This window comes from Occallatibacter sp., from assembly GCF_036502485.1.
GTDB lineage: Bacteria > Acidobacteriota > Terriglobia > Terriglobales > Acidobacteriaceae > Telmatobacter.
Genome location: NZ_DASXYM010000071.1, coordinates 1 through 57671, shown reverse-complemented (window position 1 = coordinate 57671; position 57671 = coordinate 1). Strand labels below are relative to the sequence as shown.

Genomic DNA, 57671 nt, shown 5'->3' with positions numbered 1-57671 from the left:
GACGCGGCCGAACTGCCGGAGTCGAGATAGTAGCCCACCGTCTCCAGTTCCGTCACGTTCTGATGATTGAACAGATTGAAGCTCTGGGCAAGGAGTTCAAGCTCGCGCTGATTGCCGAGTGAGAAGCGCTTGGCGATGCGCATGTCCATCTTCCAGGTGGCGGGATAACGATAAGTGTTGCGGCCCACGCCGTAGACCCGGTTGGCGCCCCCGTAGCCGTTCATGCCGGGGCCAAGAGCAACGGCAAGGCCCCCACCTTCCTCGAGAACCTGCGCGAGCGACCCAGCCGTGTGCATCGTGTACGGAAGTCCGCTGTGATAGCGGCCGATGCCTGACAGCATCCATCCGTTGGCGAACGGCGCGGCGGTTCCGTGCAGCTTCCACGGCGAATGCCAGATGGCATCGGCCGAGGCGGAGTGCCGGAGGTCGAGGTTGCTGGTGCCGTACTCCTGCTGAAAGTCGAGCGGATCAAGCACGCTGGCGCGGGTCTGTAGCGCGCCTTCGTCGGGATTCCAATCCGTGGTGTGCCCGTAGGTGTAATGCAGATTCAAGCTGAGCCCGCGGCGGCCCGAGCGCGAGAGCCGCAGCACGCCTGCCTCGTAGGTGGAGTTCGCGCGGCTCTGCAACGCGGTGATCTGCTCGTAATTCGGATTGAGGCGCCCGCCGGAGGTGCCTGCCGATGGCCACGACGCGAAGAAGGGAACAGTGATCTGCGAGGCCTTGAGAGGCCCTTTGCCCGAAGCGTCCACCACCTCGTATGTGATGGCGCCCGGGTTGAGTGTCGGATCGAAGTTGGTATCCACGGTGACGGGCAGACGGCGGCCAAGCGTCGCAACCCCGCTGAGGCTCATCTGCACGCGCCCCGGCAACTCTTCTTCGAGGGATGCGACAGCCTGCTGGACTTCGACGTTGCGGTAGGTGTGCGCTACCTCCGTGGCTCCCGCCTTCCGGGCCGCCACGGAGGTCCCGGCCAGCACGTAGGGGAACGGCGGGGCAACGCCCGGTTTGCCGGGCAGATTGTCCGTGGGGCGCGCGAAGAGATCAAGGTCCCCGTGCGGGGAGCCGGTGTGGGTGAGCGCCGTCTCAAGGATGGAGTTCGAGGTGGGCCCGTAGTACATGCCGTACCCCAGCCGAAACACCGGCCAGCGGCTTTCATGCGTACCCCAGGCCATGCCGATGCGCGGCGCCCACTCGTTGCCCAGGCTCGGCACTCGGCCGGCCAATGGGAGATCGGCATTCGCAACCAGCGGAATATCGGACGGAGCGAACTGCCGGTCCCAGCGGATACCCGCGGACACGATCAGAGTCTTGCCCGGCTTCCATTGGAGAGCAGTGAAGCCCGCCATGTCGGTCGTGTCCACGTGCCACTCGGCGGGTCCGACGGTCTGGGTGTAATACGAGTAGCAGGGCAGGTAGCCCACGCCATGCAATTGCCCCGTGCCGTCGCGCCAGGCTTTGCCGCGCTGATCGCAATTGTGCTGATGCGTGGGATTGAGCGCGTCGTCCAGGCCGAACTGCTCGAAGACCAGCGCGTCGGAGGCGAAGTTTTCAATTCTTGAGTAGTGGTAAGTGCCGGTGTGATTGCGAACGAAGCTGGTTGCGTCGGTGTCGTGGCGCAGATCGAAGCCGGCGCGCAGCAGCAGCGAGCCGTGCCTCCAGTCGATGCCCTCGCGTCCCGCATAGGAGTGCTCGTCAGGATAGCTGCCTTGGCCGAACTGTGCCGGATTGCCGATCGAAAAGCCGTAGCGCGAATCCACTACCATCTGCGGCAACTGTCCCCATGCGTTAATGTTCAGGCTCTGCTCGAACGGCGATGGCGTGTCGGGTTCGTGTGCCAGGATGTGACGCCCCATGGACGCCTGCGTTACTGCCAGCAGGTTCGGAGTGACAATCGCATCCCAGCGCGCCAGCAGCCACACCTCACTGCCGCGGCTTACTCCAAAGCTATGGGTCCCGTAGTTCTCCTGCACACGCGTCAGCCCGCCGCCAGGAGAATCCCATTGCGCGCCCGTGGCCTCCAGCGTGAACCGATGCTTCTCTGCCGCCTTCCAGTCGACCCGCGCAAACGCGGAGTTTTCAGTGGAGGTACGCGAGGCGGGACCCAGCAGCCCGGCCAGCGTTTCGAGCATGCTGGAGTAAGTGGCAAGCCCGGCTTCAACGGGGGCAGCCCCGCTCAGGTCCAGGCGCGCGCTCAGTACCTGCAACTCGTCATCGGAGGGCTGCGCAAAAAAACTATCAGGATGCTTCACGCTGGCCACGCCGTCGTGATCGCGCCGCTCTGAATCGATGGCCGCGAACCAGAAGAGCTTGTCGCGGCGCAGCGGTCCGCCCAGGCCCGCGCCCCAGCGCGTGCGCCGATCATCCGGCGACCATGGAAGCGCTGAAAAGACAGGCACGGTCTTGGAAGTGGCGGGAGCGGTCTCCTTCACCCATGTCGCAAAGGGATTGCGTGCCGCCAGCAGCCCCTGCCGATCGAAGAAGAACGCACTCCCGTGCAGACGGCCGGCCTGATCGGCGCCACTCCGGGTTTGGGCGCTGCCGATGGCCGAATGGCCGTTTTCTTCGATGACTTGAATGGTCCGGAGGGCGGACTCGTTTGCGGTCGGAACAAGGAGCGCCGCCGTCTCTCTGCGAATGGCCCCGCTGGTGCCGAAGGCCAGCCGCGTGCCTCCCCGTTCCGCGGAGGATGCGGTGGTTTGCCGGGGAAAACCGGAAGCGTTATCCGCGGACTCGATGCGTTCCGCGGGCAAAGAGTCGATGGCCATGTCGGATGCGCGTCCGCTCACCGGCAAAGCCTGCAGTTCCTGTTCAGAGAGGGTGCTTGATGCAGCCGCTTCCGCCTCGTCGGGCTCGAGGGCGACGGCTTCGATGCTCCTGGGCAAATCGATCGGCATTGCGAGGGCGGCGCGGAGACTGGCCGCCGCAGTCGCGGACAGGATCAGCCCGGTCCGGCTCGCCTGCGTCGCGCTTCTTGAGCCAGCCATCGCGATCGAGGCGGAAGGCAGAGCCATAGCTGCTGTCGGGCTTCCGTTCGCGACCAGGCTGGCGTCTGCGCGAGGATGAACTTCAGGCTTCGCAAATGCCGGGACCGCTGGAGAAACGGGCCGCACCGCCGGGGTCACCGACGCAATCTCCGCGGCCGGCGGGACGGCCGGCGCCGAAGCGGCGGCCCGGGTCGCCAGGCGCGCCTGAGAGACGGGCGAGCCGCCCGGAATCCACCTGGTCTGCGATGGCACCGCAGCGAGCGCCGACTGATCTCTGAGCGCAACCGCGGTCAGCACCCGCGCGGCGTGTCCGGTGGAGATGAGAATGCCGGAGACATGGCCCACGCCGGAGTGCGCCGTTGCCGCTTCCAGCTCATAAGCTCCCGGAACCAGACCGCTCACGTGGTAGGCGCCGTTCTTTCCGGTGATAGCCTGAAATTCGGCGCCGGTGCTCAGGTTGCGCAGCACAACCGTCGCGCCGTTCAGGGGCTTCGCGTAGAGGTCGGTCAGCCTGCCTTCGAGGGAGCCGGTTGCGGGCGCCTGTGCAATCGCGGTGGCGCCGCCCAGCAGCGCAGCCAGCGCGATGGCCAGCAATTTGCCCAAAATCGGAGCCTTCTCCGCGGAATCGCCCACGCCGCCCTTCCGCCCGCCCGCCGTCCGGCAGGTCAGGTGTGCGGCTGAGCGTCACCGTCGGCGCGCCGCCATATTGGGCAGGTCCCGCACGCAACTGGGCGCAGCTTTCGCCGCCGTAGTGACCTCAAGGAGAAGTTGGGATGATTTTATTCCCGGACAGGAACTACCGGACAGCAAAAAATCCAGAATGGGACACGCTCTGTGAGCGCCGTCACAATGTGGTGCGAAATTCTCTGCGCCTGGTTTCCCTTCGCTTCCCTTCGGCGGGGCCAGAAAGCTTGACTTCCGGATCTTCCCAGGTTGCGAACATATCTTCGAACGGCACCTTGTGCATGGGCTTTTTTTCGGCGCACTCACTCTCCAGCTCGGCGACCTCCCTGACGTAATCGACTTGTACTACGAGAAATGTGCAGACGCTACCGCGCACGCGCACATGCTCGCGAACCAGCGGAATATACATGATTGTCCAATCCGTGAGAGCCGCGGCCCGAAGCGGCGCCGGGCGAGTGGGAGCGGCGGGTACAAGCGGCTCAGGAACTTACTGCAGGGAACGCGCTTTGTTGCCCGATCGTACCGCCACTACAAGGTATGATGCGGATGCTTGGCGAAATCATTGAAATAGCTGGCGGTTTTACGTGAATAGTGCCAGAGCGCGGCCGGTTCGGGCCGCACCCGCGCGCTGAAGTCGCGCATCCAGTAAACTGATTAGACGGCACTTTGGGCCCGGACCACGCTGGGGAATCCCTGCGAGTCTCGCAATTCAGCCGGGTGCCAGTTGGAATGAATGTTTATTGACGAAGCAAGAATTCGCGTGAAAGCCGGCGACGGCGGCAACGGTTGCATGGCTTTCAGGCGCGAGAAGTTTGTTCCCCGCGGCGGTCCCTCGGGCGGCGACGGCGGCCGCGGAGGCGACGTGGTGATGGTGTCGTCGCAGCGGCACAATACGCTGATCCATTTCCGCTATAACCCGGAGCACAAGGCGCAGCGCGGCGAGCACGGCATGGGGTCCAATTGTTCGGGCTCCGACGGCCACGAGATCGTGCTGCAGGTTCCCGTGGGCACGGCTCTTTACGACGCTGAGAGCGGCGAACTCGTGCACGACTTCCAGCATCCCGATGAGCGCGTCGTGGTCGCCAAAGGCGGACGCGGCGGACGCGGCAATCAGCACTTCGCCACTTCCACGCACCAGGCCCCCCGCGAGCACGAACTGGGCAGGCCCGGCGAGGAGCGCATGTTCCGCCTGGAGCTCAAGCTGCTGGCCGATGTGGGGCTGGTTGGGTATCCCAATGCTGGAAAATCGACGCTGATCTCGCGCATCTCCGCGGCCAAACCGAAGATTGCCGATTATCCCTTCACCACGCTCGAGCCAAACCTCGGTGTAGTCACGGTGGGCGAGGCGCCGCATGAAGAGTCGTTCGTGGTGGCAGACGTGCCAGGGCTCATTGAAGGCGCGCACGAAGGGCATGGCCTGGGTGTCCAGTTCCTGCGACACATTGAGCGCACGCGGGTGCTCGTGCACCTCGTCGATGTGTCCGACGCTTCCGGCCGTCCCGATCCAGTGGAGGACTTCAAGGTCATCAACAACGAGCTCGCCAGCTTCGGCAACGGCCTCGAAGAGAAGCCGATGATGGTGGTCGCCACCAAGATTGATGTTGCCAATCCTGACAAGCTCAAGAAGCTGACCACCCATGCCAAGCGGCGCAAGCTGGAGTTCCACGCCATCTCCGCGGTTACCGGGCAGGGAATCGACGAGCTGAAGTGGGCGCTGGCGAAGCGGCTGCGGGTGGCGGTCGCGGCAGATTAACACCGCTGCGTATCTCGAACCTTAAAATTGAAGAGTCGCCTCCTCTTGAAAGGCGTGGCGGATTCTTTACCCGAAAGGGCTGCACTCATGTCGAATATCCTGGAACATCTCCCTCTGGGCGAGAAGGTGGGCATTGCCTTCTCCGGTGGCCTTGATACCAGCGCCGCCCTGCACTGGATGAAGCAGAAAGGCGCGCGCCCCTTCGCCTACACGGCCAACCTGGGCCAGCCCGACGAGAAGGACTACGACGAGATTCCCCGCAAGGCGCTGGAGTATGGCGCCGAGAAAGCACGCCTCATCGACTGCCGCGCGCAATTGGTGCGCGAAGGTCTGGCCGCGCTGCAAAGTGGTGCGTTCCACATCACCACCGCGGGCGTGACCTACTTCAACACCACACCCATCGGCCGCGCAGTTACGGGAACCATGCTGGTGGCGGCGATGAAGGAAGATGACGTCTCCATCTGGGGCGACGGCTCGACCTTCAAGGGCAACGACATCGAGCGTTTCTACCGCTACGGCCTTCTCGTGAACCCCGAACTGCGCGTCTACAAGCCCTGGCTGGATGCGGCGTTCATTGACGAACTGGGCGGACGCGCCGAGATGTCGGCGTTCATGCAGAAGTCGGGCTTCGCCTACAAAATGAGCGCCGAAAAGGCCTACTCCACCGACTCGAACCTGCTGGGCGCCACGCATGAAGCCAAGGAACTTGAGCATCTCTCCAGCAACTTCCGCATCGTTGACCCCATCATGGGCGTGGCGTTCTGGCGCGACGACGTGCCGGTAAAGGCGGAAGAGGTTACGGTGCGCTTCCATGAAGGGCACCCGGTGGCGCTCAATGGCCGCGAGTTCCCCAACTCCGTTGAGCTCATGCTCGAGGCCAACCGCATCGGCGGCCGCCACGGCCTGGGCATGAGCGATCAGATCGAAAATCGCATCATCGAAGCCAAGAGCCGCGGCATCTACGAGGCGCCCGGCATGGCCCTGCTGTTTATCGCCTACGAGCGGCTCCTCACCGGCATTCACAACGAAGACACCATCGAGCAGTATCGCGACAACGGCCGCAAGCTCGGCCGCCTGCTCTACCAAGGCCGCTGGTTCGACTCCCAGGCCATCATGCTGCGTGAGAGCGCCCAGCGCTGGGTGGCGCGGCCCATCACCGGCCAAGTGGCGCTGGAGCTGCGCCGCGGCACCGACTACTCGATCCTCAACACCGAGTCGCCCAACCTGACCTTCAAGCCCGAGCGCCTCAGCATGGAGAAGACCGAGAGCGTCTTCTCCCCGCGCGATCGCATCGGCCAGCTCACCATGCGCAACCTCGACATCACCGACACGCGCGACAAGCTGCTGACCTACGCGCAGAGCGGCCTGCTGACCCTCGGAACCGGCGCGAGCATGCCGAAGCTGAACAGCGGCGCCGAAGAGGAATAAGGAGAGTGCAGTGACGAGTGGCTGGCGGTTAGAAGAACCAACTCACCACTAACCATTCATCACTAGCCACTCATCCCCTGCCCTCACACCATCGCTCGCTCTTTCACCGTGAGGTACTGATTCAGCACCGCTGAGGTCAGCTTCTCCGGGTCGAGATCGAGCGTCAGGGCTCCCTGCTCGCGCAGGCGCGCCAGCAGCAGTTCGCGTCGCGCCGTCATCTCCTGCGCTGCGGCGGCACGGAACATCGTGTCGATGCTCTTCGGCCGCGCCGCGGCGATGCGCTCCACTTCAGGCTGCGCCATGGCGACGAACAGCAGCACATGCCGGCGCAGCAGTTGCGTCGCGCCGTCGATGACCTCAGGTCGCATGGCCGTCTCCGCAAGATCGGTGATCCAAAGAACCAGCGACCGCCGCGGCTGCAACCGGTTCAATACAGCGGTCGCACGCAGATGATCGGCCTCGCTGCTCTCCACGCGGGCCTGCGCCAGCAGTTCGATGATCTGCCGCAGATGCGCGGCGCCGCGCCCAGGCAGCAACCGCTGCTGAATGGCCTGCCCATACACCAGCAGCCCCACGCGATCGCCCGAATACAGCGCGAGCTGCGCCAGCGCCACCGCGGTTGAGCACGCATAATCGAGCTTGGTATGTGCGACCTCCCGTTGAGCTTCAGAGGAGTGGCCCCACCCCAGGTGGCGCAGGTGGCGCATCAATCGGCCGCAGTCCAGCACAATCCACACGGCCTGGCTGCGCTCCGTCTGATACTGTCGCGTGATCAAACTGCCGCGCCGCGCCGTGGCCGTCCAGCACACGTCCCGCAGGTCATCGCCCTCGCGGTACTCGCGCAGGCTTTCAAAATCGCGCCCCAGCCCCCGCTGGCGCGCCTGCCGTAATTGCAGATCGATCTGCCGGCTCCGTGCAAGAAAGATCTGCTGATCCTCGCTGGTGCGCAGCGCCGGATACACCCGCACCGTCTGCGTCAACGGTGCGCGCGCCCACCGTTCCCCCAGGCCCAGCGGAGAACGGTAACGCACGTAAAGCCAGCCGGTCTCGCAATCGCCGCGCTGGCGCGGAGTAACGCGGTAACGCACCTTTGCCGCGACGCGCGGAAACGCTCGTACACGCTGGTGAACGGGTTCGGTTGCAAGCGCCGCCGGCAGATCATCGGTGAGCAGGCAATCCACAATCACGCCGCCGTGATTGTCGATCGCCAGTTCAATCTCGGTTTGGGAATCGAGCGCGGGCGCATTGCTCCAACTACGTTCCGCCGTGAGCAGCTTTGCACCGGGCAGGCGCATGCTATCGAGGACCACTGCCAGCAGCACCAATGCATCCCACACCAGCATTGCGTAGCTCAGCTTGGCCACGTAGAACCCGGGAATCAGCAGCAGAAATCCGGCCGCCAGCAGCGTGACCGCGCGCGGCGTGAGGCTGAACGCAAGCTTGCGCCGCCGTTCGCACGCGGCGCGGATCGGCTCGGGATGGAGAGAAGGCGTGATCATTGCCGCGGAACCGGCACCGCCGCAACCACATCGGTCAGCACGCGGTCCGCGTCAAAGCCCTCAAGCTCCGCCTCTGGCTTAAGCATCACGCGATGCCGGAGCACCGGCTGCACGGCTCGCTTCACATCATCGGGCACCAGGTAGTCGCGGCCGTCGAACGCCGCAGCGGCCTGCCCCACGAACATGAGGCTGAGTGCCGCGCGCGGACTGGCGCCCAGCAGCAGCGTGGGCCACTCACGGGTGCGCCGCGTGATCGCCAGAATGTAGCGATAGAGCTCCGGCTCGATCCGGATGCGCCGCACCTCGGCACGCGCCGCGGCCAGCAATCCCGCGGGTATCGGCGCGATCTGCGCATCTTCCAGGATCCCATTGCCGGAGCTGGCATGATGCCGCTCGAGGATCTGCAACTCTTCCGCCTCCGAGGGATACGCCACGCGAATCTTCAGCAGAAAGCGGTCCAGTTGCGCCTCCGGCAGCGGATAGGTGCCCTCAAAGTCCACCGGGTTTTGCGTAGCGAACACCGTGAACCAGCCGGGCAGGGGATGGCGCACGCCATCGGCCGTGACCTGGCGCTCCTCCATGCATTCCAGCAGCGCCGCCTGCGTCCGCGGAGGCATGCGGTTGATCTCATCCACCAGCAGCAGATCCGTGAACACCGGTCCCCCGTGGAAAACGAACGAATCGGTACCGGGCTTCAGGATGGTCGTGCCCAGAATATCCGCGGGCATCAGGTCAGGCGTGGCCTGCACGCGCTGAAATCCCAGCCCCAGCAGCCGCCCCGTCGTCTTCACGATAAGCGTCTTGGCAATGCCCGGCACGCCTTCCAGCAGCGCATGCCCCTGGCACAACAGCGCAATCAGCACCTCTTCGATAACAGCCGACTGCCCTGCAATCACCCGCCCCAGTTCCGCGCGCGCATGCTCAATCAACTGCCTCGTTGCCTGCAGCGACTGTGCTTCATCCTGCGGTCCATCAATTCGCGCTCCCATCGATCCCGCGTCCATCCGGTCCCTTTCGTTTGTCTCTGCTTTTCTTTCTGTCATTCCCTGAGGGATGTGCTTCTTCAGTCCGCCTGCTGGCGATCCAACTGGCTCCCGTGCACTCGTCCTTCGTGCCGCTCCAACTAGCCGGAGGCCCCATCCAATCTAACTCCCCCCATACCGCTGACTCCGCTGCCTCTCCTCGTCATCGCATCCAGCTTCGCCGCGTGCCCTGCCAGCAACTGCACCAGCCGCAGCGCCTCCTTGGGATGCAAGGCCTCGTTGCCGATAGCTGCTTCGCACGCAAGCAGGTCCGCCTCCAGCGCCTCGTCCGCTTGGGGAAAGCGCCTGCGCACCACCCCGGCCACTTCTGCTGCATCCATGCGCTGCATGTGCCTGCCGCATAGCCACAAGGCATGCCGGCGGAATCGCTCCCATGCCACCGACACAGCCGTCGACGCCGCGCCGGCGCTCTTATACAGCGACCCCAGCGCCTCAAGAAACTCAATGGGAGTGGCGCGGACTGGAGGCGGCAACTCGCGCACTGGCCCGCTGCGCCGGCTGAAGCTGAACAGGACAAGAACCGCCAGCACCGCCAGCCCGATCTGAAGCATGTGCAGCGGCAGGCCGCCGGCATAACTCCACGTGGAGCGGATCTCCCCATGCAGCGATTCGTCCCAGTAAAAGTGCTTGCCCGCGCTGGGCCCAATCGAGTTCAGAAATAAATTGAGATTCTGCGCGCGCGTGAGCGAACCGTTCTCCAGCGGCATGGAACTGGCCCACCACACCACGTGGCCCGCACCCCATTCGTACTCGATCACCGCCGGCGCCCCGGCGCAGTCATATTGCACCCGTACTCCCGGATTGCCCACCTGCCAGGTCGCCTCCGGTATCATCCACACCTCGCCGGAGCCGGCCAGCGGATCGAGCCCCTGCGGCTGCAGCTTGCACGCCGTGAAGGAGAACGTGCTCCCCGGTGCCGCATTCTGTCCCGGCAGCAGCGATCCTCCCCAGAAACCGGTGGCCAGCACGCGCCCGCCTTTCTCCAGGATGTCGCGCACCGCCTTCATGTCTTCCGCCTCGCGCGTAAAGGGCTGGGCAAAAATGACCACCGTCTGCGGTCCTGCCTCCGCCGCCAGTTCGCTGAGCGGGCGCTCCCACCGCTCAACGGGATAGCCGGCGCGCTCCAGCAACTCATACGCGGCCAGCGCGCCATGTTTGCCGGACAGGTAGGTGGACGGCGGGCCGTTGTCGTTTTCATCGGAGTTGGGCAGCAGCAGACCCGTCGCCACCGCAAGCACAATAGCCACGCCCACAGCCCACAGCAGCAGCTTGCGGTCTTTCGCGTCGAGCGAGGGGAGGAACCAGGAGGGGGCCTTCATTGCGCGCCTCTCACATGCCTTTTGCTCACCTCGAACGCGCACGCTGAAACTTCCCAACTATCGCCTGCTTTGTAACAGGGCACGACTTCAGTCGTGCCGATCAACCCCATTGGAATGTCTGGGGCTTTCGCCCCTGCTACTCCCAATCCGCCACGCAAGCCGGGCTTTGCCGCAGTCTTTTGATCTCCCCGAGGACCGCTCGACAACCATCGCATCATCGCGGCCCTCTGCTCTCAAACAACCCCGTCGCCAACTCCTCCACGCGCTGATAGTCCCTCTCGCCCGCCTCCCGCCCGCCGTACCACGTCCACTCGAACTCGCGCGTCAGTGCCGACAGTCCCGGCTTGCGCGCGTCATCCCCCGCCACCAGCGCCAGGTACTCGCGCGGCGTGCGCGCACGGTCTGCCGGCCACAGCTTCTTCGACTCCAGCCTGGAGATCGCCGCCCAATATAGAAAGTGAATGGCCTCGCGCCACTCGCCCCGCGCAGCGGCCTCGCGTGCATCCTTGAGCCACAGTTGCCAATCGCGCGCCGAAGCCGCCGTGGGCGCCGGCCCATCACTCTCCGGCACCAGCCGCACGCGCCAGCGGCGCTCCATCTGCAGTAAGGCCCATGCCAAACCCACTCCCACCAGCAGCAGGAAGCCCCAGATCAGCGCGCGTCCCACCCATGCTGCGCGTACTCGTTTTCCGCCCAGCCACTCAAAAAACTTGTTGAGCCAGTCGCCGAACTTCTCCAAAGCACTCGGCCCCTGTTCCGGCTTCTTGAGATTGCGGAACTCGCGCCCCGCCAGCACCTGCTCCAGCGCCGCGCGTTCCCCAGCGTGCGATGGCTGACCGCCCGCCCCTTCATCCACCTGGGCTATGTCTTGTGTCAGGCGCGCCCGCGCATCGTTCAGCAACTGTGAAGTGGAGGGCGCCTCCTCCTTCTCACCGTCATCGTCTGCCTTCTGGGATCCCTTCGCCTTCTGCGCGTCTTCGGGCTTCTGAGCCTTCTCCAGCAGCACCCGCAGCCACCCGAACCGGACCACGCGCGTTTGCTGCTGTGAACCCGCGCCCCACGGAATCTCGTCATCAGCGCCAACATGCAGCGGATCGCATGCTTCAGCCGAGCGTGTCTTCGCGCACGCCGCGGTGAGCTTCTCGAGCGCTTCCAGGTGCGCGCGATAATCCGCAATCGAAACAGAGCGCGATGCCACCCGCGGCGGTTCCGGGCTGGCCTCGGCGGATTGCGCCGGCGTTAGAACCGCTCCCCACGCGCAGCCAGCCAGAAGCACACAGGCCTTTGACCAGTTCGTCATGCGCGCGCTTCCTCCGCCGCTTCGGCCACAGGTTCGTCGGGTACGCTCGCGATCCCTGGAGCACTCAGAGACTCCGCCATCCCCGCGGACTGCATCATCCACTCGATGTCGAACCCCTTTTTCCGTATGCGCTGATCATAGCTCGCGGCCAGCACCCAGAACCGCTCGCGATAAATATGGAATGTGCGATCCAGGATTTCTCCCAGCCGCATAGGCCGCAACGCCTGGTTCATGCGGACTCCCCGGCACCCGCGGAAGGGCTCCCCAACCGCTCCTGAACGTGCAACGGCTCGTCCGGATCGCCGGCTGCTCCCGCCGGCGCATGCACCGGCTCCGCAGCAACAACCGCCTCCTCCGTCTCCATCGCACCCAGCGCCCCTCCCGCCTCTGCGCCGCGCGGAACCTCCGCCAACCATGGCGCCGCCTCAGGCTGTGAAGCCGCCTCCGCCAGCATCCCCGCCCGCTGCATCATCAACTCCACATCAAACCCTTCACGGCGCACACGCTGGTCGTAATAGAACAGCACCAGCGCGATGGCAAACACCGGCATCGTGAGCGCGTGTACCGCGAACGACATGCCGTAAACGCCGATGATCATCACCGTGCCCATCACCGCCGCGTGTTGCGGAGAACTCAATCCCGGCACCAGCGAAACCAGAAAGATCACCGGCATCGATACCAGCAGCGATGCCACCCAGGCCACCGCGATTCCCAGCAGGAACAGCACCAGCATGCGGCCCCGCGTGCCCCTGCACAACTGCCATGCGCGTTTCAGTGAGACCCCGATGGGCGCGCTTTCAATCACCGCCACTGGAAACGCCAGGCACACCTGCAGCAGCATCCACACCACGTACACCGCCAGCCCGACAAACAGCAGAACGGCCAGCACGCCGGACAACAGCATCCCCGCGCCCCCGGCATTGGCGCCGCCCGCCACCGCCGCGCCCACGCTCACAATCATGATCAGCACCGTCCAGACACCGAACGGAATGCCGGCGATCATCAGTGCTTGCAAAACATACAACCCGATGTACTGCCACCCTCGCTTCCACACCGCCTTCAGCGCCGCCGTCATGGTGATGCTTTCGCCCAGTGTCTGCACGCTGGCGGCGTGGCACAGCGCCGCGCCGCAAAGGGCATTCGATCCCAGGGTGAGAGGCAGAGCAAGCATGCCCAGCAGCATCAAACCCACCAGCAATCCGCCAATCGCCTCCGGGTTCGGTGTGCCGCTGGAACTTGTGGTAACCCCGGCCCACGCAAACAGCAGCACCGCGCCACCGCTCAACCCCAGCAACAGGGCTGCGGGAATCGCTGCCAGCCCGAAATACACGAGAAAACGTGATCGGTAGAGGCTCGCAGTCCGATCGAGGATCTCGCCCAGCGTTGACGGCCTCAGCGAATCATTCATGCGCGTTCCCGGGCGTCTCCGCGACCAGCGCCTCCGCGGCCCTCGCCAGAGCCAGCCGTTCCTCGGAGAGCGGCGCGGCCACCGGCTGCTCTGGCTGATCGGGTGTCGCACCCATCCCCGCCGCCTGCATCATCCACTCAATGTCGTAGCCTTCCTTGCGCACCCGCTGGTCGTAATAGAACAGCGTCAGGCCGATCGCGTACATCGGTCCGAGAAACGTATTGGTGAAGAATTGGACCACCTGCTGCACGGCGCGCAGCCCTGCTGAAAGCGCTCCGTGATGCTTGAAGATTTGCGCGATAAAGAAGACCTGCGAAATCATCGCCACCCCGAACGCGATGACGAAGATCAGGAGCGCCAGCATGAAGATGCGTCCGCGCGCGCCCTCGCTCAGAGTGATACTGCGCCGGAGAGACTTGCGGGCAGTCATTTCTTCCACCACGCAGGCCGGCACCGCCAGCGAATAACGCAGGCCCATAAACGCTGCGTAAGCCAGGCCCAACACCGTCAGGCCCAGAAACGCAAGCGTGATCACCCCAATGAGCATCACCGTGCTGGGGTCGGTTTTGGCGCCGGCCGCCATCGCCGCCTTGGTTGCAGGCCTCACCAGAAGATAGAGAGTTACAAAATATCCCACGTAAATCACCAGCAGCGGCCAGCCCGCCAGGAACGTGATCAGGGTCATCAGCCACGCAAAGCGTCCGGTCCGCGGAAGGACCGTCTTATAAGCTCCGCGCACCGTTGCCGGCTGCCCCATGTAGACCCACGCGACGGCCCGGTTGTTTGCCGCCACCGCCATCCCGCTGAAGATGAACAGCAGAAGAAACTCCACCAGGACAATAAGCAGGTTCACGACCGTGAGGTGCGCGGTCATATTCCGCGCGCGCATGAATTCCTGAATCCCGATCTGCCCTAGACCCACCACCAGCATGGCGCCTGCGTTTACCGCGGAGATCCCCGCAAACAACAGAAAATTGGTCCGGTAAAGCTGGGCCGTGCGGTCGAGTATCTCGCCAAGCGTAAGCGGACGCAGGTTGGTTTCCATGTCTTGGTCTCCCAGGAGTATTGCCGGGATACTAGCACAGGCTTGCAGCCTGCGAAATGCTCCAGTTGAGGTGTTCGGAAGGATGTTGTAGTTTCCCGTTGCGAACGCCCTCGCCAGGCTGATTGGCCGGCCGCGGTTCAAGTGACGATGTCGACTGCTGCTCCAGCCGCCTGCCCGCTTCTGTCCAGTTTCCGTACACTCTCGATGCCCGCTTCCCACTGCGGGCTATGAGAAAATAGGTGTTTGCGCACGCAGTCCAAGTTTCGTTTGCTCGTGGTCCGATTGGGGGCCATGGGCGACATTCTCCATGCCTTGCCGGCGGTTACCGCGCTTCGCCGGGCGCACCCGTCCTGGATCATTGGTTGGGTCATCGAGCCCAACTGGCGGCACCTGCTCACCACCGCCAACGGCTCCCCTGCCGAACCCCTGACCTCCTCACAGCCTTTGGTCGACCAGGTCCACCTTGCGCCCGTGAAAGCCTGGGGGCGCGCTCCCCTCAGCGCCAGAACAGCTGGCGAGATCAAACAGGTGCGAGCCAGCCTCAAGGCCGCCCAATATGATGCCGTGCTGGAATTTCAGGGCGCGGTCCGGTCGGCACTGCTGGGATGGACCTCCGGCGCGCGGCGGCGCATCGGCGAGCGGAGCCCCCGCGAGTGGGCGGCCAAATGGCTGTTCACGGAACGCGTTTCCACCACCGGCCGGCATGTCATCGAGCAGGATGTGGAGTTGGCCTCGGCCGTGGCCGGAGATGCCCTCGAGCCTCTGCAGCCACTGCTCCCCGTGGACCCGCATGCGGAGGCCTGGTGCGACCAGCTGTTTACCCCCTTCGGCAACAACCCGGCAGCCTTGCTGATCCCCGGCGCCGGCTGGGGATCGAAGCGTTGGCCGGCGGAGCGATATGCAGCCGTAGCTTCGTCGCTGGCGGCGCGCGGCTTTCGCGTGCTGGTGAACACGGCGCCCGGCGAGGAACACCTGTCAGATACCATCAAGGCGCAATCCCATGGTGCGGCCGTGCCGGTGCGCTGCTCGCTCCCGCAACTCATCGCGATCAATCGACGGGTGGCCTTGGCCATCGGCGGCGACACCGGGCCGATCCATCTGGCATGTGCGCTGGAGAGGCCGGTCGTCGGGATCTATGGGCCCACCGACCCGGCCCGGAATGGCCCCTTCGGCACCCGCTTCAAGGTCCTGCGCAGCCCCTTCAGCCAGCGCAATCACGCCCGCCTCGACGAGCCCGAGGCCGGACTGCTTACGATATCCCCACAGGCTGTACTCGAGGCCGTGGACGAAGTGCTCTCGCCGGAGGCGGAATGACCAACGGAAACCAGCCGCCACAAGAGAAAAACCAGGATTGGATCAGCCGCTGGCAACGCATCGCCCGCCGCATCCGGGTGCCCCTCGGGTTCGCCGTGGCCGCTCTCTATGTGTTTGAGCTGTGGCAGCGCCCTCCGGAATTTCGGGCCGTCGCGTGGAGCCTCGCCCTGGTGATTCCCGGCCTGTGGCTGCGCGGCTACGCCTCGGGGTATGTCAAAAAAAACCAGGAGCTCACCACAACCGGCCCGTATGCGCACGTTCGCAATCCGCTCTACCTCGGGTCAATTCTGATTGCCGCCGGTTTTGCCGTGGCTCTCCAAAGCTGGCCCGTGGGGCTGGCGCTCGCTTTGATGTTCGCAGCCATCTATGTGCCGGTGATCGCGTCCGAAGAGCGCTTCCTGCGCGCCACGTTTTCCGCGTTCGACGAATATTGCCGCCGCGTTCCGCGCCTCATCCCGCGGCTGACGCCTGCGCGCACGCCCGGGGCGGGCGGCGGCGGCCGGTTTTTCCTGCCTCTCTATCTCAAACACCGCGAGTACAATGCTCTTTTGGGGGCTGCGCTCCTGTACCTGGCTTTACTGTTGCTGCGGCCGGCGTTGAATGTCCTGTTTCACGGACGGCCCTGAACGACCTTTGAACCGTCCAATGCATAAGGAGTCTCCCCTGCCGGTGAAGAAGCGCACGACTGTTCTCTCTAGCCGCCTTGCACTTTTCTTTGCCGTCGCCGCTTTCCTCGGCGCGCAGCAGAACCCCTCCCCTCAACCGGTGACGCAGACGCTTGCTCCCCCGCGGCCCGGGTTCTCGTTTCCTCAGAAACAAACCCTCACCTACCTGGTGGACTGGCGCGTCTTTCCCGCCGGTACGGCGATCCTGCACTTCGAGCAGCAGGACAACGTGGAAAAACTCTCCGCCACCGCCGAAACCAGCGGCGCCATCAACCTCCTGTTCCACGTCAGCGACAAGTTCCAGTCCACCTTTGACCGCGCCAAAGGCTGCACCAACCAGTTCGACAAGCAAACCGTCGAAGGCCGCCGCCAGATCAACTCCACCCTCAAGCTGGACTACGGCGCCAATAAGTCCATCCTCGACGAGAAAAACCTCGTCACCGGACAGAACAAACACGTGGAGCAGGCCATCCCCGGGTGCCTCACCGATCTGCTCACCGGGATCTACTATGCAGCCAGCCAGCCCATGTCCGTGGGCCAGAGTTTTCCTCTGCCCGTCGCCGATGCCACCCACATGGTGCTCGTCAACATGAAGGTGGAAGGCCGCGAAGAGGTCAAAACGCCGCTCGGAACCTTCAAGACAGTGCGCGTGCAGCCCACCGCCGAGGCCGGCGTGGTCAAAAATCGAGGCAACATCTGGATCTGGTACACCGACGACGACCGCCATCTTCCCGTCCAGATGCGCGCCCGGCTGTTCTGGGGCACCATTACCTTCCGCCTGTCGGCAAACGAAGCCAGGTAGAACAAGAGGCAATCCGGTGTATCTACGTCAGGGCCCCGTCGCCAGGGCACCCGTTTTCGCCTGCCTTGCGCTAGAGCCGTTCCGCCCCTCTTGTGTGACCGTGCGCACAGTCCCGCAGGTCGCTCGGGTCCATACTTGATTCCCTGCGCTCATGAAACCGTCGGCTCCAGCCCGCGCCAGCTCTCTTGTCCAACTCGACAGGCCCGCGTCCTGTGTTAACCAGAAAACTAATAGGGTTTGGGCTCCATTCGCTGCAGACATCGGAGCTGAAAAAATCAATCAAGCCTGTCGTAATGATATAGATACAGCGATAGACATCCCTTCTCCAATCTTCGCCCCAAACCCGAAGATATTGCGAAGATGTAGCGAAAATTTGTCCCATTTATGATCATGGAATAAACGCATAATGTTATAAATAAGTAACTAGCTTGCCTGACCTGTCCGGTCACCGCATCATCGGCCCGAAACCTATCCATCCAGCGGATAGGCAGCGGGGCGCCCCAAAGGGCTCTCGCCTAGCTGGCCCCAATCGCCGTGCGCTCCCCGTTCCTCGGGCGGTTCGCACTGTGGATCAGGTCCAGCGGAGCCGTAGCCGGGATGTAGATGGCGAAAGCCGTCCCGGTGGGCGGCCGCGTGCGCGAGCGGAATCGCAGCTTGCCCTGATTGCGCAGCACGATGTCGCGCGTGAGCCACAGTCCCAGGCCCGTTCCCCGGCTCCCCTTGGTGGTGAAAAACTGCGTGAACAGGTTATTGCGGATCTCCTTGCGGATGCCGCTGCCGGTATCCGCAATGGTGATGCGCGCGTAGTGCGCCCCGCGGTGCAGGATGGGCGCAACGCGCACATGAAGCTGCCCGCCGTCCGGCATCGCATCGATCGCGTTACCTACCAGGTTCACCAGCGCCTGCCGGATTTCGCCCGCTGAACAGTAAGCAAACGTCCGCTGCACCTGCAGGTGCTCTGCGATGCCGCGTTCCAGCAACTTGCCGCGGAACAGCGCCACGGCCGACGTGGCCAGCTCGGCCAGGTCCGTCAGCTCGGGTTTCGCGGGTGCGCGATGAAAACGTAACGTGTGCTGCACGATCTCGCTGATACGGCCCAGTTCCTGCGTGGCCATCCGGGCATACGACTTTGCCTCGTCGAGCCTGGAGCTGTTCTCCACCAGGAAGAGAAGATTCCCGAGCGCTTCCAGTGGATTGTTCACCTCGTGGGCCATGGTGGCCGCCAGGCGCCCAGCCATCGCCAGCTTCTCGGAGTTGCGCAGCGCTTCGTCGCTGTGTACCTGGCGCTCCGCCGCATCGCGGATCTCGAACTGCTTTGTGCGCGCCGTGAATGCCACCTGGACTGCGCTCAGAAGAAGCTCCTTGCGCACCGGCCGGTCAAGGAGAATGAGGCTGCGGATTTCTATTCTTACCTGGCTGGCAACCACGGCATATTGTGGCTCGCCCGGGCCGCTGGTGAGCAGCAGCACTGGCAGGTCTGACCAGGCCGGCTGCTCCTGGACAACCACCCGCAGCGCGTCAGTCCCGCCACCCGCCAGCGCCTCATCGGTCACGATGAGGCCAAGCAGCCGGCTGCTCTCCACCAGGGACGCTTCAACCATCTTCGCCACGCACTCGGCCGGGAAGCCGTGATTCCTGAGCAAGGCGCAGATCAGCTCTCCATCGCGCCCCACGGGAGCGATCACCAGAAACCGGCGATCCTGAACTCCGTTCTCGATCACAGCAACTCCTGCCCTCCTCTGTACTCAGGCGTCCCTGTCAGCACCCCGGTGAAATCCTTCAGCGGGTCGCCGATACAGATCTTTCCGTCTCTGATCTGCAACTCGCGAATGGACCGCTCGTGCGGGCCACTGCGGCGCTTCACTACGCTGATCGCCTGCCGAACCTCTCCCCTCGCTTCGAAATACCGCAGGAGCAAGACATTGTCGGCCAGATAACTTACGTCAATCGGTGACGTCATCGCTTGTCCCAGCAAACCAAATTGCGCCAGCACCATGAAAGATGCGACTCCTACTTGGTTTAGATAGGAAAGCGTCTCATGAAGCTGTATCGTCAACGCGCGTTCTTCGCTCATCGAGTTCATCAAGCCGTTAAGACTGTCGATCACCACGATGGACCAATGCTTCGTCTCGACTCCATCCGTATGCGCTCGATAAATTCCCCCGGCGAAAGCGTCGAGGCCGGAGATTCCGGTCGACAGACGCGAGTCCATTTCCATGCGTGTGCGTGCTCCTGACCTTGTGATCCAGAATTGATTGGGTACGGCTGAGCCGGGGGAAGCGTGAAGGCGGGCCCTGCTTCTCTTGTGTAATTGCCTGGTTCCCCATAGCCGCTGGCACCGTTTTAGATGCCGGCAACATGGTTCGTAGCTGTACAGGCTTGAGTTGTCCTCAAGGAGAACTGAAAAATAACCGGCGCAAACCATCCTTCAAATGCTTGGCATCCTAGCCTCAGTTCGGACCGGAAAGAAAGCTCACCGGGCAAAAATAACCCGAGGAGGCACATCTCATGGCAGTCACCCATCTCATCGATTCCGACCACAACGACAGGGCCATCCCGGCGGTCGGAGACAAAGTAAGGGTGAAGGCGCGGGATGGCGTCTACTCGGTCCTCAGGGTGGACCTGAACACACAGATGGCCGACGTGGTCCGCTGCGCTCCTGGTCCGCAGTCGGTGGACAGGGGCGTTCCGCTGCACCTGCTTCAATCGGCCTACGATTACCTGCCGGAGCTCTTCCGCTGGTATGTGCAAGAGGCGCCCACCCACGCCGACGGTACCGACGGATGAGCGCCCGCCAGCATGGGTGCTTGGGCTCGCATGTAATCTGGGGTGAGTAAATCCTCGGAACGGTATATGCGAAGCCTTTCTCTGCCCGCTGCTGACTTTCGCGCTCTGGCCCACCGGCTGAGCGACTTCACCGCCGACTACCTCGAGAAGCTCCCCGGTCTCCCCAGCTATCCGCCTGGAATCAGCGGGGAGCAGACCGGGCAACTGTTCACCGGGAAGCTGCCGCAGGATGGTCTGGGCTCTGCTGCGTTTGACGATCTGCCTCGCGTCTTCGAATTTGCCCGGCCGTCGTCACCGCGGTTCTTCGGCTACGTATTCGGATCGGGTGAGCCCGTCGCGGCACTGGGCGACTTCGCCGCCGCTGTGCTTAATCAGAACGCCACAGCGTGGCGCTCGGCTCCGGCCGGCGTCACCATTGAGCGCACCGTCATCGGCTGGCTGGCAGAAGCCCTCGGCTGCGCCGGGTTCTCAGGGAGTCTGACTCTGGGCGGCTCGTCGGCCAACCTGATGGCGCTATGCATGGCGCGCGAGGCCAGGGCGCCTGCCAATCAGGCGGGCGTGCGCGGCGGCACCCTCTACTGCTCCACTGAAGCACACATGTCCATTGCCAAGGCCGCGGCCCTGTTAGGCCTGGGGCACAACGCCGTGCGGCTGATCCCAGTCGATGACAAATTCCGCATGCGCGCTGACGAACTCCGCGCCGCGATCGGACGCGACCTGGAATCAGGGCAGACTCCCATCGCAATCGTTGCCAGCGCCGGCACCACGGCGACCGGCAGCATCGACCCCCTCGAGTCGATTGCCGACCTCTGTGACGAGTTCGGCCTGTGGATGCACGTGGACGGCGCCTACGGAGCGCTGGCCGCGCTCGCCATTCCAGACGCATTCCGGGGCATGAACCGCGCCCATTCGCTTTCTCTCGATCCCCACAAATGGCTCTACCAGCCCGCCGGCGTGGGCTGCCTGCTCTATCGCGATCCCGCCGACGCACGACGCGCCTTCTCCCACACCGCTGACTATGCCCGCTCGCTCACCAGCGATCCCGTTGAGGGGTTCGCCTTCTTTGAGGAGTCGATGGAACTGTCGCGCCCCCTGCGCGCCCTTAAGCTTTGGCTCTCCCTGCGCTACTTCGGCCTGCGCGCCTTTGAGCAGTCCATCGCCGAAGACCTCAACCTGGCGCAGGTTCTCGCCTCAGCCATTGACGCTGAGCCGCAACTGGAGCGCCTCGCGCCTGTCGCGCTGAGTGCCGTCTGCTTCCGCTACACCGCGTCCCGCCGCGATCTTGACGCCCTCAACCGCGCAATTCTGACGCGCGTCACGCAGCGGGGGCATGTCTATCTCTCCAACGCCATGGTCCAGGGGCAGTTCACGTTGCGTGCCTGCATCGTGAACCACCGCACCACGGAAGACGATGTGCGTACGGTGGTATCTGAAGTGCTCGCCGCGGCCGGAGAAGTGAGTGCGTGAGAGGTTCCGGCGAGCCAGGAAGAACTGAGCCGGGGACCCCGCAACAGGGATCGCATTCCTGGGTAACTCAAGAATTCCTTACGACGCACCAAGTCTTCATGCGGTGCGCCGAGACCCCATAATCGTCGCTGTGTTCGGGCGCCTGCGGGAAGGCTTCCCAAAATGAATCGAATCACCGTGGATTTTCCGCTATGCCGCGGGTCATGCTCCCAGCAGAGCCCCGTGGTTCGGTGAGCTCGTGGTTTTACGCCGGGGCGTCATCAGTCTGCTTGATTGTCAGATCGGATGTGTGGAGGGGCATTTTCCCCGGAGGATCCAGCGCCTTGCCAGGGTGTGGCAGATGGACGCCGTCCTGCGCCAGCAGAGCTTCGTAGATCGGGATGACGCGCCAATGGCGCGCCAGCACGTACGCACTCATGTTGGCGATCATGAGGGGCAGCACCAGGCCGTAGCCGCCGGTCATCTCGAAGACGATCAACACGGAAGTCATGGGCGCGCGCACGATGCCAGCAAATACGGCTCCCATCCCAACCACCGCGAAGGCGCCGATGGAGTCCGCGCCGTGGTGAAACACGGTCACGTCGATGTAGCCAACCGCGCCGCCAAGCATCCCGCCCATGAAGAGGGACGGTGCAAAGATGCCTCCCGATCCTCCGCTCGAGTACGAACAGACAGTGGCCGCCAGCTTGAGCACGCAAAACACCGCCATCATCGTCACCGGCAGAGCGCCTGCGAGCGCCAGGGTCAGGGTCTTATAGGGGTCGCCGGCAATGCCGTTGTAGTGAAAGAAGTAGAGACCGATCACAGCCAGCAAGCCGGTCGCGGCCCCTCCAATCGCCGGATGCACCCACTTCGGCGCCGCCGTCCACCGCTTGAACTGCGCGCGCGTCCACAGGAGCGAATCGGTGAAGGCGACCGAAACTAAGGCAGCCAGCACACCCAGGAGCGCGTACCAGACGAGGGAAGAGGAATTGGCGAGCGTATACGGCCGGGTCACATGAAACACCGGTGTGCTGCCCAGAATAGAGTGCTCCACAACCGCGGCCAGCGCGGCTGCAACAATAACCCCCGAAAGCATCGTCTGGTCCAGGTCGCCGATCAGTTCCTCCAGGGTGAACGTGATCGCGGCGATGGGTGCGTTGAACGCCGCCGCGATTCCCGCCGACATGCCCACCGATGCCATGCGCCGGCAATACCGGGGGCTCAGGCGCGCCGCCCGGGCCAGGAAGCTACTCACCCCCGCGCAGATCTGCACCGTGGGCCCTTCAAGCCCCAGCGAAGCTCCCGCGCCGAGCTGGAATGCGCAAAGCACGAACTTGCCAATCGTCTCGCGGATCGTGATCAGGCCGTAGCGCAGCGAAAAGGCAACCTTCACCTGTGGAATGCCGCTGCCCGCCGCCGCCGGAGCCCAATAGGTGAGTCCCACTCCGACGATGAGGCCTCCCAAGGCCGGAGTGACGATGGTCCATGCGATCCAGCGATAACCACCCGCAGCATTGGCGTGGTCGATCATCACCTTTTCTAGCCACGCGATGCTCAGGTGAAACGCGACGGCAGCCAACCCGCACAAGCCGCCTGCAAGGATGGTGAATGCCAGCAATCGCTGCTGCTCATTAGGCAGCCGTCGCAGGAGCCAGACGATCAACTTCGACCAGAGCGCGCCCAATTCTTGCCAATAATTCAATGTCTGCGGTACCCCTTCTGGAAAAACCCTGCTCTTTCAGTATAGGAGGGTCATTCTCGGCCCCTCGCAGATTGTGCCGATGGTGAACCGCGCCAACCGGCGCAGACTCGAAGGCATCATCGCCCAGCGAGACGTTACTGGAGCGCTACCGCGACTTTGGCGGCGAGCAGGGCAACGCCACGCATCTAATCCCATGGGAGATATGCGCGTGAACGAAAAGCTGAAACCTACCCATGACCAGCCCGGCGGCCTTGTCGACGAAAACGCTAACCCCGACGACGGTGTTGTGAACGACTCGCTCGGCACCGTAAACACATCCGACTCGACGGGCCTCGACGAAAGCCGCGAGACCGGCGACGCCAGGCGCAACAACAAGAAAACTCGGGAAGACTGAGAGCCTGGTTTGCAGCCCGCCTGTCTCTCTGACGTACGCGTCCCGGCAGGCGAGTGCCTAGATGGAGTAGGCCCAGCCCTCTTCGTCCCAGAAGCGCTCGCTGAGGTATTTGTCGGCGGAGTCAGGCAGTACGGTGACGATGGTGGCGGCTCGCCCGGCCCTGACTTCTTCGCGGGCCACCTGCAGGCAGGCAACCATGGCCGCGCCGGCGGAGATGCCGACGAGCAGTCCATCTTCACGGGCCAGGCGGCGCACCATGCGGTAGGCGGCTTCCGTCTCTACCTCGATGTTGCGATCGGCGAGCGCGGGGTCGTAAATGGCCGGCACAATGGCGGTAGGCATATGCTTCATGCCTTCGAGTCCATGGAAAGGAGAGTCAGGCTGGAAGCTGAAGGCTTGAATCGTAGGATTAAATTCCCTCAGCCGGCGCGTGGTGCCGGTGAAGGTTCCGCTGGTACCCAGGCCGGCGATAAAATGCGTGAGCTGCCCGCCTGTCTGCCGCCAGATCTCGGGCGCGGTGGAGTGGTAGTGCGCCTGCCAGTTAGCAGGATTGGAGTACTGGTCCGCGTAGTAGAACTTCTCCGGCTCGTTTGCCGCCAGCTCGCGTGCGCGGCGGATGGCCCCGTCCGAGCCCTGATCGGGGTCGGTCCAGTCGACCTCGGCTCCGTAGGCGCGCAGAATGCGCTTGCGTTCCGGCGAAACGTTGGTGGGCATGCACAGCCGCACGGGAAACCCAAGTGCCGCGCCCAGCATGGCGAAGGCGATGCCGGTGTTGCCGCTCGTGGCGTCCAGCAGAGTCTTGCCGGCGGAGAGCTGCCCGGAACTGAGAGCCTGGCGCACGATGGACCAGGCGGCGCGGTCTTTCACGCTCCCGCCCGGGTTGATCCATTCGGCCTTGGCAAGGATCGTGATGCCGGGCAGATCGCGCGTGAGCTTCTCACAACGCAGCAGCGGAGTGTTCCCGATGCGTTCTGTTATGAGGCAGCCCGGCTGCCCATGTGTGCTGGTCGTTGTCATTCGATCGTGTTCAGTCAACTCGTGCGCGGGGAAGCGGCTATCATCAATTCATGAGCAGGGGAAGCCCGCTGGACCTGTTTCATCCTCGTTTCTATCCTCTCAGACTGGGCAGATGGGTGCTTGCCGATGGCTCGGAAATCGAAAAACCGCAATTTTGACGAGATGCTGGATGCGCTCCGCGCGCAGGGCTTCGAAGTGACGCCGTTCACGGGCGTTCCGAATGGGATGCAAATGGCGAAAAACGGCGTAGCCGCGGTGATCGTGCCGGGCGAGACCGATGCCAAGTGGGAGAGCGGTGGCGGCCGCCTGGCGGTAACGCCGGGGCTGCTGGTGCGCGGCGAGATCGCGCGTCTCCTCGACAGGGGATACCAGAAGTTCATCCGTACGGCAAAATTCGAGCTCCCGGCCACGGCGGCGCAGTTGCACGCAATTCAGGACTTCACCGAGGAGTTGAACCGGGTGACGGGCGCGCTGGGGCTGTACAACGAAGGACTGGGCACGACAAGCGACGTCTACCTGTACGACCGGGTACGCGGTCGCGACACTGAAAAGCCGAAAGCACCGGGCCCGTGGGAGCTCGCCGACGGTCATTAAGAATTAACGCCGTGCGCGTTCGCGCTGCAGTTCGCGATAGAGATCGCTTTTGGAGCGGTCCATCTCACGTGCCAGTCGCTTGAGCGCTTCCTTCTCGTCGATACCGTTTTCTGCCTGCATGCGGGCGATGCGCGCGGAGAGTTTCTCCGCAGGGATCGCGGCGTTTTGTGAGGCTGCAGGCGCTTCGACGATCACCGTCATTTCCCCGCGAACCCGATCGCGCGAGGCGAGATCCTGCCGTACCTCCACCACCGTGCCACGATGAAACTCTTCGTGTACCTTGGTGAGCTCGCGCGCGACCACGACGCGCAGAGCCGGGCCGAAAACGGACTCGAGATCGGCCAATGTCTCCAGAATGCGATGCGGTGCCTCGTAGAAAACCAGCGTGCGCGGCGTCTCTCCAGCCTGCGCGGCCATGTCTTCAAGGCGCGTGCGGCGCTGGCCCGCCTTCTCTGGCAAAAAACCCAGATACGTGAATCCCGTGGTGTTGAGCCCGCTGGCCACCAGCGCGCTTAGGGCGGCGTTGGCGCCGGGAATGGGAATCACCGCAACGCCCGCCTCGATCGCCGCCGCAGTGAGGATGGACCCCGGATCGCTGATGCCGGGCATTCCCGCATCCGTGACCACCGCAATGCGCGCGCCGCCTTTAAGTGCCTCTACCATCCGTGCACTTCGCTCGCGCTCATTGTGCTCGTGCAGGCTTTCAGTCGGCGTGGTGATCTGGAAGTGGTTCAGCAGCTTCTGCGTCTGGCGCGTGTCTTCGCAGGCAATGCGGTCGGCGCGCTTGAGCACGTCGAGGGCGCGCAGGGTAATGTCGCCGAGGTTGCCGATGGGGGTCGCGACGAGATAGAGACCCGGAGCGAGAGGCGATGAGTCAGAATGCATCGTTGCAATAACGATACTAGGATTCAGCCGGTGAGCGGGCCAAGGTCAGGAGATCTGAAAATCGCTGGGGTTCTACCGCTGAGTCAGACCGGCCCATGGCACTGCCCATAAAAACAGGGCAGCTGTGAGTGCCTGAACCGCATTTGCCGACTGATGCCGTTGAATGACATTGCCTTCTCTGCGCCGACGGGCATACAACCCTTATCTGACACCCACGGCCCCAAGGAGGCATAGAAATGCCGAAACCGCCGGCGTTCCAGGATACGCGCTGCCTACTGGCCCCGAGATCATGTCAACAGATCAGCTTTCGGTTTCCTGCCGTTCGTAGCGGCGTTGCTCCGCCAGCAGCGACATCGAACTCATCAGGTTCTGCACACTCACTATCCCGATGACGCGGCCGCTCTCCGTGACGGGAATGAGCGATAATCCGCGCCCCGCAGTGATTCGCCTGATCGTCGTGCCGAGCGTGTCCTCCGGGCGCGCCACCTGGAATGCCCGCGACATGACTGACTGAACGTAGCCATTGCCGTCACTGCGCAGCGCATCCACAATCCGCTGGCGCGACACGATGCCGACCAGTTGCGGCCCGCGCACCACCGGGAAGTCTTCCTGCAGCGAGTGCACGCAGCGGGAAAGCGCGTCCGCCAGGGTGTCGGACGGCGACAGCGTGGCAAAGTCCGTGAGCATCACTTCGCGCATGCGCACCGTATCAACGACGGACTGGAAAAACACGCCCTGATCTTCAATTTGCGCGGCGATCATGATGAAGAAGCCGGCGATGATGAGCCACCAGCTATGGAAGAGCATGCCGGCCACCATCGCTGCCAGAGCGAGCAGTTGTCCCAGGCCGGTGGCGGCGCGGCTTGCGGGTCCAACGCCATGGGCGCGTGCAAAGCTGCCGCGCATCAGGCGGCCGCAATCCAGTGGGTAAGCAGGCAGCAGGTGCAGCAACCCGAGTCCGGCCTGCATCCACACCATGCTACGCAGCAGGTGCGCGGAGGTTACCAGGGGACGGCTCAGCAGATCGAAGCTGCCGCCGGCTCCCAGAAACAGCCCGGCGAGCGCAATTGATGTGAGCAGATTGGCAACAGGACCTGCCGCAGCCAGGGCAAATTGAGCGCCGCCGCTGGTGGCCAACTCCTGGCTCTCAGGGTTTGCGTAAGCGAACAGGCCGCCGATAGGCAGCAGCAGGATAGCGCGCAGGCGTAGGCCCAGCCACGCGGCCACCAGCAGGCGCGCGGTCTCGCGCACAACTACTGCCGTAACCAGCACAAGAAACATTCCCATGCCGCGCGCAAACGCGAACTGACCCGTATCCGGCACGCCCAGGCCCAGACACACCAATGCGAGAAGCAGAAAAAAGGTGTGGACGCGCAATTCGACACCCATCCAGCGACCCAGCGGCAGTGACCATCCTCGCATGAAGCTATTGTAGAGGGTCAGTGCAAATGCAGCGCGAGATAGGCCGACGGCGCGCTCTCAATTATGCTGGGGTGCGATGCGCATCATTGCAGGAACATGGCGTTCGCGGACATTGGAGGCCCCGCCGGGACTGGCCACCCGGCCAACCACCGACCGCCTGCGCGAGACTCTATTCAATGTTCTGGCCCCACGAATTGAGGGCGCGCATTTCCTTGATTTGTATGCCGGTTCCGGGGCAGTCGGCATCGAGGCGATGAGCCGGGGAGCGGCGCGGGTCGTGTTTGTGGAGCGCGCTGTCCCCGCCCTGAAGGTTCTGCGCACGAACCTGGCTCGATTAGGGCTGAAGCAGGGTGTAGTGGTTGAATCCCGGACCGCGAAGTCCTTTCTGGGCCATGAAGTCGGGCAGCCGGGTTTCAACATCGTGTTTCTGGACCCGCCCTACGACGCGGCCAACGAATACGAGATTGCCCTCGGCTCTCTCGGCGGCGAAGCGTGCGGGCTCCTGCGGAAAGGTGCCGTGGTGATTGCGGAACATCGACGCAAAGAAGAACTGCCGGAGGCTGTAGGTGTGCTGGAGCGAACCCGGCTGCTGCGGCAGGGCGATGCAGCGCTGAGTTTCTACGTAGTCTGTGAGCCGAAACCCATCCCGCAAGACTCGCAAACGGAATTCAAAGAGGAGAACGCATGAAAGTCGGGACCTGTGTATTTACAGTTCTGATGTCGGCTATCGTGGCGCACGCGCAGAATCTAGACTGGACGATCGGCCCGTTCACGCGGCCGGCCACTGGGAATCCCGTCATCGCCCCCAATGCACAATCGCAGTTTGCCGATCCGCTCTCGCACGCGCCGGTGCACTGGGAGGCCCTCCACACCTTCAATCCTGCGGCCATCGTGCGCGATCGCAAGGTGTACGTGCTCTACCGCGCGGAGGACAACTCCGGCACCATGGCAATCGGTATGCACACCTCGCGGCTGGGCATTGCGGAGAGCGCCGACGGAATCCACTTCACGAGACGCGCTACGCCGGTGTTCTATCCCGCGGAAGACGATCAGAAGGGACGTGAGTGGCCCGGCGGCGCGGAGGACCCGCGCATCGTCGAGCTTGAGGACGGGACGTACGTGCTGACCTACACACAGTGGAACCGGACGACATATTCGGTGGGCATTGCGACTTCAAAGGATCTCGAACACTGGAACAAAAAAGGGCCGGCGTTTCTGGCCGCAGCGGGGGGCAAGTACGCGGATCTGAAGTACAAGTCTGCGGGCATTGTCACGCGGGTTGATGCAGAGAAAGCGCGGCTCATCGCCGCCAGAATCGATGGAAAGTATTGGATGTACTGGGGCGAGGGCGTCATTCGTCTTGCCTCGTCGAACGATGCCATTCACTGGACCCCAGTGGAAAATGCGAAAGGCGATCCTGTTGAACTGCTCAAGCCGCGCGCCGGGCATTTCGATTCCAGCTTTCCTGAGACCGGGCCGCCGCCTGTGCTCACCGACAAGGGCATCGTAGTTCTCTATAACGGCAAGAACGCGCCTGCGGGAGGCGACCCGTCGATGGGCCCGAATGCGTACGCCGCCGGCGAGGCGCTGTTCGATGCGAAGGATCCGCAGCACCTCATTACACAAACCGATCAGCCGGTGCTGAAACCTGAACTGCCCTACGAGAAGACCGGCCAGTACGCGGCGGGTACCACATTCGCCGAGGGCCTGGTGTTTTTCCACGGCAAGTGGTTTCTATATTACGGGTGCGCGGATTCCCTTGTGGCGGTCGCCGTTGCACCGGGACCGCAGCCGCCGACCGACGTGTCGCGCGGATTCTACCTGCATCCTGAAGACCGTGTGGTGTTTTATGGCGACAGCATCACCGAACAGAATTACTACAACCAGTGGGTGCAGCTCTACACGGTCACGCGTTTCCCCAAAATGCGCGTGCATTTCTACAACGCGGGAGTCGGGGGCGATCGCGTCAACGGCGGATGGGCAGGGCCCATCGATCAGCGCCTGCCGCGCGATGTGTTTGTCGACAACCCGACCGTGATCACCATTATGCTGGGCATGAATGACGGCGGATACCAGCCCACCACGCCGGAGATCGACTCAACCTATCGCACCGGTTATGAGCACATTCTCGACTCAATCAAAAAGAACGCCCCGGATGCGCGCATCACGCTGCTGGGCCCATCGCCCTTTGACGATGTGACCGCGCCGTCAACCTTCCCAGGCGGATACAACGCTGTCATGCAGCACTTTGCCGATGTGGACCGGCAACTGGCGCAGGAGCATGGAGCGACGTTCGTCAACCTTAACCCTGCCACCGTGGCAGCCATCGAGAAAGCGCAGGCCCTCGATCCTCGCCTTGCCAAATTGCTCCTTCCTGATCGGGTGCATCCTGATCCTCCAGCGCACTGGGTCATGACCGAAGCGCTCCTCAAGGGCTGGAATGCACCGGCACTCGTCACCAGCGTAAGCATCGATGCCGGCGGCGCACGCGTGTCTGCATCAGAAAACACAAGCGTCGACGCGTTGCAACACGCGGGCGATACCTTCACGTGGACACAGAATGACAATGGGCTTCCGCTGCCGCTGCTCAAAGAGAACGCCACCACTGCCATGCTGCTCGACATCACCGACATACAGAAAGCGCTGAACCAGGAGCCGCTCATTGTCACGGATCTTGCTCCGGGCCAATACGCATTGCGCATCGACGATCGCGACATTGGCAGGTTCTCGGCAGAGGAACTCGCCGCCGGCATCAATCTCGCCGACTACAACACCCCCATGCGATCGCAGGCTCAGGTAGTGAGCTGGGACGTGCGCGATCTCGTGGAGGCGCACTATATCCATTCCCGCATGCGCATCCAGAATGCCGATACAGGTGCGGAGGCGGGCGGCGCGGATCGGCTGCAGGCCTTTGAGGACTCCATGGAAGACAAGATCTACGCGGAGGCGGCGCCCGTGCCGCATCACTTTGAACTCAAACCGGCTGGGGCGCCAGCGGCGCCAAGTGGACATTGATCATGCCAGTTACTTTCGAGTCGGTCATCGAATCCGCGGGCGATGATCTGTTCCGCATCGCCACGCATGCGCGCGGTCCGCAAGGCGCGCTGCCTATCACTGCGGAGATGCTGCGCAACGCGCCTTCCGGCAATCTCTTTGGACTTACGCAGAACGCCGGCATGGGCTGGGATCCCGCCCGTGTGCTCGATCCCGAGTTCCTCATTCTCAGCACCCACGGCGGACTGCGCGCCGAGGACGGCTCACCCATCGCGCTCGGCTTTCACAGCGGCCACTGGGAGGTCGGGCTGCTGGTTGCCGGGGCTGCACGCGAATTGAAGTTGCTGCAGGCCGTGCCGTTCGCGGGCGCATGCACGGATCCGTGCGACGGGCGCACACAGGGCACCACCGGCATGATGGATTCGCTGCCCTATCGCAATGACGCGGCCATGGTGTTGCGGCGACTCATGCGCTCGCTGCCCACGCGCCGCGGCGTGTTGGGCGTGGCCACCTGCGACAAGGGCTTGCCCGCCATGATGATGGCCCTCGCTTCCTCAGGTGCGCTCCCCGCCGTACTCGTCCCGGGCGGCGTCACGCTGCTGCCGGAGCAAGGCGAGGATGCCGGCAAGGTGCAGACCATCGGCGCCCGCTTTGCCCAGCAGCAGATCACACTCGAGTACGCGGCCGAGATGGGATGCAAAGCGTGCGCGTCACCCGGAGGAGGATGCCAGTTCCTGGGCACGGCCGCCACCTCGCAGGTGGTAGGCGAGGCGCTCGGGCTTTCCCTGCCGCACACTGCGCTCGCGCCCTCCGGACATCCCATCTGGCTCGACGCGGCGAAGCGGTCTGCACGCGCGCTTCTGCGCATGCACCAGGCTGGCATCGGTGTCCGCGACGTGCTCACGCCGGCTGCGCTGCGCAACGCCATGGTGCTGCACGCGGCCTTCGGCGGGTCGACGAATTTGTTGCTGCATATCCCGGCGATCGCCTTTCATGCCGGGCTGCGCAGGCCGAGTGTTGAAGATTGGGCCGAAGTCAATCGTGAGGTTCCGCGCCTGGTAGATGCGCTGCCCAACGGCCCCCGCGGCTTTGCCACCGTGCAGGTGTTCCTTGCCGGCGCAGTCCCCGAGGTGATGCTGCACCTCCGTGCCGCAGGCCTCCTCGACACAACCGTGAAGACCGTTACCGGCGAAAAGCTGGAGGTCTCCCTGGACTGGTGGGAAAAAAGCGAACGCCGAGCCGCGCTGCGCAGGGAATTGCAACAACTGGACAACATCGATCCTGACGAAGTCATCATGAGCCCCGATCGTGCGCGTTCCCGCGGGCTTACATCCACGGTCTGTTTCCCAACCGGCAACCTGGCTCCGGAAGGATCGGTCATCAAAAGCACCGCCATCGATCCCTCGCTGATTGACGACGCCAACGTGTATCACCATCGCGGACCGGCCCGCGTGTTTACCACGGAAGAAGCCGCCATCGAAGCCATCAAGTCCGGCCGCATCGGTCATGGCGATGTCGTCGTGCTGATCTGCGGCGGCCCCAGGGGCGCGGGCATGCAGGAGACGTACCAGGTCACGTCGGCGCTGAAGATGCTGCCCCATTGCAAGCATGTCGCGGTGATCACGGATGCGCGATTCAGCGGTGTGTCCACCGGCGCATGCATCGGGCATGTGTCGCCGGAGGCGCTTGCGGGAGGTCCCATCGGAAAGGTGAGCGAGGGCGATCTCATCGATATCATGGTCGATCGCGCGCGCCTCACAGGAGCGGTGCATCTGGTCGGAGATGCTTCAGGGGAATTCGGCGCGGACGAAGGCACACGGCAGCTGGCTGCCCGCAGCCCGCGCGCGGATCTGCGACCCCATCCGGATTTGCCGGAGGATACGCGCCTGTGGGCTGCTCTGGTGCATGCAAGTGGAGGCGTGTGGGGCGGATGCGTCTACGATACGGAAAAAATCGTCGCGGCGCTCGATTCCAATAATTAGCTGAGCCGTGTCGTACTAGCGTCGCTGATAAAACGGCAGAACAATCATCAGCGCCACCCCTATCGCCACAAGCAGCGCCAGGAACATCAGCCCGTAGACCAGCCACAGGTTAATCGTGCGGGGCGCCTTCTCAACATCGCTTTCTTCGCCAGAGCTGCGCGGCTGGCCGGGCTCACTCATATTTGAGAGATTCTACCGGGTCCATCTGCGCGGCGCGGGTTGCGGGAACGGTGCCAAACACTATGCCCACCGCAGTAGCGGCAGTCAGGGCGATCAAGATCGACCATCCCGAGATGGGTAGCGAATAATCGGTAAAGAAGCGCACAGAGAGTGGAAGGGTCAACCCCACCGCCGTGCCGATCACTCCTCCGGCCAGCGAGATGATGATGGCTTCCGCGAGGAATTGCAGCTTGATCTCGCGATAGGTGGCGCCCAGAGCTTTGCGTATGCCGATTTCACGTATGCGTGCACGCACCGTGGCCAGCATGATATTCATGATCCCCACGCCGCCTACGGCCAGCGTCACCGCCGCCACCAGCACCAGCACGGCAGTCAGAATATTTGAAACCGTGGCAGCCATGTTCAGCACTTCGCGCAAATCCTGCGTTTTATACACCGAGTTCGGTCGGTGGCGTGAACTGACGATGCGCTTGATCTCGTTGGTGGCGTCCGGCACCTCCGCCATGCTGCGCATAGAGAAGTAAATCTGTTTCAGATTTTCAGTGCCGGAGAACACACGCGCCACGGAGAAGGGAATCAGGATGGTTTCGTCCGCGATCTCCGATTGTCCAAAGTCGCTCACGCTCTGGCGAAAGATCCCGATGATGGTGAACGGAATGCCGCTGATCTCGAATTCGCGTCCAACGGCGTCTTCCGAGCTGCCGTAGCGCAGCTTGGCGAAGGTTTCGGTGACCACAGCGCACTTGATGTGGGCATTCTCGTCGGTCTCATCAATAAACCGGCCATACGGCACCAGCAGGTTGCGAATGTTGCGATACTGCGGGCTCACGCCTAGAACGAGCGTATCTTTCACCACCCCGCCGCCAAAGCTGATGCGGGTGTTCATCTGCAGCACAGGTGAGGAGTACAGGACGCCCGGCAACTGCGCATTCACGGCCTTCTCGTCGTCGCGCGTGAGAAAGTCGTTGTAGACCACGTTCTCCGACCCTGACGCGCCGCCGCCCGCGTACTCGAGCTCGACTTCGTTGGTGCCGATCTTCTGGATTTCCGTCAGGATAAATTGCTTGCCGGTCAGGCCGATGGTCACCACCAGGATCACCGACGCCGTGCCGATCACCATGCCCAGGGCAGTGAGCATGAAACGCACCTTGCTGGCCCGGAAACTGTCGAGCGCAATCTTCAAAATCTCGCTCAGCACCATGGTGCGGCGGGCGCTGCGCAGCGTGGCCTCGAAGGAGGCGCGACGGTTTTGCTGGTTGGCAGGCCGGGCTTGTTCAGTGACTGGGTTCATAGGACCACACGGGCCGCTCTACGATTGAAGATGCGCGAACGGGCGTTCGGGCTTCCGCAAATATGCCGGGAGCCCCTGCTTTCATGATAGTTGGACGGGGTTGGGACCTAAGGATGGTCGTATTTGTCGAGCCATTTCAGCTCCTCGCGGACCTTTATGTAGCCGTGCCAGGGGTTTTTGCCCAGTCCGTGCCCCTCGCCCGGAAACACGAGAAACGTGTGGGGGATGCCCAGCGAGTCGAGAGCGCGCTCCATGGTCACGCCTTCCAGATAGCTGACGCGGATGTCCGCACCGCCCTGCACCAGGTGTGTGGGAGTCTTGACCTTGTCGAACTGGAACAGAGCCGCTTCACTCTGGTAGAGTGCCGGGGTCTCCCACGGACGGCCTCCCAGGTACCAGGCGTCGTCCCAGCTCTCGTCGTCGTTGCCCCAGTTGGCGGCATGCTCAACGGCACCCGCGCCGGTCACCGCCGATTTGAATCGCGTGGTCTGCGTAATAAGCCAGTCGGTCATGTACCCGCCGTAACTGTAGCCTCCGATGGCGAGGTGGTCGGGATCGGCAATGCCGTCCTTTACCAGCGCGTCCACGCCGGTCAGGATATCGCGGCCCGGCTTCGAGACCAGGTGCGGCGCAATCTGCAGCATGAATTCATCCCCATATCCCGACGAGCCGCGATAGTTGGGACGAAACACGAGCCAGCCATCGGCCGCGGCCAGCGTGGCCCAGTCATACCAGTCGGCGCCGAATTTGTTGCCGTCCGCATCGGCTGGGCCACCGTGAATCAGCGTGAACATGCGTAGATGCTTCGCGCCCTTCTTGCCCGGCGGATAGAGCAGTACTCCCTCTACCTTCACCCCATCGTCAGAGGTCCACGTATAGGGCTGCCATTCAGGCTGCGCGCGCTGCGCGAACACCGGGTTGAAGCTGGTGAGCGCCTTGAGCTGGTCAGGGTGGAGCGGGTCAGCCGAAAGATAAACCTGCGTAGGCTCCCCGATCGTCGAGTGGCGCAGCGCCAGTGCACTTGAGTGCAGAGCCGTTGTCAGGCCGCCATAGGTGCCGGGCCGCCCAGGCAGCTTCGTGGCCTTGTCGCCGTCAATCACATAGAGCTGCGTCTCCGTGCCCTTCATACCCAGAGCGATCTCGCGCCCGTCGGGCAAGAGTGCGAACTGGTCGAATGTGCCGTCAAAGCTGGAGCCCAGGCGCTCGACTTTGCCGCTGGCGAAGTCCATTCGGTAAAGGCGCCCCTGCACATCGCGGTATTTGCCTTCCAGCGATCCCGATGCCGCGGTGACCGCAAAGAAAAGAGAGTGGCTGTCCTTCGACCAGCGGACGTTCGACTCAGAGGCTTCATTGTGCGTGAGCTGGCGAACATCGCCCCCGCTTGTGCTCACCGCGTAAATCTCATAATTCGAAGGGCCCTCCATGCGGTGGTGTACGGGCTCGGTCTGGAAGGCGATGGTGTTGCCGTCGGGTGATGGCGCAATCTCGCCGATCGCGAAGATACTCCGCGCAATCGTCTCTGCACCCGTCGGCACAACCGGCACATTCTTCTTCTTGTCCCCATCATCCTTGTCTGCATAAGGAGGAGCAACGGCGACGGCAGCCGCCAGGGCAGGAGCGACAGCCTCCTTCAGCAGCAGATCGCCGCGATTCTGCTCCCTCCAGCGGATCACGTCTTTCCACTCCTCCTTCTGGGCGGTCTGCTGCTCTTGTGTGAGCGGCTGCGTTACGGAGTAGTAAATCGATGCTCCGTCTGCTGACCACGCGAACGAGTGCACATCCAGCTTCTGCGTATACAGAGGCAGCGCCTCACCGCCGCTAACCGAAAGAACCCACAAACGGCTGGCCTTGTTGTCATCGCCACTCGCGCCGCTTTCCACGCCGTCTGCCTGCGGCGCCTCGTTCGGCAGCGGACGGTCGCTGACGAAGGCGATCCATTTGCCGTCAGGACTGAACGCGGGAGACGCCTCATTGCCCATGTGAGCCAGCGGTCGAAGACCTCCCGTCTCGCTCCACAGCCACAACTCGTGCCGGTACGAATTGTTCTTCCAATCGGGTGATTCCGTTGCGATCGCCGCGGCCGTGCCGTCGGGCGAGAGCGCCGTGGAGGTGATGCCGGTGGTGTTGAAGAACTCGTCTAGGGTGATGGGCGGCTTGCTCGCCTGCCCGTTCGCGGCAGCGGCGGCAACCGAAAGGCTTGCGAACCCGATCGCAAGGCACAGGCGTTGGAAGCGCATAGGAGCAATATAATTGCGCTCGCGGCGAAGATTGCGAAACCACGAAAGGCCGGAACCAGCGGGGAATATACATAGTCATGAAGCGGATGGACGCTCATCAGCACTTCTGGCAATACGACCCGGTAGAGTACGGGTGGATTAACGAAGCCATGGCCGGACTGCGGCGCGATTTCCTGCCGCAGGATCTGAAGCCGCTCCTGGATGACTGCGGCTTCGACGGATGCGTAGCGGTGCAGGCGCGGCAGACGTTGGAAGAGACCCGCTGGCTGCTCGAACTCGCCGGCCGGCACCACTTCATTCGCGGCGTTGTCGGATGGGTCGACCTGCGCTCTGCGCAACTCCGCGCCCAATTGCATGAATTCACGCGCAATCCCCGGTTCGTCGGAGTGCGCCACGTAGTACAGGATGAGCCCGACGACGCATTCCTGTTGCGCGCGGATTTCCGCCGCGGCATCGCGCAGCTCGCGGAGTTCGGCCTTGCCTATGACCTGCTCATCTACCCCCGCCAACTCAAGCCCGCTCTCAAACTGGCAGCGGAGTTCCCCGGTCAGCGATTCGTGCTCGATCACATCGCCAAGCCCCTGATCGCACAAGGTGCGCTGGAGCCATGGAATACCGACATCCGCGCCCTCGCGCAACTCGAGAATGTCTGCTGCAAGGTGTCAGGCATGGTCACCGAGGCGCGCTGGAAAGAGTGGCAGGCGCACGATTTCCATTCCTATCTTGATGTGGTATTCGAGGCATTCGGCCCGGAGCGCATCATGATCGGCTCTGACTGGCCCGTGTGCACCGTGGCTGCGACGTACAGGTCCACCATGCGCGTTGTGATGGATTACATCGCGCAGCTTCCCTCCGCGCAGCAGGATGCGGTGCTGGGAGGAAACTGCACCAACTTCTACCGACTGCCTGCATAGGCTGCACGCCTCAATTCGCTGCGAATTGTCCCAAGCTTGTCATTCCATTGTCGCAGGCCGTTTTTGCATGTCCATTCGAACCTATACTGCAGGCAGGTCATGAGCCTGCCGTCGCGGGTAGCGCGCAAGGACGCGCTCCAGAAGCCGCCGAATCCAGCCTTAAGGAGATCAACTCAAGACCGTATTTACAGCTCTCGCCAAGGTCCTTTGCACCGTGCCGGACTACCAGGGCCAGTCTGGCACGGTATTTTTCTCCGGGCTGAGCGCCATCAGTCCCGACGCCTGCTTCGGCTCCGTCTGCCGCATGAATGCAGCCAGATACTCCTTCCAGACTGCCGCCACCGTGTGCGTCCCGTGCCCGCGCGTCTGCTCGCTGATCGGGAGCAGAATGAATCGCCCGTGCATAATGTTCTTCACTTCCTTCTCCGCAATCCCCAACTCCGGCGGATTAATAAAGTCGTCCGCCGAGTTGATCCACAGTACCGGCGCCTTGATCGTCTCCAGCTTCGCCTCGGGATTGTAGTTCCGGCTCGCATTCAGATAAAAGATCATGTCGTTTGCATCGGTGCTCGCCATCGTTCGCGCCAGGTATTTGTCGACATACTCCTCAGACTTCACCCTCGTCGGCGCCGTCTTCTGCATCACCTGGGGCGCCGAGCCCATCACCAGCAGCATCTCGTTGGCGCCGCGCAACCCGTCCTGCGGTTCCGTTTTGTACTCGCCGCCCTGCCACGCCGGGTCCAGCTTGATGTCTTCAATGGCCATGTAACGCATCATGCGGTTCCGGCCAGCAATCTCCACCGGCAGGCACGCAAACGGCGCCAGTGCATCCATGAAGTCGGGATACGTCTCGCCCCACACAAACCCCTGCATGCAGCCCATAGACGTGCCCAGAATCAGGCGCAGATGATCCACCTTCATCTCGTCAAGCATCCCGCGGTCCGCGCGTACCATGTCGTCATAGTCGTAGGCAGGGAAGTGCGCGTGCATACCGTCCGACGGCTTCGAACTCTGCCCATGGCCAATCTCGTCCGGCAGAATGATGAAGTACTTCTGCACGTCCAGCACCCCGCCCGGCACAAACAGCACATCGCTGAAAACCGGATTCAGCAGCGACTGCGAATTGCCGCCCGTCCCATGCAGCAGCAAAACCGCATTATCCACGTGCCCCGTAGCATTGCGATGCATCTCGCCCAGCGTGAGGTAATGCAGCTTCAAGTCCGGCAGCGTCTCCCCCGTGCCGAACCTGAAGTCGCGCACCGTCACCCACCCATCTTTCGTCGGCCATGACGTGTGCTGCGCTTGCTGCGTTGATGGTGTCTGTGCGACGGCCGCGGTCGCAAAAGCTAGAGCCGCCAGATGGGCAAGAGACCTGAATGAGTGCATTCATCAGCTCCGATCAGAAAATGAAAATCAGTTCGCTACCGTTTCCGCATCCTGAGGCTCTGCCAACTCCCATCCACCGTCCAACCGCCATCCACCGCCAGCGCATGCCCATTGATGAATCCGCTCTGCTGCGGGTCTGCCAGAAACAAGATGGCGCGCGCAATATCGTCGGGCTTTGCAAAACGCCCCATCGGGTTCACGCCTTCAATGTCGGCGTCGCTGTAGCTGCCCCCCGCCTGATCGGCCACGTCCATCTCCGTCTTCACCCATCCAGGGCACACTGCATTCACCCGGACTCCGCGCCCACCCCACTCCGCGGCCAGCGTCCGCGTCAGCCCAATCAACCCATGCTTTGACGCGTTGTAAGCCGCGCGATCGGCAATCCCCACCAGCCCTGCAATCGAAGCGACATTTATGATACTGCCGCTCCTCTGCTCCAGCATCATCGCCCCAAACGCTTTCGCCAGCAGAAAAGGCGCCAGCAGGTTCACCTCGAGTACACGCAGGAAGGCCGCGCCCTCTACCGATTCGGCCGGTGCAATGAAGCTGATCCCCGCATTGTTCACCAGCACATCGGCGCGTCCCCAGCGTCTCTTCACTCCCTCGGCAGCCGCAGCCACAACCGGCTCATCTGAGAGGTCGCCGAGAAACTCCTCTGCCTCCGCACCGCGGCCTCGCACCTCTGCGAGCGTAACTGCGCACGACTTCACATCGAGCAGAGCGAGGGCATAACCTGCCTCCGCCAGCACCTCCGCGGTTCGGCGTCCGATTCCCTGGGCCGCGCCCGTAACAATCGCAACACGCATGCCCCTAACTTACCCGACCCGCCTGCCCAACCGGCCGCCTGTTCCCAACCCCATTCCCGACGCGCTAAAATTGTGTGCGGAATCATGCCTCCCCGCAGTGCCCATCCCGCTCCGCCTCCGCTCAAGCGCTTCCGCCGCGGCCACCCCGATCGTGGACGCTGACCGTAGACGCTGCCCAGCGCCGCTGATTACCCTTCTTTGCGACGATTCTTCCCGTCCCGCGGCCCCCGTCACCGGCCCCGGAACCCCGGCGCGGCACGCCGGAGACCTTCGACTCGAGATCGATCCGCTCGCCCGCGGATAGAAAGGCACAATTCCCGTGAGTACCCAGAACCCGAACAGCTTCGCCAGCCGCGCCACCCTCCAGTCCGGCGCCAAATCTTATACGATCTTCCGCCTCCCCGCGCTCGAGGCCAAAGGCTTCAACCTCAGCCGCCTCCCCTTCTCGCTCAAAATTATGCTTGAAAACCTGCTTCGCCGCGAAGACGGCGTGAACGTCACCGCCGACGACATCGCCTTCCTCGCCAACTGGGACGCTAAGGCCGAACCTAGCCGCGAGATCGCCTATATGCCGGCCCGCGTGCTCATGCAGGACTTCACCGGCGTCCCCGCCATCGTTGACCTCGCCGCCATGCGCGACGCCATCAAGACCCTCGGGGGCGATCCCGAGCGCGTCAATCCCCTCATCCCCGCCGAGCTGGTCATCGACCACTCCGTGCAGGTCGATGAGTTCGGAACGTCCAAGGCGTATGACGCCAACTCCTTCCTGGAGTTCCAGCGCAACCGCGAGCGCTACGCTTTCCTCAAGTGGGGCCAGACTGCCTTCCGCAACTTCAGCGCGGTTCCTCCCGGCATGGGCATCTGCCACCAGGTCAATCTTGAATACCTTGCCCGCGTCGTCTTCACCACGGACGAAAGCGGCGAATCCCTCGCCTACCCTGACACCCTCGTCGGCACCGACTCCCACACCACCATGATCAATGGACTCGGCGTCCTCGGCTGGGGCGTCGGCGGCATTGAGGCCGAGGCCGCCATGCTCGGCCAGCCCGTCTCCATGCTGGTCCCGCAGGTCGTCGGATATAAGCTCACCGGCAAGCTGCGCGAAGGCGCTACCGCTACTGACCTTGTCCTCACCGTCACGCAGGCATTGCGCAAACTGGGCGTCGTCGGCAAGTTCGTCGAGTTCTTCGGCCCCGGCATCGCGGAACTCCCGCTCGCTGATCGCGCCACCATCAGCAACATGGCGCCCGAGTACGGCGCCACCTGCGGCATCTTCCCAGTTGACGCCGAAACCCTCCGCTACCTCCGTCTCACCGGCCGTGCTGAAGAGCATATCGCGCTCGTCGAGGCGTATTACAAGGAGCAGAGCCTCTTCCACGCCGCGGGCACGCCCCAAGCCGATTACACGCAGACCCTGGAACTCGATCTCGCTACCGTAGAGCCCAGCGTCGCCGGCCCCAAGCGCCCGCAGGATCGCGTGCTCCTCAAAGACACCGCCGCCAGCTTCCAGCAGCAGCTTCCGTCTCTGCTCGCGCCCACAGCCAAGCCCCTCGGCTCGCGCACCGCGGAAGCCTGGTCGCGCCAGACTTCCGTCACCGACGCCTCCACCGCAACCGCCGTCGCTGAAGTCGCACCGCTCCACGTGACCACCACCGTAAAGGAGCGCTTCAACGTTGACCCCGACAAGTACCTCGATCACGGCTCCGTCGTCATCGCCGCCATCACCAGCTGTACCAACACCTCCAACCCCTCCGTCATGGTGGCCGCCGGCATCCTCGCCAAGAAGGCCGTCGAGAAGGGCCTCACCGTCCCACCCTGGGTCAAGACCTCCCTCGCGCCCGGCTCTCGTGTCGTCACCGATTACTACGAGAAGTCCGGCCTGCTGCCCTATCTCGAAAAGCTCCGCTTCAATGTGGTCGGCTACGGCTGCACCACTTGTATTGGCAACTCCGGCCCGCTGCCGGAAGATGTATCGACAGCCATCAACGAGCACGGCCTCGTCGCCGTCAGCGTGCTCTCGGGCAATCGCAATTTCGAGGGCCGCGTGAACGTCGACGTACGCGCCAATTACCTCATGTCTCCGCCGCTCGTCGTCGCCTACGCGCTGGCCGGCAAAATCGGCCACAACTTCGACGCTGACCCGCTGGGCTCGGACCAGAACGGCCACCCCGTCTATCTCCGCGATCTGTGGCCCACGCAGGCCGAGGTCGCCGCTGCCATCGAGAAGGGCATCTCCAGCGAAGGCTTCCGCCGCGAATACGCCCACGTATCTGACGGCGACGCCAACTGGCAGAGCCTCAGCTTCCCCACCGGCGACACCTACCAGTGGGAGCCCGATTCCACTTACATCCGCAAGGCTCCTTACTTCGACGGCATCACGAAGGAGCCGGCACCTGTCACCGACATCCTCAACGCCCGTGTCCTCGCAGTCCTCGGCGACTCCGTCACCACGGATCACATTTCGCCCGCCGGCAATATAAAAGCAAGCGGCCCTGCCGGCAAGTACCTCACCGAGCACGGCGTCAAGAACGCTGACTTCAACTCCTACGGCTCGCGTCGCGGCAATCACGAAACCATGGTCCGCGGCACCTTCGCCAACGTCCGCCTGCGCAACAAACTGGCCCCCGGCACGGAAGGCGGCGTCACCCGGCTGCTCCCCGAAGGCGAGCAGATGTCCATCTTTGACGCCAGCGTGCAATACGCCGAGCGCAATGTTCCGCTGGTCATCCTGGCGGGCAAGGAATACGGCTCCGGCTCCTCGCGCGACTGGGCAGCCAAGGGGCCGAACCTGCTGGGCGTGAAGGCTGTCATTGCCGAAAGCTTCGAGCGTATCCACCGCTCCAATCTGGTGGGAATGGGCATTCTCCCCTTGCAGTTTGAAGAAGGCCAGAACGTCGAAAGCCTCGGCCTCACCGGTGAAGAGACCTACGACTTCGCCGGCCTCACCAATTTGCTTGCCGATAAACTTGCCAACGGACGCACCCTCAAGGTCAGCGCCACCACCCCCGACGGCACAAACAAACAGTTCACAGCCAAAGTCCGCATCGACACACCGCAGGAGATCGAGTACTACCGGCACGGCGGCATTCTGCAGTACGTCCTCCGTCAACTCGCGTCAAAGTAACTGACCTGGGATCGGTATTCTCCCTCGCAGCCATACAATTGCCTGCGAGGGAGCCGAGTCGCAGGTGGTGCCGAAGAGAGCTTTGTCGACAACTGCGGCGTCCAGACTGTGTTTCTGCTTTGCCGCAACTGCTCATTGGTTTCTGCGTACCACAGCTGCGATTAGTTGCGGACTGTAGATGCTTGGAATTCCTAAATAGGCGGCTCCCGGCTGATCCCATCTTTACCGTTGCGGGCGGCAGCCAAATGCGCGAAGCTTCCTCAATGGGCTCCTTCTTTCGTCGTATCGCACCCGCAGTCGCTCTCTTCTTTCTCTCCCCTCTGATCGCCGAATTTCTGCTCGGCGATTTTCCGCTTACCCAGATCGGTATCCTGCTGATCCTCGCGCCCTTCTACGGCGGCGGCGCCATTCTCATTCGCGAGATCACGCGCCGTACCGGCCGCGGATGGCCCACCATCCTCACGCTTGCCCTCGCCTACGGCATCCTTGAAGAAGCCTTCACCACCCAGACCCTCTTCAATCCTGACTATCTTGGTCTGCACCTGCATCTGCTCGAGCCGGCATTCATCCCTGCGCTCGGCATCAGCGCCTGGTGGACAGTCTTCGTCCTCACTCTCCACACCGTGTGGAGCATTTCTGTCCCCATCGCCATCATGGAAGCCCTCGTGCCTCGCCGGGCCCACACCCCCTGGCTCAAGGGCCTCGGCCTCGCCATCGTCACGGTGCTCTTCGTGCTCATCGCCTGCATGATGACCAGGCACCAAATCGACACCGACAGCCACCACTTCATGGCATCGCGCACGCAACTCGCCGTATCCGCTGTGTGCTGCATCGTTGTCGCAATCGCCGCGTTCCTTCTGCCGCGCCGCAGCGATCAAAAGCGCCCTGGCACCGCCCCCAACCCCTGGATCAGCGGCGCACTCTCACTCGCCGCCTGCTCCATCTTCCTTGTCGCTCCGCGCACGTGGGGCTGGGGCGCCGTCGCCATCTACCTGGCGCTCGATCTGGTCATGATCATCGCGGCTTTAGCATGGTCACGCCACGCCGGCTGGAACAACCTCCACATCCTCTCCCTCGCCGGAGGCGCCGCCTTGTCATACGCGTGGCACGCCTTCATTCAGCAGCCCGTGACAGGTAAAGCCGATGCGGCCATGCGCATCGGCAACGCGGTTCTCGCACTGGGCACAATCCTGCTGCTCTATGCTGCCGCGCGCCGAACGTCAGCCGCCCCCATCGAAGCCCCTACCGTGCCTGCCTGATCAAGCACAAAGCGAAACCAAAACAAAAAAGGAAAGGCCCATGCTATTGCACATGAGCCTTTCCGCCAACCTGCTGACTTGCCACCACGCGCGCAGCGCGGCTAACTCGCTGATCCAGTTAACTCCGCTGCTCTCACGACGCCAGCGCCTGCGGCGTGCTCATCTCCGCGCGGAATCGCAACCACGCGGCAATCCGATCCGGCATGGGCAGCTTCGTATAGTGCATCTCCCGCACCTCGATGCTGCGGCCCAGCGCATGCCTCAGCAGCGCTTCTTCAGCGTTTTGGTAGAGCCGCATCTTCGCGCCGCACAGCGTGCAGGCCTTGAGCTCCTGCGCTTCAAGGTGTCCGCAGTTCTCGCAAAGGCTGGCGCTGTGCTGCTGTCCGTCGGGCTTGCTCGTCCACAGCAGCGTGCGCACCTCTCCCTTCTCCAGTGCGTCAATCACCTCGTGGATGCCCACAGCGCCCAGCGCATTCGAGGCGAAGCCGCTCATCGTTCGTTCCATCAGCCGCTGCTCGTCTTCGCGGTCCTTCCCGTCCACCAGCGCCTGCGCCTTCTTCTGGATCTCCTCGCGCGCGGCCATACCAGGATCGCAGTTGAAGTGACCCACCAGAATGCGTTTGAGCTCCGGATGCAACTCCGCCTCAATCGCCGGCCACATCTCTTCGCGGCACCCAACCAGCAGGGAGTCGTAATCCTTGTGCTCGTGGAAATGCAGCAGATGCTCCGCGAGAAACGAGAAATGCTTCCGCGTCTGCTCCTCTTTCTTTCGCTCCAGATGCGCCGACTTGCTCGTCCCCGTGGTCCTGATCTTCTCCTTATCGTCTTCATCCAGAATTTGGCTGTGTTCCGCGATCTCGCGCGCTTCCAGCAGCAACAGCCGCGCCCGGTTCCGGTCCGCCAGCGCCACGCAATAGCGCCGTCGTCCCTGTTGCTGGGCAATCAACGGAGCGAGCGTGAAATTAGAGCCCATGTCGATGCGGCACCCGAAATCACCCGGCGCGTCAAATTCGCGCCAGATGCCTTTGCTCTTGCACGCAAAGATCACCTTGGCGCGACCCCCATTGCCCTTCAGGTCGGAGATGGTCTCCACGATCCGCTGCACATCCGCGCGATCCGGCTGACTCGAGCCTTTGAGCGCACCCAGCTTCTGTTTGATCTGCTCCTTCGCGAAAAGCGGCTCTTCGCGATGCGCAAGTTCTGACGGTTCCGGCGCCTTGTAGTACACCGAAATTGCGTCCCCGCCTTCGGTCCAGAAGCTTGCCAGTCCCTGCAACTCATCCAATGTGATCTTCGAATTCACTAGTGCCACATTCACTCCCGACTGCGCCAGACGCGCAGTAAAGTCAGAATCTAACGTGAAGCCTTTCCGCTGTGATTCAGTCCGGCCTGCGCGTCCTCGCGCTGGCTCACCACCTTCTCCTGCCCCGCAGCTTCGCTCTCTGCAGACCTGTTGGAGATGCCTTGTCTGCTCCCATCGTGCGCTGTGCGGCTGGTCACCGAGCCCTCGTAGGCCACCGGCTGCGGCTCGGTTTTGTGCGAATTTTCAGCACTCGGGGCGTCACGCATCGAGCGCTTTCCGCCCGTCTGCGCGCCATCATTGTTCCCGTAAGCCCGTCCGTCCTCGCCCTCCAGCACGGTCTGCGGCGTGTCGTCCGGATTAAGATCGGTTTGCGCGAAACTGCTGTTCTGCTGCGAATTGGTGTGGGGGGATTTCTGCTTTGCCATGTGCGTCCTCTCAAAGGAAAAGAAAGCGGCTGCACCTTGCGCAGCCGCATCGCGTCGTAGACCATCAAGGCTGCTTGCGGCCCGTGGGGAAGGGTGCCAAAAAGCGCAGGTCGCCTGAAGGCTTGCTGTGCGGCTCTAACTTCGTGTCTTCCAGGTGAGCGGCATGCGACTTGCTGTGGACCTGACTCGCCTTGTTCTCCTCCAGCACTACAGCTGGTACAGATGTAGGAACCCTTTCGGTTTCAGGGGTTTTAGGGTTCCTGTCCTTCCGGTCATTCTTCATTCAAGGGTCTCCTTCGGCGGCAGCCGGCTCGACTCCCGAACCGCCCTAATGGGTCCGAGCGAGCCGCCCGACGCGTTGGAACGGGTTGTGCTTCTAACCCCGTTCCGATGCGCCTTTGTCATGGCCGGTTAGCCGGCGTGCAACTCCTGCATTTCTCTTCCTGAACAAGCCCTGACGCACAAAAGCCACTCCCCAGAGAGTGGCTTTCGGCTCTGCTTCGAATTCCCCTTAGACCTTCCGTGTCGCCGCTTTGGTCCGACGTGACTTGGTGCCCTCCACCGGCGTCTCGTGCTCGTGGGGCGATAGGAATTTCCCATCCGGGGTCCGCTCTCCCAGCACATGCAGCCGGAGGAAGTTCGTCGATCCCGACTTCGTTCGCGTTCCGGCCACGATCGCGATCACCTCGCGCGGCCGCACAAATCCGCCCTGCTCCAGCAGCGTCTCCGCCAGATCCACCATTGCCTCGGTCGAACTCGCCTTGGGGCAGCGGATCGGCACCGTTCCCCACAGCAGATTCAGGCGGTTGATCGTCACCTCATTCGGGCTCAGGCCGAAGATCGGCGTCGCCGGATGATACTTCGAAAGCTGCCGCGCGGTCGCACCAGACTCAGTGAACAGCGCAATGCCGCGCAGATCGAGATCCTCCGCCGCGTGCGCCGTCGCCTCACAGATCGTCTCCGCAATCGACAGGTGCGACTCGTGCGCGCGAATGCCATAGCCAGCCTGCTCCTTGATGGTGCGCTCCGCCTCTTGCACAATGCGGGCCATCATTGAAACTGCCTCTATCGGGTACTTGCCCACCGCCGACTCGCCCGAAAGCATCACCGCGTCCGTGCCGTCATACACCGCGTTGGCCACATCGGAGGCCTCCGCGCGCGTGGGTCGCGGATTCTCAATCATCGACTCCAGCATCTGCGTCGCCGTAATCACTGGTTTGCGGTACTCGCTCGCCCGGCGGATGATGTGCTTCTGAATCGCAGGCACCTTCTCTGGCGGCACCTCCACGCCCAGATCGCCGCGAGCCACCATGATGCCGTCGGCCACCTGCAGAATGCTGTCCAGGTGCTCAATTGCCTGCGGCTTTTCAAGCTTCGCGATAATCCAGGTCTCTGACCCATAAGCCGAAACACGGTTGCGCACCAAGCGAATATCCTCCGCCGTGCGGACAAACGAAACCGCGATTGCATCCACGCCGTTTTTCAGCGCGAACTCCAGATCCGCGTCATCCTTCTCCGTCAACGACGGCACCCGGACTGGAATGCCCGGCAAATTGATGCCCTTGTTTTCGCCCAGCATGCCGCCGTTGATGATCTCGCAGACAACATCGTTCCCATCCACTTCGTGCACGCGCAGTTCGATCAGTCCGTCTGACAGCAGAATCCGCGAGCCCTGCTCAACGTTTTCCGCCAGCGTCTTGAACGTTGTGCCCACCATTGAAGCGGTGCCCTGCACTTCGCGGGGCGTAATGGTGATGCGCTTGCCCGCCTGCAGCATCACCGGCGTGCGATCCTTCAGCTTCGAGGTACGGATCTTCGGTCCCTGAAGGTCCCCCAGGATGCACAGCGGACGCCGCTCTTCCCGGCTCACCTTGCGGATCATCTGGATCAGCGCCAGCTTTTCTTCATGCGTTCCGTGGGAAAAATTCAGGCGGACAACGTCAACCCCTGCCCTTACGAGGTCGCGGAAAACGGTTTCAGTGTTGGAAGCGGGCCCAAGGGTTGCAACAATCTTGGCGCGACGCTGCGTTGCAGAGTCGGACAGGCTAAGTTCAGCAAACGGCATTCAGAGTGCTCCAGGAAGGGTTCACAGCAAGTTGGGGAAACCTAGGGTGTGCGGTCCATTCCATTTTACAGGTTCCAGAACGCATAGCCCCTCTCCATCATGCACAAAGAGCGGCACAATCATCGGTGCGAGGGGTCACAGACTTGAAACGGTGTCCGCTGTGTTATCGTGCGCCAGGCGATCCACTCGGTCCTGATACAAGACCCCGTTCAGCTCCGCGCCCAGCAACACGCTAAAGCACGTCAGATAAAGCCACACCAGCGTAGCGATTCCTGCCGCAAACGAACCATAAAATCTCGAATAATCCGCTACCCGAGTCACGTACCACCCAAACGCCAGCGTTGCCGGGAACCAAACCAGCGTCGTCGCAATCGCCCCGGTGAGCACCCGTCCCCAGTGTTCGGTACGTTTGGTGCCAAAATGGTAGAGCGCCGCAAGCACGCTCGCCCCGGTGGTCACCGCCACCGTCCACCGCGCCATGCGCCAAAAAATTAGCACGATTCTGCGTAATTCGTGGCCGCCTCTCTCAATGGTCCATATTTCAATCTGGTGCCCAAAAACCACTAGCAGGCTGGCCAGCCCCAGTGGTACCAGCACAATCGGCACCAGCATCAGGGCGCGAATGCGCTTCTCCCAGAATCTCCAGTTATCGCGCTCCACGCCGTATGCCCTGCGGAAACCGTCCATCAGCGTCAGCATCACGCCCAGTGCGGCGAACACCGAAACGGACGTGGCGGAGAGCAGCACCTGCACGGATCCGAGCGGGCGCTCGGTCAGCGAATTCTGCAGAAGGAGCATGGTGCCTGGCGGCAGAACCTCCTCCAGCGAGCCCCGCATCTCGCCCAGCACCGACAGGCCCTCGGGAACCACCGACACCAGTGCGGCGAACACCAGCACCGCCGGAAAAAAGCACATCATCCCCGAATACGCCGCTGCCTTGGCGGTGTTGAACGTATCGTGTTCAAGCGCCCGCCCGAGCGTTCTTCGGATGTTTTTAAGAATGTGCCGCGCAGAGGTCACAGCAGAAGTAGAGCACGGCGGCAACCTTCGCGGCAGTACAAATCCCGCCGTAGCATCAGAGCAGGCAATCGGGCCGGTACGACGAGCAAGGCGCGAGCGCCAACCCTTCCAACCTTTAATCCCTATACACGCCGGCCTGTATCTCTACTCCCTGGTCTTACCCATTTCCTGGTACGCGTGCACCCAGGCATTCATCAGGTCGTCAAGCGAGTAGCCAGGCTCCATCTTGCAGTTGCCGAAGTTGTCGTCTTTCTTCTCGCACCGCGCCACTACCTCGCCCTTGGCGTTGTAGAGCGTGAGACCGTTGGGGCCCTTCGGCACTTCTTTGAAGGCGGGCTCCAGTGCCGGCGTCGAGAAGGTCTTTGCATTGTCGACCGCGGTCCCAGTAGATACCGCGGCCAGCAGAATGAAGGCAGAGAGAGCGCTCATTCCTGTGACTCCATGGATGATTGAGTTCTTACAGTATGTACACCAGTCTGCGCGGCTACAAGGAATTTCTGCAGTGCTTGACCGCACTCACGTACCACTTTCCGGTTAGCGCCGCGCCCCCTCAGAATGCACAATCGCCGTTCGCTCTCCCACTCGCACTTTCATCAGACTCAGGCAAACCGCAGCCCAGCCCCATCGCGACCATCTGACCAGCCGCCCGCCCGATCGCATGAGCCCCTGATACTGCACCCTCCCGCCTCCACGATTTATCATCCCGAAATATGAGAACTCGGTCTCGCATTACCCTCCGTCGAGCGCTCGTTTCTGCCCTCCTCCTCACCACCTCCGCTGCCCTTCCCCTGCCGGCCCAGACCACCCCGTCCCGTCCTGTTCCCAACAAACAACTTGCCTCCCGGGAACTCAATGCGAAGGTGGACGCCCTCCTCAGGAAGATGACTCTCGAGGAGAAAATCGGTCAGCTCGTGCAGTTCTCCGCTGGATTTGCCACGGGCCCCGGCTCGGAAGGAAAGAATCAGCGCTTCGATGAGATGGTCGAGAAGGGCCAGGTGGGCTCCTTCCTCAACGTGGTCGGGGCAGACGCCACCAATCACTACCAGCACATTGCCATGGAAAAGTCGCGCCTCCACATTCCCATCCTCTTCGGGCTCGACGTGATCCACGGCCACCGCACCACGTTCCCGATTCCCCTCGCGGTGGCCGCCAGCTTTGACCCCGCCATGGGCGAGCTCGTTGCCCGCACCGGCGCCGAAGAAGCCCGCGCTGACGGTGTCCCCTGGGTCTTCTCCCCCATGGTCGACATCGCCCGCGACGCACGCTGGGGCCGCATCATCGAATCCAACGGCGAAGACCCCTTCCTCAGCTCCGCCATGGCCCGCGCGTGGGTCCGCGGCTACCAGCAGGGCGACCTCTCCAAGCCTGAGTCCGTCGCCGTCAGCGTCAAGCACTATGCCGCCTACGGAGCCGCCATCGCCGGCCGCGACTACAACGCCACGGACATGAGCCAGATCACCCTGCGCCAGGTCTACCTCAAGCCATACCAGGCCGCGGTCGAAGAAGGCGCCGCCACCCTCATGTCCTCCTTCAACTCCATCAACGGAGTGCCCGCCACCGCCAACCCGCTCACTCTGGACAAGATCCTCCGCAAGGAGTGGGGTTTTGACGGCTTCGTCGTCTCCGATTGGGGCGCGGTTGGCGAGCTTATCAACCACTCCATCGGCGACGGCCCTACCGTCGCACGCAAAGCCCTTACCGCCGGCGTCGAGATGGACATGGAAGGCAATCTCTACGGCACCACCATCGCCGCCCAGGTCCGCTCCGGCAAAATTTCCGAGTCGGTCATTGACGAGGCCGCCCGCCGCGTCCTGCGCGTAAAGTTCGCCCTCGGCCTTTTTGAGCACCCCTTCGCCCAGCCCTCAGCTCCTTACCAGCCCACCGACGAAAAGCGTGCCCGTACCCGCAAAGTGGCCGACGAGAGCATCGTTCTGCTCAAAAATGATCCCGTTGAAGCCGCCGGCACCCTCCTCCCGCTCAAGGACAAGAACAAGACCGTCGCCCTCATCGGCCCCATGGCAGACGATCAGGCCGACCTGCTCGGCGCATGGGCTGCAGGCGACCCCAAATACGTCGTCACCCTGCGCAAGGCGCTTGAAGAGAAGCTCGGCGCCGATCATGTCCTTTTCGCCCAGGGGTGTGGTCTGCTCAACGGCCAGGATGCCCAGATCTGGGCGAAAAACGGCGGCCCTCAACCAGTGGCTGATGAGAACGCCACCATCAACGAAGCCGTTGAGGCAGCCAAGAAAGCCGACGTCGCCCTCGTCGCCCTGGGTGAGCCAGCCGGATTCATGGAAGGTGAGGCTGGCAGCCGCGTGAACCTCGGCTTTACCGGAAACCAGCAGAAGCTCCTCGAAGATGTGGTCGCCACAGGTAAGCCTGTGATCCTGCTCGTCGCCGCGGGCCGGCCGCTTGAAATCAAGTGGGCCGCCGAGCACGTGCCCGCCATCCTTGAGGCCTGGAGCCCCGGCCACGAAGCCGGCCACGCGATCGTGGACATCCTCAGCGGCGACGTGAACCCCTCCGCCAAGCTCCCTGCCAGCCTGCCCCGCGCCGTCGGCCAGGAGCCTCTCTACTACGCGCAGATGCCCACTGGCCGCCCCGCCCGCAACGCCGATCTCAGCCACATGCCCGCCAACTCAGAGGAGAAGTACCTTTCCCGCTACGTCGACGAGCAGAACTCCGCGCTGTTTCCCTTCGGCTGGGGCCTCAGCTATACCACATTCGGCTACTCCAACCCTACGGTGGACCGCGCATCCATCCCCGTCCGCGAAGTGATGGCCAGCGGGCATAAGTCCCTTGTCAAAGTCGGCGTCGACGTCCGCAACACCGGCAGCGTCGCCGGCACTGAAGTCGTCCAACTTTACATGCGCATTCCCAATGTCAGCGTTGAACAACCTCTGCGCGAACTCAAAGGCTTCACTCGAGTTACCCTGAACCCCGGCGAAAGCAAGCACGTCGAATTCCCTATCGGCTTCGACGAGATGAACTTTTACAATGTCGACCTCAGGCAGGTGGTCGAGCCCACCACCTACGACCTCTGGGTCGGGGGCAGCTCCCTGGCAGATGCCCACACCACGCTGAAGGTCGTGGAGTAGTACGCATCATGCCCGCTAAAATGCGCGAGAGGCCGCCGGCTACGGATTCAGCAACTGCTCGAATTCCGTTACGGCGTCCTTGCGCAGCCAGGCGTCGATCTCGTGCCGCTTCACGGGGCCGTTGTGGTTGACAGTGTGGCGCAGCAGCCGCGCAATGTACTCCATCGCCAGCGGATGGTTGTCCTTCATGGCCTGCTGGAAGTCGTTGCCGTCAAGCGTGCCGGCCTGAGCCATGACAAGGTCCTTGAGATCCTGCCCGAAGCCCATCGAGTTCGCGCTCACTTGAAAGGCGCCGGTCTCGATGGTGTCCGGGGTGACGGATGTGGGGTTGGTGGTGTCGCGGCCTTCGTTCCAGTGCCACGAGGACTCGAAGCCGGCCAGGACGCGCATAACCTCGAGCATGGCGGCGCGGCGATGCGCCAGATCTCTCCACGGACCGAGAACGCCGACTACGCTTCCGTACACGTCCGCGTTGGGGTTGGGTGCGAAGATCTCATCGTCTGCGGATCCGCCCCACGCGACCAGCTCATCGAGAAAGCTGTCCGGTGGGACTCCACGGTTGAGAACATGCTGCTTGGTGGCTGTGTAGGCCATAGATCCTCCCTGGGAACGAACGCGCGCTCGTCTTGAGCTGACCTGCGGAAGTCCTGAAAAGGCCTCCACTGCGGGAAAGCCAATGAATAATCAGACCCTATCTGCGTCTGGGTGTGTCTGTGGGGAGCCTGAAGCTCACAACCTACCACAAGGACTCAGCTTCGGTCTTCGGGAATTTGCTCCACAGCTCACGCCGGCGCCCCCAGACGGCGATCAGAACACCATGCGCAATCGTGCTGCGCGCGCGCTGGGGCTGGTCTTCCAGATGTCCCATACAAACTGGATGCTGACGATTGCCAGCACCACCAGCACCCCTCCAAAGAGAGATTGGTTGAGGGTGACGAAATTGAAACCGTTGGGCAGTCGGGCCGCTTCCGACGGGTTCAGTTCGAGGTAGCGGTGACCGGGGGCAAAGGCCAGGATGGCAACGGGCACGATGCCCAGGGCCTTGGTGACCAGGTGTTGCACTCTGCTGGGAATGCGCCAGGTGCCGCGCATGAAGTTGAATGACTGCCACACCAGTTGGATCATGTTTAACCCCACGACTGCCCAGAAAAAAGCGACGGAGACGTAGGCCAGCCGCACCGAGGAGTGCTCCAGATAGCCTGCGCCGGGGCCAAGCAGGACAAAGGGATGGCTGGGAATCAGGAGCAACCATACCAGCAGGCAGAACTGCACAACGAACTCGGCGATCGCGCCGGTCAGACTTCGCGGCTTGATTCCGGGAGCCGACTCTTTATCGAGCGGCGGCAGGCTGGCTGGCGACCAGCGTGGGCCCGAAGCCATGATGTCCGGGCACGTCTCCGGGTACCGCTCCGAGATGTACTCGAAGGCGATAAACACCAGGGTGACCCAGGCTGCCGCCATGATCAGGAGGCTGGGATAGTTTGCGATCTGGGTCGCCACCCACTGCGGCGTGTGCGATTCAACGATGACGCGGATGACGATGGAGAGGGCAAAGGCGACCGAGAACCACATTGCGACTAACCGCAGAATGTGGATGTACATGGGGAAGATGGCCGGGCCAATCAGGTAGCGCGGCGGCTGGTAGCGGGCGGCCATCTGGTGCGGCGGTCCCAGCTCCTTGAGCCAGTGGATCAACTCGCCTTCCGAGAGCGGGCGGCCCAGTTCGGCTTCGCGTTCGTCGCGCTGAGCTTCGAGGTTGGCGCGGAGCTCGGCGATGATGTCGCCCTGCCGCCGCCAAGGAAGATACTTTCCGACTGCCTGCAGATAGCGCTCAAACAGATCTTTGGACTCCATGGCTTTCTCCTTCCAGGCTTAAAGAATGTTGGTCACTGCGGTGTTGATGGCCTGCCATTCCTGAAGAAGGAGGCCGAACATGGTTTCGCCCTGCGGCGAGAGCCGGTAGAAACGCTTGTTGCGCTTGTCTTCCTCGCGCCACTCGCTGGCCAGCAGGCCCTGCGATTCGAGGCGGCGGAGGAGCGGATAGAGCGTGCTTTCGTCGATGACGAGGCCGCGCTCCGCCAGAGCCTTGCGCAGGGTGTAGCCGTAATGCTCTTGCCTGAGTTGTGCCAGGACGGCGAGGGTGAGACAGCCGCGGCGGAGCTCCAGCCGGAGGTTTTCAAATAGCACGTCGGGAGGCGGTGTCATGCTGTACCTCGTACACTGTGTAATACATACTGTATAACGCATAGTATGTGCCGTCAAGTAGGTCAGGAGGAGTTTTTTAAGAACATAGGGGGGGTGGGGGGTAGGGGGGCCGGCCAGGAACGCTCTCCGGACTGCCCTTAGGAGCTGACGTCGCTTTACGGGCGAACATTCAGCGAATTTGGCTCGACCCAACTGGACGTTGTCCCGACGCCCCGGGCGGAGGGGGGAGGGGGGGTACCTGCCTCCGGTCCCGCTCCCACCACGACTGGAAATTGCAGGGGAGGGGGGTGGGGGGTACCCATCCTCCTGACCGTCGACGGCTGGACTAGGCGAACACCTTGCGAAACAAATAAATGTTTTGCGCTCGACAGGAATTAAACGAGCGCGGGCGGAGGCGCCGGAATAACTGGGGGGGTGGGGGGGTGCACAGGGTTCGGCGTGCGATCACCGGCAGAGGCCCACTTCCCCAGAAGAGTATGTGCTCGCTGGGGGCGGAAGGGCAGTATCGACCGTCACAGGGCACGGCTTCAGCGTTGAGGGTTCGTGCTATCCCACCCTAGCGGACCCTAGCCGCAAGAACAAAGACGCGGCGAGGCTGGGGCAGACGGGATCGCGCCGGTACTCCTGTGCGGAACTTTAGGGGGACGTATGCTGGAGCTGTGGCTCTCCCCGGCGGCGACTTCGAGCTAATCCAGATCATGGACGCGTCGTGGGCGGACGCGGCCAGGCGGGCGGGGGTGCATCTGGCCTGCCGGGCGGGGTGCACGCAGTGCTGTCATGGAGCGTTCGCGATCAACACGCTGGATAGGGCGCGACTGCGGGAGGGCATGGAGGCACTACGTGCGGCGGACCCTGAGAAGGCGTCGGCGGTAGAGCAGCGGGCGCGCGGGTGGATTGCGGAGTGGGCGGCGGAGTTTCCGGGCGATCCGGCGACCGGTGTGCTGGGTGAGTCCGAGGCCGATGAGGCGGCATTCGAGGAGTTTGCGAACGAGGCGGCTTGTCCGGCGCTCGATCCGGAGACGGGGCGGTGCGATGTGTACGCGTGGCGGCCGATGACATGCCGGGTGTTCGGGCCGCCGGTGCGGGTGGAGGTCGAGGGGCCTGAGGGAGGGCTCGGCTGCTGCGAGCTGTGCTTTATCGGGGCGACGGACGAGGAGATTGCAGCCTGCGAGATGCAGGTGCCGCATGTAGAGGAGCAGAGGCTGCTGGAGGCGATGGGGGATGAGTCGCAGACGGTGGTGGCGTATGCGCTGGTGAGAACGATCTAGGGTTTTTGTCCCCAGTTTCCCGATCGTGTGTCGGGCTTTCAGACAACAACAGGTCTCGTCGGGCTTTTGTCCAAATTCACTGGCCATCTAGACGCTGGGAGTCCAAGATACAGGTTTAGGGAAATTTGCGCTTCGGGCGTGTCATCGTTACGGGAGGAACTGTGACTAGACTTCCGCGGGTGTTTATCGGCTCTGCAGGGGAAGTGACAGACATCGCTGACGCGATTCGCGGAAACCTGAGCCGCGACATGGATGTGGTGCTTTGGACCGAGGCTTTTCCACTTGGAATGAGCTTCTCCGACGCGTTACAGAGGCAGGCAGAGTTGGCCGACTTCGCGGTTTTTCTGGCGACTCCGGACGACAAGACGTCAAGCCGCGGCAGGGAGGCCATGTCGCCCAGGGACAATGTCATTTTCGAATTAGGGCTGTTCAGCGGGAGCCTTGGAGCAGGGCGCTGCTATTGTGTGCAGCCGGAGTCGGTAGCGGTAAAGCTTCCCTCGGACGTTTTGGGGATTACTACGGCGCACTTCCGCCCGGACCACCAAGCGGGCCTGGCCTCGGCAGTGGGCGCCGCGTGCGGCGAGATCCGCAAGCGGGTGAAGGAACTCGGGGGTTCGCACAGGAGGCTATCTTACCGATTTTTTGCTCCCGAATCGCGGGCTCCTGGTGGGAGTACATCACCCCTGTCAGAAAATCGGCAATCGGATACATGGAAATTGGGTCAAATCCACTGGGCGAACTACGAATCAGCGCAGAGGCGTATGACAAGCATGGATCTCGTGCCGCGGATTGGGAGACCAACGGATGTGCTGTCAATCCTCAGCAGAGGAAACTCCTATACGTATGGACGGGACGCTACTTCCATCCTCAGGCGAACAATCCGTTCCAAGGCTTTGGGGATTTTGTGTTCAACGACTCGCCTGGAGAACTGGTGCGAGGACACGGATTGTTTGCTGAAGTGGAGGCAACGGCTCTGAAGAACACGAGAGAGAGATCGTGTACCGTTGCGCGGTGCTCCGATTCCGAGGTGGAGGTCATGCAATCCGGCGATGCAGATCGGATCCGGAATCTGATACAGGAGAAAATCGCGGGGCATTCAACCCGCCACCAATTCAAATCTCTGCCTGGATAACGAACTCTGCTTCTGCCGAAGTGATTGAGCCTTGATTGCAACGCGGGTCTCACAGGCACAGCAGGTCCCTCCACTCGCTGCGCTTCGGTCGGGAGGACAGCGGGTGGGCGTGTTGAGGTCTATGCGCGTTCACGAGTGGCTGACGGTATGCGGAAACGGTGGGCCGATGATGGCCGATGGCCATCGAAGCAGGGGCGCGGCGGGCGGTAGACTGACGTTTGGACCTGACCTTGGACATGCCTTTGAAAACGCGCCCCTGCTGGGTGGAGATCCGCACCCGCGCTCTGGAAGATAACTACCGTTTCTTGCGAAACCTGGCGGGGCTCTCCGTGGAGTGTCTGGCCATTGTGAAGGCCGATGCTTACGGGCATGGGCTGGGGCTGTGCGCCCCGGCGGCGGTGCGGGGTGGTGCGCGCTGGCTAGGCGTGACCAGCGTGGAAGAGGGAGCGGCGGCGCGGGCTGCCTGTCCTGACGCGCGGGTGCTGGTGATCGGCGGAGTGTTTCCCGGACAGGAGCCGGCGGTGCTGGAACACGGCCTGACGCCGGTGGTGTGGGACCTGTGGCAGATTGATGCGCTTGAGGCTGCGGCGCGGGGGGCGGGGGCGCGGGGGGTGAAGGTCCATCTGGAGATCGATACGGGCATGAGCCGGCAGGGCGTTGCCCTGGAGCATTTGCCGGAGGTGCTGGCGCGTCTTGGCGCGGAGCCGGTCCTGCGGGTCGAGGCGGTGATGACGCACCTGTACGCGTCCGATGAAGCGAACGGGGACACGACCGGGGAGCAGTTGCAGCGGCTGGAGGCGGCGGTGAAAGCCGTGCGCGGGGCGGGGCTGGAGCCGGATTTGCTGAGCGTCGGGGCGACGGCGGCGCTGCTGGGCGGCACGGCGGAGGCGTTGCTCGGCGGGTTGGCGGCGCGATGGGGCATGCGGCCGATGGTGCGCATCGGGCTGGCGCTGTATGGGCTGGCGCCGGAGTTCGATCCGGACTTTGCGGCGGGTGAGATGCCGGCGGAGCTCCAGTCGGCGCGGGGTGCGCTGGTTCCTGTTCTGGAGTGGAAGACGCGGGTGGTGAGCGTGCGGGAGATTGCGGCGGGAGCCGAGGTGGGGTACAACGGGACGTTTGTGGCGACGGAGCCTATGCGGCTGGCGCTGCTGGCCGTGGGCTATGCGGATGGGCTGGATCGGAAGCTCGGGAATCGCTTCAGCCTGCTGGTGCGCGGGCAGAGGGCGCCGCTGGTGGGGCGGGTGAGCATGGACCAGGCGGTGGTGGATGTGACTGACATCCCCGATGTAGTGCCGGGGGATGAGGTCGTGATTCTGGGTGCGCAGGGCGCGGAGAGGATTACCGCGTTCAATCATGCCGAGGCAGCGGGGACGATTCCGTGGGAGGTGTTTACGGGGATTGGGGTGAGAGTGGGGCGGGTGGAGGTTCGGTAGAGCGTGGGTTTGTGGATTCCCAGGTCTCAGAATCGAGACGTGGGGCAGCGACAAT

Annotated in this window: 47 protein-coding genes (1 of these 47 running past the window's edge); 19 read left to right on the top strand and 28 right to left on the bottom strand. The window is 62.9% G+C overall.

From position 1 onward, the window contains the following. Nucleotides 1-3617: the 5' portion of an outer membrane beta-barrel protein gene (locus VGL22_RS10720; protein ID WP_465266911.1), read on the bottom strand. Its footprint begins 148 nt before the window's first position; 3617 of the gene's 3765 nt are visible here — the first part of the coding sequence; it begins with the start codon at nt 3615-3617; the stop codon falls past the left edge of the window. A 211-nt stretch (nt 3618-3828) separates the two neighbouring features. Continuing rightward, nucleotides 3829-4077, bottom strand: a complete 249-nt coding sequence (locus VGL22_RS10715) for a hypothetical protein (RefSeq protein ID WP_465266910.1) — start codon at nt 4075-4077, stop codon at nt 3829-3831. A gap of 324 nt (nt 4078-4401) precedes the next feature. On the opposite strand from VGL22_RS10715, the gene obgE reads away from it, so the two are divergent. Beyond that, nucleotides 4402-5421, top strand: a complete 1020-nt coding sequence (obgE, locus tag VGL22_RS10710; RefSeq protein WP_465266909.1) for a GTPase ObgE — start codon at nt 4402-4404, stop codon at nt 5419-5421. 87 nt (nt 5422-5508) lie between these two features. Next, nucleotides 5509-6849 (top strand): argininosuccinate synthase, encoded by a 1341-nt coding sequence (gene argG / locus VGL22_RS10705; protein ID WP_465266908.1) that lies wholly within the window; start codon nt 5509-5511, stop codon nt 6847-6849. Nucleotides 6850-6932: 83 nt separating this feature from the next. Here the strand turns inward: argG and VGL22_RS10700 are convergent, their stop codons facing one another. From VGL22_RS10700 to VGL22_RS10670, 7 genes are all read right to left on the bottom strand, one after another. Next, complete coding sequence (locus tag VGL22_RS10700; protein WP_465266907.1) at nt 6933-8348, bottom strand: DUF58 domain-containing protein; 1416 nt, start codon at nt 8346-8348, stop codon at nt 6933-6935. Further along, a complete protein-coding gene (locus VGL22_RS10695; protein ID WP_465266906.1) occupies nt 8345-9352 on the bottom strand; it encodes an AAA family ATPase in 1008 nt (335 codons plus the stop codon). Before VGL22_RS10695 ends, VGL22_RS10700 begins: the two co-directional genes overlap by 4 nt. Before the next feature lie 119 nt (nt 9353-9471). After that, nucleotides 9472-10710 (bottom strand): DUF4350 domain-containing protein, encoded by a 1239-nt coding sequence (locus tag VGL22_RS10690; RefSeq protein ID WP_465266905.1) that lies wholly within the window; start codon nt 10708-10710, stop codon nt 9472-9474. 214 nt (nt 10711-10924) lie between these two features. Further along, complete coding sequence (locus tag VGL22_RS10685) at nt 10925-12010, bottom strand: DUF4129 domain-containing protein (protein WP_465266904.1); 1086 nt, start codon at nt 12008-12010, stop codon at nt 10925-10927. Beyond that, nucleotides 12007-12243, bottom strand: a complete 237-nt coding sequence (locus VGL22_RS10680) for a hypothetical protein (RefSeq protein ID WP_465266903.1) — start codon at nt 12241-12243, stop codon at nt 12007-12009. The genes VGL22_RS10685 and VGL22_RS10680 overlap by 4 nt, the downstream gene beginning before the upstream one ends. Further along, nucleotides 12240-13418, bottom strand: a complete 1179-nt coding sequence (locus VGL22_RS10675) for a hypothetical protein (RefSeq protein ID WP_465266902.1) — start codon at nt 13416-13418, stop codon at nt 12240-12242. Before VGL22_RS10675 ends, VGL22_RS10680 begins: the two co-directional genes overlap by 4 nt. Further along, complete coding sequence (locus VGL22_RS10670; RefSeq protein ID WP_465266901.1) at nt 13411-14463, bottom strand: hypothetical protein; 1053 nt, start codon at nt 14461-14463, stop codon at nt 13411-13413. The genes VGL22_RS10675 and VGL22_RS10670 overlap by 8 nt, the downstream gene beginning before the upstream one ends. A 291-nt stretch (nt 14464-14754) precedes the next feature. Here VGL22_RS10670 and VGL22_RS10665 point away from each other — a divergent pair, with 291 nt between their 5' ends. Genes VGL22_RS10665 through VGL22_RS10655 form a run of 3 tightly spaced genes read left to right on the top strand, consistent with a single transcriptional unit; the run spans nt 14755 to nt 17244 of the window. Next, nucleotides 14755-15777 (top strand): glycosyltransferase family 9 protein, encoded by a 1023-nt coding sequence (locus VGL22_RS10665; RefSeq protein WP_465266900.1) that lies wholly within the window; start codon nt 14755-14757, stop codon nt 15775-15777. Continuing rightward, nucleotides 15774-16403: a methyltransferase family protein gene (locus VGL22_RS10660; protein WP_465266899.1), complete on the top strand. Its 630-nt coding sequence runs from the start codon at nt 15774-15776 to the stop codon at nt 16401-16403. The genes VGL22_RS10665 and VGL22_RS10660 overlap by 4 nt, the downstream gene beginning before the upstream one ends. Nucleotides 16404-16422: 19 nt before the next feature. Further along, entirely contained in the window at nt 16423-17244 is an 822-nt protein-coding gene (locus VGL22_RS10655) for a DUF3108 domain-containing protein (RefSeq protein ID WP_465266898.1), read from the top strand. A 515-nt stretch (nt 17245-17759) separates the two neighbouring features. On the opposite strand, the gene VGL22_RS10650 is transcribed toward VGL22_RS10655, so the two are convergent. Then, nucleotides 17760-18965, bottom strand: a complete 1206-nt coding sequence (locus VGL22_RS10650) for a sensor histidine kinase (RefSeq protein WP_465266897.1) — start codon at nt 18963-18965, stop codon at nt 17760-17762. Beyond that, nucleotides 18962-19462 carry an ATPase domain-containing protein gene (locus VGL22_RS10645; protein WP_465266896.1) on the bottom strand — a complete coding sequence of 167 codons (501 nt, stop codon included), beginning with the start codon at nt 19460-19462 and terminating at the stop codon, nt 18962-18964. The genes VGL22_RS10650 and VGL22_RS10645 overlap by 4 nt, the downstream gene beginning before the upstream one ends. 290 nt (nt 19463-19752) lie before the next feature. Between VGL22_RS10645 and VGL22_RS10640 the strand changes: the two genes are divergently transcribed. Together VGL22_RS10640 and VGL22_RS10635 are read left to right on the top strand one after the other, a co-directional pair. Continuing rightward, complete coding sequence (locus VGL22_RS10640) at nt 19753-20031, top strand: hypothetical protein (RefSeq protein ID WP_465266895.1); 279 nt, start codon at nt 19753-19755, stop codon at nt 20029-20031. Nucleotides 20032-20097: 66 nt separating this feature from the next. Further along, nucleotides 20098-21498, top strand: coding sequence for a pyridoxal phosphate-dependent decarboxylase family protein (locus VGL22_RS10635; protein ID WP_465266894.1), 1401 nt, complete (start codon nt 20098-20100; stop codon nt 21496-21498). Nucleotides 21499-21742: 244 nt separating this feature from the next. On the opposite strand, the gene VGL22_RS10630 is transcribed toward VGL22_RS10635, so the two are convergent. Beyond that, the gene (locus VGL22_RS10630) at nt 21743-23182 is read right to left on the bottom strand and encodes a chloride channel protein (RefSeq protein WP_465266893.1); all 1440 of its coding nucleotides are present in this window, start codon (nt 23180-23182) and stop codon (nt 21743-21745) included. 202 nt (nt 23183-23384) lie between these two features. Between VGL22_RS10630 and VGL22_RS10625 the strand changes: the two genes are divergently transcribed. Then, nucleotides 23385-23576, top strand: coding sequence for a hypothetical protein (locus tag VGL22_RS10625; RefSeq protein ID WP_465266892.1), 192 nt, complete (start codon nt 23385-23387; stop codon nt 23574-23576). A gap of 57 nt (nt 23577-23633) precedes the next feature. Here the strand turns inward: VGL22_RS10625 and VGL22_RS10620 are convergent, their stop codons facing one another. Further along, entirely contained in the window at nt 23634-24593 is a 960-nt protein-coding gene (locus VGL22_RS10620) for a PLP-dependent cysteine synthase family protein (protein WP_465266891.1), read from the bottom strand. A 126-nt stretch (nt 24594-24719) separates the two neighbouring features. Here VGL22_RS10620 and VGL22_RS10615 point away from each other — a divergent pair, with 126 nt between their 5' ends. Beyond that, nucleotides 24720-25187 carry a hypothetical protein gene (locus VGL22_RS10615; protein ID WP_465266890.1) on the top strand — a complete coding sequence of 156 codons (468 nt, stop codon included), beginning with the start codon at nt 24720-24722 and terminating at the stop codon, nt 25185-25187. Nucleotides 25188-25190: 3 nt separating this feature from the next. Here the strand turns inward: VGL22_RS10615 and rsmI are convergent, their stop codons facing one another. Together rsmI and VGL22_RS10605 are read right to left on the bottom strand one after the other, a co-directional pair. Then, nucleotides 25191-26072 carry a 16S rRNA (cytidine(1402)-2'-O)-methyltransferase gene (gene rsmI, locus VGL22_RS10610; protein WP_465266889.1) on the bottom strand — a complete coding sequence of 294 codons (882 nt, stop codon included), beginning with the start codon at nt 26070-26072 and terminating at the stop codon, nt 25191-25193. A gap of 300 nt (nt 26073-26372) precedes the next feature. Further along, nucleotides 26373-27494, bottom strand: a complete 1122-nt coding sequence (locus VGL22_RS10605) for a CBS domain-containing protein (RefSeq protein WP_465266888.1) — start codon at nt 27492-27494, stop codon at nt 26373-26375. A 76-nt stretch (nt 27495-27570) separates the two neighbouring features. Here VGL22_RS10605 and rsmD point away from each other — a divergent pair, with 76 nt between their 5' ends. The 3 genes from rsmD to VGL22_RS10590 are packed head-to-tail and all read left to right on the top strand — an operon-like array spanning nt 27571 to nt 32470. Then, the gene (gene rsmD, locus VGL22_RS10600) at nt 27571-28182 is read left to right on the top strand and encodes a 16S rRNA (guanine(966)-N(2))-methyltransferase RsmD (RefSeq protein ID WP_465266887.1); all 612 of its coding nucleotides are present in this window, start codon (nt 27571-27573) and stop codon (nt 28180-28182) included. Then, entirely contained in the window at nt 28179-30509 is a 2331-nt protein-coding gene (locus tag VGL22_RS10595) for a glycoside hydrolase family 130 protein (protein WP_465266886.1), read from the top strand. Before rsmD ends, VGL22_RS10595 begins: the two co-directional genes overlap by 4 nt. A 2-nt stretch (nt 30510-30511) precedes the next feature. Then, nucleotides 30512-32470, top strand: coding sequence for a YjhG/YagF family D-xylonate dehydratase (locus VGL22_RS10590; protein WP_465266885.1), 1959 nt, complete (start codon nt 30512-30514; stop codon nt 32468-32470). Between the two features lie 15 nt (nt 32471-32485). On the opposite strand, the gene VGL22_RS10585 is transcribed toward VGL22_RS10590, so the two are convergent. From VGL22_RS10585 to VGL22_RS10575, 3 genes are all read right to left on the bottom strand, one after another. Next, a complete protein-coding gene (locus tag VGL22_RS10585; protein ID WP_465266884.1) occupies nt 32486-32650 on the bottom strand; it encodes a hypothetical protein in 165 nt (54 codons plus the stop codon). Then, complete coding sequence (locus tag VGL22_RS10580) at nt 32643-33941, bottom strand: ABC transporter permease (RefSeq protein ID WP_465266883.1); 1299 nt, start codon at nt 33939-33941, stop codon at nt 32643-32645. The genes VGL22_RS10585 and VGL22_RS10580 overlap by 8 nt, the downstream gene beginning before the upstream one ends. Before the next feature lie 107 nt (nt 33942-34048). Continuing rightward, nucleotides 34049-36178, bottom strand: a complete 2130-nt coding sequence (locus VGL22_RS10575) for a S9 family peptidase (protein WP_465266882.1) — start codon at nt 36176-36178, stop codon at nt 34049-34051. 77 nt (nt 36179-36255) lie between these two features. Here VGL22_RS10575 and VGL22_RS10570 point away from each other — a divergent pair, with 77 nt between their 5' ends. Continuing rightward, nucleotides 36256-37092: an amidohydrolase family protein gene (locus VGL22_RS10570; RefSeq protein ID WP_465266881.1), complete on the top strand. Its 837-nt coding sequence runs from the start codon at nt 36256-36258 to the stop codon at nt 37090-37092. 222 nt (nt 37093-37314) lie between these two features. Here VGL22_RS10570 and VGL22_RS10565 read toward each other — a convergent pair whose 3' ends face one another. Together VGL22_RS10565 and VGL22_RS10560 are read right to left on the bottom strand one after the other, a co-directional pair. Next, entirely contained in the window at nt 37315-38478 is a 1164-nt protein-coding gene (locus tag VGL22_RS10565; protein ID WP_465266880.1) for an alpha/beta fold hydrolase, read from the bottom strand. A gap of 35 nt (nt 38479-38513) precedes the next feature. After that, nucleotides 38514-39284, bottom strand: a complete 771-nt coding sequence (locus tag VGL22_RS10560; RefSeq protein ID WP_465266879.1) for an SDR family NAD(P)-dependent oxidoreductase — start codon at nt 39282-39284, stop codon at nt 38514-38516. Nucleotides 39285-39603: 319 nt separating this feature from the next. On the opposite strand from VGL22_RS10560, the gene acnA reads away from it, so the two are divergent. Both acnA and VGL22_RS10550 read left to right on the top strand, forming a co-directional pair. Beyond that, complete coding sequence (gene acnA / locus VGL22_RS10555) at nt 39604-42408, top strand: aconitate hydratase AcnA (protein WP_465266878.1); 2805 nt, start codon at nt 39604-39606, stop codon at nt 42406-42408. 245 nt (nt 42409-42653) lie between these two features. Beyond that, entirely contained in the window at nt 42654-43667 is a 1014-nt protein-coding gene (locus VGL22_RS10550) for a hypothetical protein (protein WP_465266877.1), read from the top strand. Nucleotides 43668-43800: 133 nt separating this feature from the next. Here the strand turns inward: VGL22_RS10550 and VGL22_RS10545 are convergent, their stop codons facing one another. The 5 genes from VGL22_RS10545 to VGL22_RS10525 all read right to left on the bottom strand — a co-directional run bounded on the left by VGL22_RS10545 (nt 43801) and on the right by VGL22_RS10525 (nt 48909). After that, nucleotides 43801-44979, bottom strand: a complete 1179-nt coding sequence (locus VGL22_RS10545) for a baeRF10 domain-containing protein (RefSeq protein ID WP_465266876.1) — start codon at nt 44977-44979, stop codon at nt 43801-43803. 41 nt (nt 44980-45020) lie between these two features. After that, nucleotides 45021-45395, bottom strand: coding sequence for a hypothetical protein (locus tag VGL22_RS10540; protein WP_465266875.1), 375 nt, complete (start codon nt 45393-45395; stop codon nt 45021-45023). A 511-nt stretch (nt 45396-45906) separates the two neighbouring features. After that, on the bottom strand, nt 45907-47460 hold the full coding sequence (gene pyk, locus VGL22_RS10535; RefSeq protein WP_465266874.1) for a pyruvate kinase: 1554 nt from the start codon (nt 47458-47460) through the stop codon (nt 45907-45909). Nucleotides 47461-47595: 135 nt separating this feature from the next. After that, complete coding sequence (locus VGL22_RS10530) at nt 47596-48480, bottom strand: YihY/virulence factor BrkB family protein (protein ID WP_465266873.1); 885 nt, start codon at nt 48478-48480, stop codon at nt 47596-47598. 144 nt (nt 48481-48624) lie between these two features. Further along, complete coding sequence (locus tag VGL22_RS10525; protein ID WP_465266872.1) at nt 48625-48909, bottom strand: hypothetical protein; 285 nt, start codon at nt 48907-48909, stop codon at nt 48625-48627. 281 nt (nt 48910-49190) lie between these two features. On the opposite strand from VGL22_RS10525, the gene bglX reads away from it, so the two are divergent. Next, entirely contained in the window at nt 49191-51578 is a 2388-nt protein-coding gene (gene bglX, locus VGL22_RS10520) for a beta-glucosidase BglX (protein WP_465266871.1), read from the top strand. Between the two features lie 39 nt (nt 51579-51617). Here the strand turns inward: bglX and VGL22_RS10515 are convergent, their stop codons facing one another. The 3 genes from VGL22_RS10515 to VGL22_RS10505 all read right to left on the bottom strand — a co-directional run bounded on the left by VGL22_RS10515 (nt 51618) and on the right by VGL22_RS10505 (nt 53783). Further along, nucleotides 51618-52172, bottom strand: coding sequence for a hypothetical protein (locus tag VGL22_RS10515; RefSeq protein ID WP_465266870.1), 555 nt, complete (start codon nt 52170-52172; stop codon nt 51618-51620). 213 nt (nt 52173-52385) lie between these two features. Then, nucleotides 52386-53432 (bottom strand): hypothetical protein, encoded by a 1047-nt coding sequence (locus VGL22_RS10510; protein WP_465266869.1) that lies wholly within the window; start codon nt 53430-53432, stop codon nt 52386-52388. Nucleotides 53433-53450: 18 nt separating this feature from the next. Beyond that, entirely contained in the window at nt 53451-53783 is a 333-nt protein-coding gene (locus VGL22_RS10505; RefSeq protein WP_465266868.1) for a PadR family transcriptional regulator, read from the bottom strand. 659 nt (nt 53784-54442) lie between these two features. Here VGL22_RS10505 and VGL22_RS10500 point away from each other — a divergent pair. From VGL22_RS10500 to alr, 3 genes are all read left to right on the top strand, one after another. Next, nucleotides 54443-55051, top strand: coding sequence for a YkgJ family cysteine cluster protein (locus tag VGL22_RS10500; protein ID WP_465266867.1), 609 nt, complete (start codon nt 54443-54445; stop codon nt 55049-55051). Between the two features lie 161 nt (nt 55052-55212). Beyond that, nucleotides 55213-56028 carry a TIR domain-containing protein gene (locus VGL22_RS10495; RefSeq protein WP_465266929.1) on the top strand — a complete coding sequence of 272 codons (816 nt, stop codon included), beginning with the start codon at nt 55213-55215 and terminating at the stop codon, nt 56026-56028. A 391-nt stretch (nt 56029-56419) separates the two neighbouring features. Then, on the top strand, nt 56420-57616 hold the full coding sequence (gene alr / locus VGL22_RS10490) for an alanine racemase (RefSeq protein ID WP_465266866.1): 1197 nt from the start codon (nt 56420-56422) through the stop codon (nt 57614-57616). Nucleotides 57617-57671: the final 55 nt, after the last annotated feature.

Bases quoted from the DNA above. Each gene is read 5' to 3' on its own strand.
- pyk (WP_465266874.1), bottom strand. From the start codon at position 47,460: ATGCCGTTTGCTGAACTTAGCCTGTCCGACTCTGCAACGCAGCGTCGC.
- VGL22_RS10540 (WP_465266875.1), bottom strand. From the start codon at position 45,395: ATGGCAAAGCAGAAATCCCCCCACACCAATTCGCAGCAGAACAGCAGT.
- rsmI (WP_465266889.1), bottom strand. From the start codon at position 26,072: ATGCATTCTGACTCATCGCCTCTCGCTCCGGGTCTCTATCTCGTCGCG.
- bglX (WP_465266871.1), top strand. From the start codon at position 49,191: ATGAGAACTCGGTCTCGCATTACCCTCCGTCGAGCGCTCGTTTCTGCC.
- VGL22_RS10665 (WP_465266900.1), top strand. From the start codon at position 14,755: ATGGGCGACATTCTCCATGCCTTGCCGGCGGTTACCGCGCTTCGCCGG.
- VGL22_RS10515 (WP_465266870.1), bottom strand. From the start codon at position 52,172: ATGGCCTACACAGCCACCAAGCAGCATGTTCTCAACCGTGGAGTCCCA.
- VGL22_RS10635 (WP_465266894.1), top strand. From the start codon at position 20,098: ATGCGAAGCCTTTCTCTGCCCGCTGCTGACTTTCGCGCTCTGGCCCAC.
- VGL22_RS10580 (WP_465266883.1), bottom strand. From the start codon at position 33,941: ATGAACCCAGTCACTGAACAAGCCCGGCCTGCCAACCAGCAAAACCGT.
- VGL22_RS10510 (WP_465266869.1), bottom strand. From the start codon at position 53,432: ATGGAGTCCAAAGATCTGTTTGAGCGCTATCTGCAGGCAGTCGGAAAG.
- VGL22_RS10695 (WP_465266906.1), bottom strand. From the start codon at position 9,352: ATGGACGCGGGATCGATGGGAGCGCGAATTGATGGACCGCAGGATGAA.
- VGL22_RS10595 (WP_465266886.1), top strand. From the start codon at position 28,179: ATGAAAGTCGGGACCTGTGTATTTACAGTTCTGATGTCGGCTATCGTG.
- VGL22_RS10505 (WP_465266868.1), bottom strand. From the start codon at position 53,783: ATGACACCGCCTCCCGACGTGCTATTTGAAAACCTCCGGCTGGAGCTC.
- VGL22_RS10680 (WP_465266903.1), bottom strand. From the start codon at position 12,243: ATGAACCAGGCGTTGCGGCCTATGCGGCTGGGAGAAATCCTGGATCGC.
- VGL22_RS10570 (WP_465266881.1), top strand. From the start codon at position 36,256: ATGAAGCGGATGGACGCTCATCAGCACTTCTGGCAATACGACCCGGTA.
- VGL22_RS10670 (WP_465266901.1), bottom strand. From the start codon at position 14,463: ATGGAAACCAACCTGCGTCCGCTTACGCTTGGCGAGATACTCGACCGC.
- VGL22_RS10575 (WP_465266882.1), bottom strand. From the start codon at position 36,178: ATGCGCTTCCAACGCCTGTGCCTTGCGATCGGGTTCGCAAGCCTTTCG.
- rsmD (WP_465266887.1), top strand. From the start codon at position 27,571: ATGCGCATCATTGCAGGAACATGGCGTTCGCGGACATTGGAGGCCCCG.
- alr (WP_465266866.1), top strand. From the start codon at position 56,420: ATGCCTTTGAAAACGCGCCCCTGCTGGGTGGAGATCCGCACCCGCGCT.
- VGL22_RS10565 (WP_465266880.1), bottom strand. From the start codon at position 38,478: ATGCACTCATTCAGGTCTCTTGCCCATCTGGCGGCTCTAGCTTTTGCG.
- VGL22_RS10655 (WP_465266898.1), top strand. From the start codon at position 16,423: ATGCATAAGGAGTCTCCCCTGCCGGTGAAGAAGCGCACGACTGTTCTC.
- VGL22_RS10550 (WP_465266877.1), top strand. From the start codon at position 42,654: ATGCGCGAAGCTTCCTCAATGGGCTCCTTCTTTCGTCGTATCGCACCC.
- VGL22_RS10645 (WP_465266896.1), bottom strand. From the start codon at position 19,462: ATGGAAATGGACTCGCGTCTGTCGACCGGAATCTCCGGCCTCGACGCT.
- VGL22_RS10525 (WP_465266872.1), bottom strand. From the start codon at position 48,909: ATGAGCGCTCTCTCTGCCTTCATTCTGCTGGCCGCGGTATCTACTGGG.
- argG (WP_465266908.1), top strand. From the start codon at position 5,509: ATGTCGAATATCCTGGAACATCTCCCTCTGGGCGAGAAGGTGGGCATT.
- VGL22_RS10560 (WP_465266879.1), bottom strand. From the start codon at position 39,284: ATGCGTGTTGCGATTGTTACGGGCGCGGCCCAGGGAATCGGACGCCGA.
- VGL22_RS10715 (WP_465266910.1), bottom strand. From the start codon at position 4,077: ATGTATATTCCGCTGGTTCGCGAGCATGTGCGCGTGCGCGGTAGCGTC.
- obgE (WP_465266909.1), top strand. From the start codon at position 4,402: ATGTTTATTGACGAAGCAAGAATTCGCGTGAAAGCCGGCGACGGCGGC.
- VGL22_RS10690 (WP_465266905.1), bottom strand. From the start codon at position 10,710: ATGAAGGCCCCCTCCTGGTTCCTCCCCTCGCTCGACGCGAAAGACCGC.
- VGL22_RS10625 (WP_465266892.1), top strand. From the start codon at position 23,385: ATGCGCGTGAACGAAAAGCTGAAACCTACCCATGACCAGCCCGGCGGC.
- VGL22_RS10660 (WP_465266899.1), top strand. From the start codon at position 15,774: ATGACCAACGGAAACCAGCCGCCACAAGAGAAAAACCAGGATTGGATC.
- VGL22_RS10685 (WP_465266904.1), bottom strand. From the start codon at position 12,010: ATGACGAACTGGTCAAAGGCCTGTGTGCTTCTGGCTGGCTGCGCGTGG.
- VGL22_RS10640 (WP_465266895.1), top strand. From the start codon at position 19,753: ATGGCAGTCACCCATCTCATCGATTCCGACCACAACGACAGGGCCATC.
- VGL22_RS10700 (WP_465266907.1), bottom strand. From the start codon at position 8,348: ATGATCACGCCTTCTCTCCATCCCGAGCCGATCCGCGCCGCGTGCGAA.
- VGL22_RS10605 (WP_465266888.1), bottom strand. From the start codon at position 27,494: ATGCGAGGATGGTCACTGCCGCTGGGTCGCTGGATGGGTGTCGAATTG.
- VGL22_RS10590 (WP_465266885.1), top strand. From the start codon at position 30,512: ATGCCAGTTACTTTCGAGTCGGTCATCGAATCCGCGGGCGATGATCTG.
- VGL22_RS10615 (WP_465266890.1), top strand. From the start codon at position 24,720: ATGGCTCGGAAATCGAAAAACCGCAATTTTGACGAGATGCTGGATGCG.
- VGL22_RS10585 (WP_465266884.1), bottom strand. From the start codon at position 32,650: ATGAGTGAGCCCGGCCAGCCGCGCAGCTCTGGCGAAGAAAGCGATGTT.
- VGL22_RS10675 (WP_465266902.1), bottom strand. From the start codon at position 13,418: ATGAATGATTCGCTGAGGCCGTCAACGCTGGGCGAGATCCTCGATCGG.
- VGL22_RS10620 (WP_465266891.1), bottom strand. From the start codon at position 24,593: ATGACAACGACCAGCACACATGGGCAGCCGGGCTGCCTCATAACAGAA.